This window comes from Staphylococcus sp. HMSC062A01, from assembly GCF_001836805.1.
In the GTDB taxonomy this organism is placed as follows: domain Bacteria; phylum Bacillota; class Bacilli; order Staphylococcales; family Staphylococcaceae; genus Staphylococcus; species Staphylococcus haemolyticus.
Genome location: NZ_KV830638.1, coordinates 1 through 57,671, shown reverse-complemented (window position 1 = coordinate 57,671; position 57,671 = coordinate 1). Strand labels below are relative to the sequence as shown.

General features: G+C 34.1%; 49 protein-coding genes, 6 pseudogenes and 1 riboswitch. Of the genes and pseudogenes, 17 read left to right on the top strand and 38 right to left on the bottom strand.

Features of this window, described 5'->3' with window-relative positions; translation table 11 throughout:
• Nucleotides 1–53 precede the first annotated feature (53 nt).
• The 12 genes from HMPREF2715_RS08735 to HMPREF2715_RS08680 form a co-directional block, all read right to left on the bottom strand.
• Nucleotides 54–245: a hypothetical protein gene (locus HMPREF2715_RS08735; RefSeq protein WP_011274908.1), complete on the bottom strand. Its 192-nt coding sequence runs from the start codon at nucleotides 243–245 to the stop codon at nucleotides 54–56.
• Between the two features lie 977 nt (nucleotides 246–1,222).
• Nucleotides 1,223–2,089, bottom strand: coding sequence for a UTP--glucose-1-phosphate uridylyltransferase GalU (galU, locus tag HMPREF2715_RS08730; RefSeq protein WP_070581908.1), 867 nt, complete (start codon nucleotides 2,087–2,089; stop codon nucleotides 1,223–1,225).
• Nucleotides 2,090–2,342: 253 nt separating this feature from the next.
• Entirely contained in the window at nucleotides 2,343–3,701 is a 1,359-nt protein-coding gene (locus HMPREF2715_RS08725) for a gluconate:H+ symporter (protein ID WP_070581906.1), read from the bottom strand.
• Between the two features lie 40 nt (nucleotides 3,702–3,741).
• The gene (gene gntK, locus HMPREF2715_RS08720; protein ID WP_070441657.1) at nucleotides 3,742–5,280 is read right to left on the bottom strand and encodes a gluconokinase; all 1,539 of its coding nucleotides are present in this window, start codon (nucleotides 5,278–5,280) and stop codon (nucleotides 3,742–3,744) included.
• Between the two features lie 21 nt (nucleotides 5,281–5,301).
• Nucleotides 5,302–5,982: a GntR family transcriptional regulator gene (locus tag HMPREF2715_RS08715; RefSeq protein WP_070441654.1), complete on the bottom strand. Its 681-nt coding sequence runs from the start codon at nucleotides 5,980–5,982 to the stop codon at nucleotides 5,302–5,304.
• A gap of 137 nt (nucleotides 5,983–6,119) precedes the next feature.
• Nucleotides 6,120–6,842 (bottom strand): MerR family transcriptional regulator, encoded by a 723-nt coding sequence (locus HMPREF2715_RS08710; RefSeq protein WP_070441651.1) that lies wholly within the window; start codon nucleotides 6,840–6,842, stop codon nucleotides 6,120–6,122.
• A gap of 92 nt (nucleotides 6,843–6,934) precedes the next feature.
• Nucleotides 6,935–7,810: an alpha/beta fold hydrolase gene (locus tag HMPREF2715_RS08705; RefSeq protein ID WP_070441648.1), complete on the bottom strand. Its 876-nt coding sequence runs from the start codon at nucleotides 7,808–7,810 to the stop codon at nucleotides 6,935–6,937.
• 141 nt (nucleotides 7,811–7,951) lie between these two features.
• Nucleotides 7,952–8,650: a GTP pyrophosphokinase gene (locus HMPREF2715_RS08700; RefSeq protein WP_037538902.1), complete on the bottom strand. Its 699-nt coding sequence runs from the start codon at nucleotides 8,648–8,650 to the stop codon at nucleotides 7,952–7,954.
• 164 nt (nucleotides 8,651–8,814) lie between these two features.
• Nucleotides 8,815–9,234 carry a DUF2188 domain-containing protein gene (locus HMPREF2715_RS08695; RefSeq protein ID WP_053025346.1) on the bottom strand — a complete coding sequence of 140 codons (420 nt, stop codon included), beginning with the start codon at nucleotides 9,232–9,234 and terminating at the stop codon, nucleotides 8,815–8,817.
• 71 nt (nucleotides 9,235–9,305) lie between these two features.
• Nucleotides 9,306–11,243: an FUSC family protein gene (locus HMPREF2715_RS08690; protein WP_070839866.1), complete on the bottom strand. Its 1,938-nt coding sequence runs from the start codon at nucleotides 11,241–11,243 to the stop codon at nucleotides 9,306–9,308.
• Between the two features lie 168 nt (nucleotides 11,244–11,411).
• A complete protein-coding gene (locus HMPREF2715_RS08685; protein ID WP_037550272.1) occupies nucleotides 11,412–11,696 on the bottom strand; it encodes a putative quinol monooxygenase in 285 nt (94 codons plus the stop codon).
• Between the two features lie 241 nt (nucleotides 11,697–11,937).
• The gene (locus tag HMPREF2715_RS08680; RefSeq protein ID WP_070441639.1) at nucleotides 11,938–13,218 is read right to left on the bottom strand and encodes a pyruvate MFS transporter; all 1,281 of its coding nucleotides are present in this window, start codon (nucleotides 13,216–13,218) and stop codon (nucleotides 11,938–11,940) included.
• Nucleotides 13,219–13,557: 339 nt separating this feature from the next.
• Nucleotides 13,558–13,667, top strand: a riboswitch (TPP riboswitch).
• 63 nt (nucleotides 13,668–13,730) lie between these two features.
• Here HMPREF2715_RS08680 and HMPREF2715_RS08675 point away from each other — a divergent pair.
• The 7 genes and pseudogenes from HMPREF2715_RS08675 (at nucleotide 13,731) to HMPREF2715_RS08645 (ending at nucleotide 20,392) form a co-directional block, all read left to right on the top strand.
• Complete coding sequence (locus tag HMPREF2715_RS08675) at nucleotides 13,731–14,321, top strand: thiamine phosphate synthase (protein ID WP_070441687.1); 591 nt, start codon at nucleotides 13,731–13,733, stop codon at nucleotides 14,319–14,321.
• Nucleotides 14,314–15,429 carry a glycine oxidase ThiO gene (gene thiO, locus HMPREF2715_RS08670; protein ID WP_053025343.1) on the top strand — a complete coding sequence of 372 codons (1,116 nt, stop codon included), beginning with the start codon at nucleotides 14,314–14,316 and terminating at the stop codon, nucleotides 15,427–15,429. The genes HMPREF2715_RS08675 and thiO overlap by 8 nt, the downstream gene beginning before the upstream one ends.
• Entirely contained in the window at nucleotides 15,413–15,613 is a 201-nt protein-coding gene (gene thiS / locus HMPREF2715_RS08665) for a sulfur carrier protein ThiS (protein ID WP_037550281.1), read from the top strand. The genes thiO and thiS overlap by 17 nt, the downstream gene beginning before the upstream one ends.
• 1 nt (nucleotide 15,614) lies before the next feature.
• Nucleotides 15,615–16,382: a thiazole synthase gene (locus HMPREF2715_RS08660; RefSeq protein ID WP_053025342.1), complete on the top strand. Its 768-nt coding sequence runs from the start codon at nucleotides 15,615–15,617 to the stop codon at nucleotides 16,380–16,382.
• On the top strand, nucleotides 16,382–17,380 hold the full coding sequence (locus HMPREF2715_RS08655; RefSeq protein ID WP_070839863.1) for a ThiF family adenylyltransferase: 999 nt from the start codon (nucleotides 16,382–16,384) through the stop codon (nucleotides 17,378–17,380). The genes HMPREF2715_RS08660 and HMPREF2715_RS08655 overlap by 1 nt, the downstream gene beginning before the upstream one ends.
• Before the next feature lie 113 nt (nucleotides 17,381–17,493).
• Nucleotides 17,494–18,108 (top strand): annotated as a pseudogene (locus HMPREF2715_RS08650) (DedA family protein).
• Nucleotides 18,109–18,427: 319 nt separating this feature from the next.
• Nucleotides 18,428–20,392: a fructose-bisphosphatase class III gene (locus HMPREF2715_RS08645; RefSeq protein ID WP_053025339.1), complete on the top strand. Its 1,965-nt coding sequence runs from the start codon at nucleotides 18,428–18,430 to the stop codon at nucleotides 20,390–20,392.
• Between the two features lie 85 nt (nucleotides 20,393–20,477).
• On the opposite strand, the gene HMPREF2715_RS08640 is transcribed toward HMPREF2715_RS08645, so the two are convergent.
• Nucleotides 20,478–22,259: a cation:proton antiporter gene (locus tag HMPREF2715_RS08640; RefSeq protein ID WP_070581895.1), complete on the bottom strand. Its 1,782-nt coding sequence runs from the start codon at nucleotides 22,257–22,259 to the stop codon at nucleotides 20,478–20,480.
• 253 nt (nucleotides 22,260–22,512) lie between these two features.
• Between HMPREF2715_RS08640 and HMPREF2715_RS08635 the strand changes: the two genes are divergently transcribed.
• Nucleotides 22,513–23,550: a YkvI family membrane protein gene (locus HMPREF2715_RS08635; RefSeq protein ID WP_276312453.1), complete on the top strand. Its 1,038-nt coding sequence runs from the start codon at nucleotides 22,513–22,515 to the stop codon at nucleotides 23,548–23,550.
• A 60-nt stretch (nucleotides 23,551–23,610) separates the two neighbouring features.
• Here the strand turns inward: HMPREF2715_RS08635 and HMPREF2715_RS08630 are convergent, their stop codons facing one another.
• The 4 genes from HMPREF2715_RS08630 to HMPREF2715_RS08615 form a co-directional block, all read right to left on the bottom strand.
• Nucleotides 23,611–24,204 (bottom strand): methylhydroquinone degradation carboxylesterase MhqD, encoded by a 594-nt coding sequence (locus HMPREF2715_RS08630; protein ID WP_011274881.1) that lies wholly within the window; start codon nucleotides 24,202–24,204, stop codon nucleotides 23,611–23,613.
• 15 nt (nucleotides 24,205–24,219) lie between these two features.
• A complete protein-coding gene (locus HMPREF2715_RS08625; protein WP_037538917.1) occupies nucleotides 24,220–25,125 on the bottom strand; it encodes a VOC family protein in 906 nt (301 codons plus the stop codon).
• Between the two features lie 15 nt (nucleotides 25,126–25,140).
• Nucleotides 25,141–26,109, bottom strand: coding sequence for a ring-cleaving dioxygenase MhqE (locus tag HMPREF2715_RS08620; protein ID WP_070839861.1), 969 nt, complete (start codon nucleotides 26,107–26,109; stop codon nucleotides 25,141–25,143).
• 63 nt (nucleotides 26,110–26,172) lie between these two features.
• Nucleotides 26,173–26,607: a MarR family transcriptional regulator MhqR gene (locus HMPREF2715_RS08615; protein WP_037538921.1), complete on the bottom strand. Its 435-nt coding sequence runs from the start codon at nucleotides 26,605–26,607 to the stop codon at nucleotides 26,173–26,175.
• A 177-nt stretch (nucleotides 26,608–26,784) separates the two neighbouring features.
• Here HMPREF2715_RS08615 and aldA point away from each other — a divergent pair.
• Nucleotides 26,785–28,212: pseudogene (gene aldA, locus HMPREF2715_RS08610) on the top strand (aldehyde dehydrogenase).
• 50 nt (nucleotides 28,213–28,262) lie between these two features.
• Here aldA and HMPREF2715_RS08605 read toward each other — a convergent pair.
• Nucleotides 28,263–29,216 carry a metal ABC transporter solute-binding protein, Zn/Mn family gene (locus tag HMPREF2715_RS08605; protein WP_370591770.1) on the bottom strand — a complete coding sequence of 318 codons (954 nt, stop codon included), beginning with the start codon at nucleotides 29,214–29,216 and terminating at the stop codon, nucleotides 28,263–28,265.
• A 182-nt stretch (nucleotides 29,217–29,398) separates the two neighbouring features.
• Between HMPREF2715_RS08605 and HMPREF2715_RS08600 the strand changes: the two genes are divergently transcribed.
• Nucleotides 29,399–29,680, top strand: a complete 282-nt coding sequence (locus tag HMPREF2715_RS08600) for a GNAT family N-acetyltransferase (RefSeq protein ID WP_011274875.1) — start codon at nucleotides 29,399–29,401, stop codon at nucleotides 29,678–29,680.
• A 239-nt stretch (nucleotides 29,681–29,919) separates the two neighbouring features.
• A complete protein-coding gene (locus tag HMPREF2715_RS08595) occupies nucleotides 29,920–30,726 on the top strand; it encodes a VOC family protein (RefSeq protein ID WP_070839858.1) in 807 nt (268 codons plus the stop codon).
• A gap of 227 nt (nucleotides 30,727–30,953) precedes the next feature.
• On the opposite strand, the pseudogene HMPREF2715_RS08590 reads toward HMPREF2715_RS08595, so the two are convergent.
• The 3 genes and pseudogenes from HMPREF2715_RS08590 to HMPREF2715_RS08580 form a co-directional block, all read right to left on the bottom strand.
• A pseudogene (locus tag HMPREF2715_RS08590) lies at nucleotides 30,954–31,861 on the bottom strand (phosphate/phosphite/phosphonate ABC transporter substrate-binding protein).
• Nucleotides 31,862–32,101: 240 nt separating this feature from the next.
• Nucleotides 32,102–33,595, bottom strand: coding sequence for an aldehyde dehydrogenase family protein (locus HMPREF2715_RS08585; RefSeq protein ID WP_070581891.1), 1,494 nt, complete (start codon nucleotides 33,593–33,595; stop codon nucleotides 32,102–32,104).
• A 240-nt stretch (nucleotides 33,596–33,835) separates the two neighbouring features.
• On the bottom strand, nucleotides 33,836–34,492 hold the full coding sequence (locus HMPREF2715_RS08580) for an NAD(P)H-dependent oxidoreductase (protein WP_070678724.1): 657 nt from the start codon (nucleotides 34,490–34,492) through the stop codon (nucleotides 33,836–33,838).
• 317 nt (nucleotides 34,493–34,809) lie between these two features.
• Here HMPREF2715_RS08580 and HMPREF2715_RS08575 point away from each other — a divergent pair, with 317 nt between their 5' ends.
• Nucleotides 34,810–35,802 (top strand): D-lactate dehydrogenase, encoded by a 993-nt coding sequence (locus HMPREF2715_RS08575; RefSeq protein ID WP_070441593.1) that lies wholly within the window; start codon nucleotides 34,810–34,812, stop codon nucleotides 35,800–35,802.
• 60 nt (nucleotides 35,803–35,862) lie between these two features.
• On the opposite strand, the gene HMPREF2715_RS08570 is transcribed toward HMPREF2715_RS08575, so the two are convergent.
• Together HMPREF2715_RS08570 and srtA are read right to left on the bottom strand one after the other, a co-directional pair.
• Entirely contained in the window at nucleotides 35,863–36,660 is a 798-nt protein-coding gene (locus HMPREF2715_RS08570; protein ID WP_070678727.1) for a Cof-type HAD-IIB family hydrolase, read from the bottom strand.
• A 240-nt stretch (nucleotides 36,661–36,900) separates the two neighbouring features.
• Entirely contained in the window at nucleotides 36,901–37,503 is a 603-nt protein-coding gene (gene srtA / locus HMPREF2715_RS08565; protein WP_053025326.1) for a class A sortase SrtA, read from the bottom strand.
• 158 nt (nucleotides 37,504–37,661) lie between these two features.
• Between srtA and HMPREF2715_RS08560 the strand changes: the two genes are divergently transcribed.
• Nucleotides 37,662–38,156 (top strand): GNAT family N-acetyltransferase, encoded by a 495-nt coding sequence (locus HMPREF2715_RS08560; protein ID WP_070581887.1) that lies wholly within the window; start codon nucleotides 37,662–37,664, stop codon nucleotides 38,154–38,156.
• Nucleotides 38,157–38,269: 113 nt separating this feature from the next.
• Here HMPREF2715_RS08560 and HMPREF2715_RS12315 read toward each other — a convergent pair.
• From HMPREF2715_RS12315 to pgsB, 10 genes and pseudogenes are all read right to left on the bottom strand, one after another.
• Nucleotides 38,270–38,437: pseudogene (locus tag HMPREF2715_RS12315) on the bottom strand (hypothetical protein); the annotation flags it as partial.
• A gap of 384 nt (nucleotides 38,438–38,821) precedes the next feature.
• On the bottom strand, nucleotides 38,822–39,718 hold the full coding sequence (gene sdaAA / locus HMPREF2715_RS08550; protein WP_011274864.1) for an L-serine ammonia-lyase, iron-sulfur-dependent, subunit alpha: 897 nt from the start codon (nucleotides 39,716–39,718) through the stop codon (nucleotides 38,822–38,824).
• 13 nt (nucleotides 39,719–39,731) lie between these two features.
• Nucleotides 39,732–40,418, bottom strand: coding sequence for a serine dehydratase beta chain (locus tag HMPREF2715_RS08545; protein ID WP_011274863.1), 687 nt, complete (start codon nucleotides 40,416–40,418; stop codon nucleotides 39,732–39,734).
• Between the two features lie 2 nt (nucleotides 40,419–40,420).
• Nucleotides 40,421–41,467, bottom strand: a complete 1,047-nt coding sequence (locus HMPREF2715_RS08540) for a PTS sugar transporter subunit IIC (RefSeq protein WP_070581886.1) — start codon at nucleotides 41,465–41,467, stop codon at nucleotides 40,421–40,423.
• A gap of 412 nt (nucleotides 41,468–41,879) precedes the next feature.
• A complete protein-coding gene (gene xylB / locus HMPREF2715_RS08535) occupies nucleotides 41,880–43,367 on the bottom strand; it encodes a xylulokinase (protein WP_070581884.1) in 1,488 nt (495 codons plus the stop codon).
• 382 nt (nucleotides 43,368–43,749) lie between these two features.
• Nucleotides 43,750–45,345 (bottom strand): gamma-glutamyltransferase, encoded by a 1,596-nt coding sequence (locus HMPREF2715_RS08530; RefSeq protein ID WP_070839855.1) that lies wholly within the window; start codon nucleotides 45,343–45,345, stop codon nucleotides 43,750–43,752.
• 1 nt (nucleotide 45,346) lies between these two features.
• Nucleotides 45,347–45,523, bottom strand: coding sequence for a hypothetical protein (locus HMPREF2715_RS12090; protein WP_011274859.1), 177 nt, complete (start codon nucleotides 45,521–45,523; stop codon nucleotides 45,347–45,349).
• A complete protein-coding gene (locus HMPREF2715_RS08525) occupies nucleotides 45,498–46,571 on the bottom strand; it encodes a CapA family protein (protein WP_048667803.1) in 1,074 nt (357 codons plus the stop codon). Before HMPREF2715_RS08525 ends, HMPREF2715_RS12090 begins: the two co-directional genes overlap by 26 nt.
• Nucleotides 46,572–46,594: 23 nt before the next feature.
• A complete protein-coding gene (pgsC, locus tag HMPREF2715_RS08520) occupies nucleotides 46,595–47,047 on the bottom strand; it encodes a poly-gamma-glutamate biosynthesis protein PgsC (protein WP_011274857.1) in 453 nt (150 codons plus the stop codon).
• 1 nt (nucleotide 47,048) lies between these two features.
• Nucleotides 47,049–48,206, bottom strand: coding sequence for a poly-gamma-glutamate synthase PgsB (gene pgsB, locus HMPREF2715_RS08515; RefSeq protein ID WP_011274856.1), 1,158 nt, complete (start codon nucleotides 48,204–48,206; stop codon nucleotides 47,049–47,051).
• Between the two features lie 427 nt (nucleotides 48,207–48,633).
• Between pgsB and HMPREF2715_RS08510 the strand changes: the two genes are divergently transcribed.
• Nucleotides 48,634–48,954 (top strand): hypothetical protein, encoded by a 321-nt coding sequence (locus HMPREF2715_RS08510; protein WP_070581880.1) that lies wholly within the window; start codon nucleotides 48,634–48,636, stop codon nucleotides 48,952–48,954.
• A gap of 18 nt (nucleotides 48,955–48,972) precedes the next feature.
• Here the strand turns inward: HMPREF2715_RS08510 and HMPREF2715_RS08505 are convergent, their stop codons facing one another.
• Nucleotides 48,973–49,857 (bottom strand): AraC family transcriptional regulator, encoded by an 885-nt coding sequence (locus tag HMPREF2715_RS08505; protein ID WP_070581879.1) that lies wholly within the window; start codon nucleotides 49,855–49,857, stop codon nucleotides 48,973–48,975.
• Nucleotides 49,858–49,956: 99 nt separating this feature from the next.
• Here HMPREF2715_RS08505 and HMPREF2715_RS08500 point away from each other — a divergent pair.
• A pseudogene (locus HMPREF2715_RS08500) lies at nucleotides 49,957–50,886 on the top strand (EamA family transporter).
• A 110-nt stretch (nucleotides 50,887–50,996) separates the two neighbouring features.
• On the opposite strand, the gene HMPREF2715_RS08495 reads toward HMPREF2715_RS08500, so the two are convergent.
• Nucleotides 50,997–51,968, bottom strand: a complete 972-nt coding sequence (locus HMPREF2715_RS08495) for an alpha/beta hydrolase fold domain-containing protein (protein WP_070839852.1) — start codon at nucleotides 51,966–51,968, stop codon at nucleotides 50,997–50,999.
• Nucleotides 51,969–52,131: 163 nt separating this feature from the next.
• Here HMPREF2715_RS08495 and HMPREF2715_RS08490 point away from each other — a divergent pair, with 163 nt between their 5' ends.
• Entirely contained in the window at nucleotides 52,132–53,088 is a 957-nt protein-coding gene (locus HMPREF2715_RS08490; RefSeq protein ID WP_070581875.1) for an L-lactate dehydrogenase, read from the top strand.
• 111 nt (nucleotides 53,089–53,199) lie between these two features.
• On the opposite strand, the gene HMPREF2715_RS08485 is transcribed toward HMPREF2715_RS08490, so the two are convergent.
• Nucleotides 53,200–53,532, bottom strand: a complete 333-nt coding sequence (locus HMPREF2715_RS08485; RefSeq protein ID WP_070581873.1) for a thioredoxin family protein — start codon at nucleotides 53,530–53,532, stop codon at nucleotides 53,200–53,202.
• A 20-nt stretch (nucleotides 53,533–53,552) separates the two neighbouring features.
• Nucleotides 53,553–53,957 carry an acyl-CoA thioesterase gene (locus tag HMPREF2715_RS08480; protein WP_070581871.1) on the bottom strand — a complete coding sequence of 135 codons (405 nt, stop codon included), beginning with the start codon at nucleotides 53,955–53,957 and terminating at the stop codon, nucleotides 53,553–53,555.
• Nucleotides 53,958–54,161: 204 nt separating this feature from the next.
• On the opposite strand from HMPREF2715_RS08480, the pseudogene HMPREF2715_RS08475 reads away from it, so the two are divergent.
• Nucleotides 54,162–55,212, top strand: a pseudogene (locus tag HMPREF2715_RS08475) (zinc-dependent alcohol dehydrogenase family protein).
• 174 nt (nucleotides 55,213–55,386) lie between these two features.
• Here the strand turns inward: HMPREF2715_RS08475 and ptsG are convergent.
• Nucleotides 55,387–57,414, bottom strand: a complete 2,028-nt coding sequence (ptsG, locus tag HMPREF2715_RS08470) for a glucose-specific PTS transporter subunit IIBC (protein ID WP_053025316.1) — start codon at nucleotides 57,412–57,414, stop codon at nucleotides 55,387–55,389.
• Nucleotides 57,415–57,671: the final 257 nt, after the last annotated feature.

The window sequence follows — 57,671 nt, the reverse complement described above, 5'->3', positions numbered from 1 at the left end:
CAACGAAGGCATATAAGGTTCTTGAATGTTAATAGGAGGCCATTCAATTTGTATTAATTTGTAACGAGTGTTTTACGTTCGAGTCCATAGTAATATAGTCGTTCTGCATCAATATATGGAATTGAATCGATAGTCAAGTAGCCATCTTTAATATCACCGATCATTCCTTGATTAACACCAGTTTTCAAATAAATGTCGTAACTGCCTTCATCAGAAAAAACAACTTCTTCAATTACTTTTCTCATCAGTATCACTTCCCATTACTTATTCCTTACAATTCTTATCATACACCCTTTTAAAAATTTTTAAAGTCTTTTGTGATACTTTTCACAAATAGTTCATTTTTTGAAAATGAAAGTAATTGAAGGGATTTATGTATGTGGAATATAGATGTCATCATTACATAATTTTATAACTCAATTTGTTACTATGCTTGACTACGTATAGTTACAGTCAAAAGTCCCTAAAGATAAATATTTTACCACCTATATATTGTTAAAATTACATAAATTGATATTATTAGACAAAATATTGATACTAACCACTATTAAAAAAGATTCAATTCCATAGTATAATTAACTCACATTAGATCGATCTGATGTATGAGGGGGATAATAAGCTCTCAACTGATAAAATTCGTTAGAGACGCATCTTAACTGGAGAGTAAGGTGGGTCTCTTTCTTTTTCAATAAATTTTAAATGAAGTAAAAAGATTGATATTTTTAGCTAAAGATTTGATATTACGACAGGTATTCTATCTGAATAATATATTGTACAATTTAAGTGTATTAGATATACATCTAATACATAGAGTTTTAGAGGAGGTTGGGAAGTATAACCATTACATATTATATTTCCCAAAAAGCTCATCCTAGCGGAAACTGAGATGAGTGGAATTTATACTTCTTGAAATATATGTTCATAATGCTCGTGACAAGTCAGTCAACGCAACATGAATCAAACAGCCAAGATTACGTAATCCAAAGAAGAACCCATAATTCTTTACCATATGTCAAGTGTATTATGAACTATATTTTTAGGAAAAAAGCTATTACAAAATTTTTAATTAATACTTACTCTCTGATGCTTTAACTAAGTATTAATTAAGTCGAAATGTCTCTAAAGAAGTATAGGTGCGATGTTTTTCACATCAAAGATGAACCCCATAAACATTTAAGCTGATCACTTAAGTGTCTATGGGGTCTTCTTTTGTATCATTATATTAAAATCCTAATTCTTTAATAAACTTAATGAGTTCATCTTTCATCTTTGGATCTTTAAGTGCATATTCAATCGTTGTTTTAACGAAGCCTAATTTTTCTCCAACATCGTAACGATCACCATCAAAGTCGTATGCATAAACTGGAATATCACTATTCATACGTTCAATCGCATCAGTGAGCTGAATTTCATTTCCAGCGCCTTCTTTTTGTGTTTCAAGGTAGTCAAATATCTCAGGTGTTAAGATGTAACGTCCCATGATGGCTAGATTTGAAGGTGCTGTACCTTGTTTCGGTTTCTCAACAAATTGTTTTACCTCGTAACGACGGCCTTCTTTTTCTAATGGATCAATAATACCATATCTATGAGTAACGCTCTCTGGTACTTCTTGAACACCAATGACTGAATGACCTGTTTCTTCGTAAATGTTCATCAATTGTTTGATAGCTGGTGTCTCTGATTCAACGATGTCATCACCTAACAAGACTGCAAATGGTTCATTTCCAATAAATTGACGAGCTGTATGTATCGCATGTCCTAATCCTTTTTGTTCTTTTTGTCGAACGTAGAAGATGTTTGCTAAGTCCGTAGAATATTGTACTTTCTCAAGTAGGTCATCTTTTCCTTTTTCTTCTAGAACCATTTCTAATTCTTTTTGATTATCAAAATGATCTTCAATTGCGCGTTTATGTTTACCAGTTACGATGATAATATCTTCAATTCCTGCACGAGAAGCCTCTTCCACTATGTATTGAATTGTAGGTTTGTCTAGAATAGGAAGCATTTCTTTTGGCATCGCTTTAGTAGCTGGTAAGAATCGCGTCCCTAAACCAGCAGCAGGTATGATTGCTTTTTTTATCTGTTTCAAACTCAAGTAACTCCTTTGCACATTCTGTCTTTTATATCATTTGTTAGTTTATCACTCTTTTGATTTCTTTCCTAGCAATAGCTTATTAATTTAACTATGGGAGGTACAGGCACTACACTTGTGGTGCCATTTAAGTATGCAAATTTTTATTAATATATTCATTTTCAAACTGTTGAAAATTGTTAGTAGAAAACCTATTTGTTGAACTAAAAAACACTCACCATTTTGCAGTGAGTGCTTTTATAAAAGATTCTTATACAAACAAGCTAATAAATAATATAAAGATGATACCTGATACAGAGATGATTGTCTCAAGTAGTGACCAAGTTAGGAATGTTTCTTTGACGGTTAATCCGAAGTATTCTTTAAACATCCAGAATCCTGCATCATTTACGTGAGATAGAATAACGCTTCCTGCTCCTATTGCAAGTACAACGAGTGCGACATTAACATCTGAGTGTTGTAATAATGGTAAAACGATACCTGTTGTAGAGATGGCAGCTACTGTAGCTGAACCTAATGCAATACGTAATACTGCTGCTACTATCCAAGCAAGTAAGATAGGTGACATTGTAGAACCTTCGAACATTTTTGCGATTGTATCACCCACGCCACCACCAATTAATACTTGCTTGAATGTGCCACCACCGCCAATGATTAAGATCATCATACCAATTGGATAGATGGCATTTGTAACTGACTTCATAATGTCGTCCATCTTTCTGCCACGGTTCAAGCCCATTGAGAAGATAGCGAAGATAACTGAAATTAACATCGCAGTACCAGCCGTACCTATGAAGTAAACAATTTGTTCAAATAAATTTTTAGCTTCCTCGTGACCAGTGATTAATTGAACAATAGTCGAAATTAACATTAAGATCACTGGCAATATTGCTGTAAATAAACTTAATCCAAAACCTGGCATTTCAGATTCTTTAAATTCTTTTTGAGAACCCAATGCTGAGATATCACCTTCACGAGTGTATGCTGAAGGTATAATTTTTTGTGCAATTTTATTAAATACAGGTCCAGCAATAATCGTTACTGGAATTGCAATGATGATTCCAAATAGCAATACTTCTCCCACATTCGCTTTTAGTTCTTTAGCGATAACGACCGGTCCAGGGTGTGGCGGTAAGAAACCATGTGTTACTGATAAAGCTGTCACCATTGGTAAACCAAGTTTTAAAGGTGATACTCTTGCACGTTTAGCAATCGTAAACACTAACGGAATTAATAAGACTAAACCTACTTCGAAGAATAATGCGATACCTACGATAAATGCTGCAATCAACATTGCCCATTGCACGTGTTTAGGTCCAAATTTAACAATCAATGTGTCAGCAATTCGATTGGCACCGCCACCATCTGCAAGTAATTTACCAAGCATTGCCCCTAATCCAAAGATTAATGCAATGTGGCCAAGCGTACTTCCCATTCCCGCTTCTATAGTTTCCATTATTTTATTTAATGGCATACCTAGTAGTATAGCAGTCACGACAGAAGTGACGATTAATGAAATAAATGTATTCAATTTCAAGAATATAATTAATGATAGTAGTAATAAAATCCCGATAACAACACTGATAAGTGGCCAAATATCTCCAAGCATAGTGAATCCTCCCAATGTTTTCTTTTTTTAATTAATTGATTTACTTCATGTGCTTACGTTGAAAATCTGCAATTTCTGCATAACGTTCTTCTAATGAGCGACTTAAATTAATAAAGATTGATACTAACTGTTGATACACTAGAACGGTTTCTGAATCAGGTTGATGTGCATTCGTTGTCCCGACCATTTCTTCAATAATTGAGAAGTCATCAATTTCCCCTAATGATTTCAAACCTAATACACAAGCGCCTAAACAAGAACTTTCATAGCTTTCAGGCACGATAAGGTCTGTGTCGAAGATATCTGCCATCATTTGACGCCACACTTCACTCTTAGCAAATCCTCCTGTCGCTTTGATTGTGCTTGGTGTTTCGTTCATTACTTCTATAAGCGCAAGATAAACTGTATAAAGATTATAGAGTACACCTTCTAAAGCAGCACGAATCATATGTTCCTTTTGATGCGAGAGTGTAAGACCGAAGAATGAACCACGTGCATCGGCGTTCCATAATGGTGCACGTTCACCTGCAAGGTACGGATGGAAGATGAGACCTTCTGCACCTGGCTTAACCCGACTTGCGATTTTAGTCAGTACATCATATGGATCAACGCCTAAACGTTTGGCAGTTTCAACTTCACTTGCAAGGAGTTCATCTCTTAGCCATCTCAGAACAACTCCACCGTTGTTTACTGGTCCGCCAATGACATAATGTTCTTCGTCTAGTACGTAACAGAAGATACGTCCTTTATAATCGGTGCGAGGTTTATTAATGACTGTTCGAATCGCGCCAGATGTACCGATTGTGACAGCGACTTCGCCTTTTTTATAACTATTCACTCCTAAGTTAGAAAGAACACCATCACTTGCACCTACAATAATAGGTGTATTCTCATCAATGCCCATTAAAGTTGCATAGCGTTTCTTCATACCTTTAAGAATATGTGTCGTAGGTACCAATTGTGGTAATTGTGCTTCAGTGATACCCAACAATTCAAGTGCCTCTTTATCCCAGTCAAGTTTTTCAAGATTGAACATGCCAGTAGCTGACGCCATTGAGTAATCGATGACATATTTTTCAAATAGTTGGTAGAATATGTAAGTTTTTATATCTGCGAACATGGCAGTTTGTTTATAAATATCTGATTGTTCATGCTTCATCCAGAATATCTTAGATAATGGTGACATCGGATGAATTGGAGTTCCTGTACGTTGATATATGTCTGAGCCATAATATTCCTTATTAATTAGTTTTGCGTATTTACTCGCGCGATTGTCTGCCCATGTAATACTTTCAGTCAAACGATGATGTTGTGCATCGAGTGCAATCAGACTATGCATTTGTGCACTAAATGAAATTAGTTTGATGTCTTCTTTTTTTATATTTGCTTCTCTAACAACATATTTCACAGTCATTAGTACTGCATCAAACAATTCGTCAGGGTTCTCTTCAGAAACATCTACATTTGGGGTATGTAAGGGGTAACCAATGTTGTGTTTCATTATGAATTGTCCATTTTCATCATATAATACTGATTTCGTACTTGTTGTCCCTATGTCAACACCAATCATGTATTTCATATTATTCCTTCTTTCTTCTATTTATCTTAGCCAGAAACTTTCAATGTCTTCGCCAACATCATCAAAATTTAAGTGAAAGGCTTCTCTTAATTTTGTAGAGTCATAGTGTTCTACCGCTTCAATAAACACCTCATGGTTACTATGAATGCGTTCAAAATCTTCTTTATCTTGCTCCATGCGATGTCTCATAGATAGTAATACGAGTGTTTCGATTACGGGTTTCAAATGATTCCAAAATGCTTGTAAATATTGATGGTTGGATGCGATAATCATGGCTTCATGAAATTGAATGTCATGTTGTGTAAATGCTTCAGCATCTTCGAATTTAACTGCTACTTTCATCATTTCAAGGTGCTTACGCATCTCTTTAGTTATAGGTGCTCTATCAGTGTGTTTGATCTTAGAGAAGGCAAATGACTCTAACATTAAACGTAAATCATAGAGTTCTTTCTTCTCTTGATCACCAAACAGTAAAACTTTAGCTCCCATGCGTTCTAATTGAATAAGTTGATCCGTCTGTAATAATTTGAATGCATCTCTAACAGGGGAACGACTAACATCAAATTGTTTTGCGACTTGATTCTCAGTAAGTAGCGTATCTACTTCGATTTCCCCACTCACAATTTGCAATCGTATTTCTGCTGCGACACCTTCTCCTTTAGACATGCCACCAAGCCATTGTTCTGGATAACCTTCTTTCACATCTTTCACTCCTATTGACTCAATTACAACTTGTATACAAGTATATTAATATATACGTTTCGTTTTTGCAAACGCTTTCTTTTTATAAATTTAAAAAACCCGGCCACAGATGGACCGGGAAAACCATGATTAAAATTCTATTTCTTCTCTTCAGAAACTTCGATGCAGTAATGTGTTTCGTGACACTTAGGGCATTCTAATTTACGTGTCTGCATAGTATGTCGTGCCAAAATAAACTGTTTCAATGATGGCTTAAACGTATATTGGCAATTGGGACACAGATATGAAATATTTTTATAATAATATGTTGTTAATCCAACGGCATAGGTTACTAAGATAGGCACTATCGCAATAAAAGGTTTACTCGAACTTCTCAATAAACTTGCGATTAACACTGTGTATTGAATAATGCCAATGACACCTGCGCTAATCCATACTTTACTTTTAAACGATTTCAATGTAGTAGATTGTTTCATTGCTTTATCTATGTCAGATAAATGATTTATTGGAGCGCTTGATTGACTTGAAATATATTGGTCAACGTTGTTCAAATGTTTTAGTGCTTTTGTTTGATTATATATACTTGTCTCTAATTCTTTCTTATTCAGTTGCAACATTGCTTTAAGCGTCTGCATATCGCTATCCTCGTAAAGTAGCGTTTTAATTTCATCCAATGTACAACCAAATTGCTTTAACAAAACTATCAACTGTAGTTGTTGTATATGATCATCATTGTAATGTCTACGATTTGATTCTGATGCACGTTCAGCTGTCAATAAGCCTTTACGATCATAATATTGTAGTGTTCGAACTGTAACTCCTAAATGATTGGCTAGCTCTCCAACTGTATAATGTGACATAGTGTCCACCTCCTACATTGAATCTACCTCATGACGCTACGTCACGAGCAAGAGATTTTTACACATAGCTTAAAGTAAGTCTGAAGGATGTCTTATTTGTCTTCTATCCAATCTTTAATATGATCGACAATGCCTACCGTACCATTTGGTAATTGTTCAAGGACAGAAGGAAAGTCCATATGGCCGATACCTGGATAGACGATTTCTTTCGTTTCTCCTCCATAGCGTTTATACTGCTCCATTGTCGCTTGTGAATCAGTATACGGAATGATTTCATCATCTTTGCCAGAGATAAATAATAACTTAGGAAATTGTTCAATTTCTTCAATATCTGGAAGATAATCAGCTTTAATTGTATAAATTAAGTCTGTAATGATTGTTTTAATTGGGGCGACGAATGATAAGATATCTAGTCCGTTTTCTTTTCGTGCGTAGACCGTCTTTTTTAAAATATATTGTGGCAAATTTTTAATTGCAGTAATTTCATCTTTAAAGTGATCACGTTTACTATCTGTAGAGAACAAACGTGCTAGCATACTTGTGTTTGGTGTAATTTTAGCTGCGCTGCTTAAATAAACAAGGTGCGATATAGGCAATGTATTAAATTTCAACAAACGTGTGCCAATCATACCACCCATCGAGTAACCAATGACCATGACCTTTTCAAGTTGTTGTGACGAAACAATTTGTTCCAAAACGTCTTCAATTCGTTCAGAGTAATCATCTAATGTGTGATTATTGCGATCGATACTTGAGCTTTTGCCACGGCTTGGACAGTTAATATAGATCATCTTATATTCTCTAAAGTACGGTTCAAACATCGTCATAATGCGGTAGGTCATGATTGCCCCATGTAAGAAGACAATTGCCCTATTTGAAGTTTGATTCCCGGCAAATGCCACTTCGACTTGTTCGTTATGATAATTTTTCAATTGATAAATTTGTGTTTTGAAATATTTTCTGTTCATAATCAACCTCAAAAATTGCTATATTACTAAATTATTATTTTATCACAAAATTATCAAAACAGAGGCAAATTAAAAAGTATAACTTATAGAATTGTTGCAAGTTACGTACAATTCATCAAGTTATACTATAAACTAATCGTTTTAGTTATTATCTGAAATAGCAGAATGAATCGATTGCATTTTAGATTCTACATCTGCAATTTCAAGTGCACAGTCTTTTAACATATCACTATAATCATCCGTACTCGCATTATTTTTATAGCGAATTTTATGCTCTAGACTTGCCCACATATCCATACCAATGGTTCTAATTTGAATCTCCACTGGAAGCTTTTCAACTTTATTTGATAAGAATACTGGGATAGACACAACAATATGTAAGCTTCGATAGCCGTTGTCTTTTGGATTTTTAATATAGTCTTTACGTTTTAGAAGTTTGACATCCTCTTGTTTTAATAGCATCTTTTCAATGACATAAATATCCTCTAAATAGTTACAAACAACGCGAATACCTGCAATATCTAATATATGTTCACGAGCACTTTCTGCACTAATATCTAGTTGTTTGCGGTGCAACTTTTTAATTAAGCTGTTCATTTCTTTCACACGGCGTTCCATATGGTGAATAGGGTTGTGTTTATAAACGTGATTGAAGTTGTCATCTAGAATATCTAATTTTGTACTGATTTCTTTTAAGGCTGAGGAGTATAAGTGGTCCAGTTCTACGAAGCCAATAAGTCTATCAAAGGCTTCGTCTCCATCTTTAAAATGATGTAAGTTATCTTTAAATTCACTTCGTAATTCTTCTATATACAATGATGGTTTTCTTTCTACATACATAGTATTTCCTCCTTAATCATCACTGTATATTATAGCGAATTGCAAAATGAACTAAAAATAATACTCTTTGATTTCACATTATTTTTAACAATTAAATTTATAATTAAAAATGCAAACCTTTATATTGAACAATGCGTCTAGACATAAAGGTTTGCAACTATTAATTATGATGATTCATTCTTATTATGTTCGATGACTTTTGTACCACGATTATCAGCGATGTCTTGTGCGCGTTTAGTGGCCTCTGCTTTCATCTCAAACGTATCAGACGCTTGTTTCGCACCTTCTGTTTTCACTTTCCATTCATCATCTTCGAAATAGACATGTACATTTTCGTCATTTAGTTTTGGATTTGCAGATTGATCTTTTTTGTGTTGGGTAATGTGTTTATGTTTTAATTCATCTAGCTCATCTTTCGTCGCATCTTTATACCAATCTTTAGCTTGCTGTGTAGCAATCGGTATAACATCCCCTTCTTTATAACCATCTTTTAACATAGCATTACCAATATCAATTGCTTTCTTACGTTCTAATTCATCGAAGTTCTTCCACGTGTTCGGATAATCATCCATCGTCCAAGGCATCCTATCAAACTCCTTTTTAACTTGATAGTTTGCTTTACCACTATCGTTTAGAGTGAAACTTGCTTATTGGACTATGCTTTAATCGCCACACCATTTTCAACATCATCTATATCTTTACGTGTATGCACACAATTATTTTGTAGTCTCATTAATGCCGATTTAATGTAATTATATTGAGGTAAATCGGAGAGTTCATTAATTTCAAGTCGGCTTTGAAGTTCGAAATGTTTCGCTAAATTTTCAAAAGTAACTAGGTATTCTCCCATTTTCTGATCTGAAATACGTTGACGTTGATGATCTTGCATCGCACGCATTAACATAAAGTTAATCTCTTCCAAGGCAAATATACTTGGATAATAATAACGAATTACTTCTTGATTAGAGAACAATTCATCACTTGCTGAATTGTTGATTTGAATCATGTTACTCATTTTCACTGAAAGTGCTAAACTTTCATCTCTTTCACGTAAATCATCTTGGTAGTGATTCTCTGAGAATAAATATTGGAAGATTACCGCTTCCTTACGAACCACTTCTGCAATCGTTCGTGGTAACATGACAGACGCTGTTTGACGGTTAATAAGAAGAATTCCGACAACTGCAATTGCTATACCGATTAATACATCAAAGATACGTGTATAGGCAATTGAAATTGAAAGGTTATCTGATGCTAAACCATTTAATAATATAACTTGGATCGTGATAAATATAACTGCGAACGCATAGTTTGAACCTACAAATGTTTCAGTGACCATCGCTGCAATACCCATTATGATAACGGCAATGATTAAGTGTGGATTGAAATACAATATAGCTGATAAGACAAGTGTTCCTAAGATAGTACCTAGTCCACGAGCAACAGAACGGTCTAACATACGTCGAGTTGTCATGCCTAATAAGACTGTATGTGCTGTTAATGGTATCCAGTAAGATTTTTGGATATTAAAGGCTAATGAAATAAAGATTGCTACTGCCATAATGACGGCGTAAATTAATGTATTTCGAAATACAATCGAATCTAATGTTAAATTATGAATGATACGTTGACTATATAACGGTTTACGAACACTTGCTTCATGTTCAATTTGACTTGAATCTAAGTTCGTAATTTCATCAATTTTCAAGATATATTGTAATAAATCATCAAATGCTTCATCTACATGAACTTCTTTTGCCCACTTTTCACGAGAGGCTGTTGTTCGATATGCATTTCGTATCGCAACATCCATCATTTCAACTAATTCATTTGGTATAGGGCGTATACCTTTTTCATGTAGTTCCAATAATTCTGAATATAACCCCTGTGCCGATGTGTGGAGTAATAACAGTCTTTGAAAGCGCGGACTCAATTTCTGGTTCACTCCAGCCGTAGCAGTGATTAACAATTCATCTGAATTTTTAAACTGTGTTACCGCTGTTTTTGTACTTTCTTTAAATTTATCGACATCATTATAATTGTGCATTAATTCTTTAATCATGTTAAAGTCCGAATTAATCGCTCTATTTTCGATTTTTTGTTTTTGGAAAAGTATTGTCAAGATGACTACTAATGTAGCAATCGCACCACCAACAAGAATTGCTAAACCACGGTATAACGCTTCATTTGGTGCTATTGGCAAGTTACTTGGTAAACAAAACGTTACAAGAAAGAATGTTGAAGATGGTCCTGCAATCTTCAATGCACTGAAGATGTAATATGGGATGACTGTAACTAATAATAAGGTTACGCCATATAATATCGGCTCAGTAACTGTAAGTGTGCCCAGTATCATACATACTGCAAATGACAATGAGCATACGATAACAGTTCTAATCATTGAGCGGGGTGAACTTTTGAACACATAGATATGCGCCAACGTCCCAGTCGATACAAGCAATCCTAATGCAAAATTGCCTAGGAAATAACCTAATAGTGCTGGGATAATTAATAACAAGCCTTGTCTGACACCCTTCATCAGATCAACTTTACTTGTGTCAAATGTGATAAGTGAGTTTAAAACATTTCCCAATGTTATCTTTCCTTTCTATAAAACATACATATTTAATGGTAACACTTTTTATTAAGTTATATGATGACCATTGTCTAATTTACAAAAAAGGTAGGATTGAAATTATATCTGTGACATAGATTTCAAATCCTACCTTAGTAATGTATATTATTATGAAAATTTCTTTAATTATTTGGCTTCCGCAACATCGATGACTGGTTTTTCTGTAATATATTTGCCGATATTTTCGCTGAACACTTTAAAATGGTCTGAGTGGTTGTGTGCTTCAACCGCATCTTGATCTTTATAGTTCTCTACGACTACGAATGTATTTCGTTCAGTTACATCTTCATAGTGGCTATAAAATGTATTTCCTTCCTCTTCACGTGCATGTTTAACTAAGTTCGTCATTAAATCTAAATAGGCTTCACGATGTTCTTCACTTACTTTAAGTTTGGCATTAATAATAATCATACATTTCACCCTCAATTTTGTGATTAATTTAATACTATTTTACCATTTTCACTCATACATAAAACAATAATGTGACTTTAAGCTTTAAACACATTTTATTATATTTTCTCAAAATAGACATTTAGTGAATCTATGTTCCAAAGCACTTAGCAAGTAATGTAATTAAATAAGCCAGTAAATGAATTAATTAAAATCCACTTACTGGCTAGATTCTAGGAATGATTTCCTAGCTTATATGAAATTATTTTAATTCACGACTTTCATCTTTAATCAATGGTTTGTCTGGTGATACAAACAACCATAAAATTGCTGCGATGACTGCTGGAATAATTAATAATTGGAAAGTCATTGTCCAACCAAGTGATGCAACCAACGCACCAGCTAAGAATGGACTTAATAATGCACCAATGTTACCCCATAAATTCATCCAACCAGATACTGTACCGGCAAAGTTTCTACCAATGTCATTAGCTGCTGCCCAGCTCATACCCATTGATATACCCATACCACCTAAACCAAGTGATAACCAGAAAATCGTTACGTATAAATTCTCAGTATGTACTGCAAAGAAAATTGAAATTGCAAATACGATGAAACCAACAATGGCAATTAAACCTCTTGAAACGAATCTTGATTGTCCGCTGCGTAAAATTTTATCTGAAATCGCACCAGCAGACAAAATTAAAATAAACATGATAAACCAAGGTAATGAACTAATAGTCATGTCTTTAAATTCAACATGATATTGTTCAGTTAAATAAGTTGGTAACCAAATTAAGAATAATGAAATAACGAATTGTACTACAAAGTATTGACCTGCAATCGCATAGAAACTTACACGACGGAAGAATTGATTCCAAGGTGGTAGTGATTTACTTGTTTGAACAAGGTCACGATTCTCCATAATGAAATGTTTCTCAGCGTCATTAACCATACGGTGTTGCTCTGGTAAGTCTTTCGCAATGATTCCCCATAGTATTGCAATTAAAATACCTACAGCACCGAAGATGTAAAATACAGCTTGCCAATTAAATGCATTTACAATAGCAATAGTAATCACAGGCGCTAATACAGGTCCAAAATAAGAACCAGCGAGTAACATACTAGATGCTCTACCTTTCTCATCTTTAGAGAACCAGTTTGCATTAAACACAGCGTTTGATGGATACATTGGCGCTTCACCAACACCGAATAAGAAACGCACTAAATATAATAAACCGTGATGTTTAATCATACCTGTAAAGATAGTGAAAGCACTCCACCATACTAAAGCGATTGTAATCATCTTACGAGGTCCAAATTTCTCAGCTAACATACCAGAAGGTACTTGCATTAACGCGTAACCTAATGAGAAGAATGAAGCTAATAGACCAAATTGTTGCTTTGTCATATGTAAATCTTCCATCATTTGTGGGGCAATATATGAGATGTTAGATCTATCCATGTAAGCAATAACACCTATGATAAAAAATGCTAATGCGAAAAACCAACGAACACTACTTTTCTTTTGTCTTTGTACCATATCCTCTTTTTCCTACTTCCTTTAATTTGTTGATTCTAAATATGTTGTCTAATATAATCACGAGACTCCCTATTTGTAAAAATAACTCCCTTAAAACCCTTACCATCATAAGGTTTCAGCATTTATTTTTAATAATATTACCAGTTTTTGAAATCGTTTTCAACATCTTATTTAAAAGTTCTTTTATTAAATTGTAGATCGTTGGTTACTTTATTCACTAAATTCGTATTTACGCTTTGTAATCTCAATATTCATTAAAATTTGAACTCCATTTAAAAAAATTGTAAAATGAACTTGAAATGAAACGCTACTCATCATTATTTAAAATTAAATAGATAATTTATCCACTGGAAGTGCCTTTGTTTAAGGCTGAGAGTAAAGAAAGAACTTTATAATTCCTGGAACCTGATCCAGTTTGTACTGGCGTAGGAAAGTGGCTTACACATATCGTTACATAGATACTAACGCTATTTCCTACTAAGGAGATAGCGTTTTTTCATTTATTAGGGGTGATAGACATCTTTATTGCGATAACAACTTATAAACATTTAACAGAAGCAGACTTACAACACTTCATTGAAATTAATAAAGGCATCGATGGTTTACTCTTTCGTACGCCTATGTCTAGTGATGATTTATTTTCCTTTTTAAAAAAATTAATCGCTGCTGGCTTTCCAAGAAACAAAATTATTATCCATAGTGATGTTGACTTATTAGAATCCTTAAAACTTAAACGCTTGCACTGTCGTGAAATGGACACATTAGCGTTCGATTATAAAGCACAACATCCTGATGTTGAAGTAAGCATGTCGACGCACACTATTAACTCTGTGAAACAAGCTTTTAAACATCAATTAGATTATGTCTTTTATGGTCATATCTTTACCACGGCTTCTAAGCCAAATCAGCAGCCTAGATCAATGTCTGAAATCAAAGCCGTGTTACAAGTTCCGATTCCAGTCTATGCCATAGGAGGTATTACTGAAGATACGATACAACGGCTTCCAAATGGCTTTGCAGGAATTTGTGCAATTTCTTATTTTATGAGCGCATCTTTACAACAAATTCAACATCTACGAAAGGAGTGGTTGAAAGATGCATGACGTACTTATTGTTGGTTCTGGTGTTATCGGAATGTCCATTGCGAGACACCTAAGTCATACGCAACTCGACATTGCAATTGTCGACCGTGATATACCTGGTAAACATGCTTCATATAAAGCTGGAGGCATGTTAGGTGCACAAAATGAATTTACAGAAGACAGTGACTTATTTCGTCTCGCTCTAGAATCACGTGAATGCTTTCCTGAATTATGCGAAACACTCCAAGATGAAACTGGAATAGATATTCAATATCAATCATCTGGATTGATTAAAATCGCAAATCAAATTGAAGATGTTGAGCATTTGCGCTCACAATTTCAATTCTTACACGCCTTAGATGACAATGTAATTGAACTATCAGACGATGAATTAGCAGATTTAACCGATGGTAGTGTGGTTGCATCTGAAATGGCAATCTACATTCCAAATGATGGACAAATCAATGCAAATCATTATACGAAAGCATTATTTAAATCCTTACAACAGCGTCGTATTTCGCGCTACTTCAATACAAATGTAACAGATATTATTCGCCATAATGGTTACTATCAAATCGTTTCATCTCAAGGTGATTTATATGCGAAGAAAATCATTGTCGCAGGTGGTGCATGGTCATCTCAATTGTTAAAACAATATCAATTGCCTCGTGAGGTTGTCGGCGTTAAAGGTGAAGTGCTTCTAGTGGAACATGACGATTTAAACTTACAGCAAACGGTATTTATGACTAATGGATGCTATATAGTTCCGAAAGCGCCTAATCGTTACTTAATTGGTGCTACTAGCGAATTTGATAATTATTCTGTAGGTAATACGGAACAAGGCGTCTTATGGTTAAAACACTATGCGACAGAACGTATACCTAAACTTGCAAACGCACGTATCATGAAGCAATGGTCTGGCGTACGTCCATATACCAATGGCGAATTACCAATTATGGACCGAGTTGACGATGGATTATATGTCATTACCGGTCATTATCGAAACGGTATTTTATTGTCCCCTGTTATTGGTCGTGACATTGCAAATTGGCTATTAACTGGAGTCAAACCATCTCGCTATGAATCTTTCAATGTCTCAAGGAGGTTAAATCATGAAATGCATTATTAATGGCGATGCATTCACATTCGACACTGAGCAATCAATTCATCAAGTGCTCATCTCTCTAGAATTAGACCCAGAACGTGTCATTGTTGAACATAATAAAACATTAATTAAACAAGAAGATTATCATCAACACACGGTACGTGAAGATGACCAATTAGAATTATTAGAATTTGTTGGAGGCGGATAAAATGTTTAAAATTGGAAATTTAGAATTACAATCTCGTTTATTACTAGGTACAGGAAAGTTTGAAAATGAAGACATACAAACAGAAGCGATTAAAGCTTCAGAAACAAATGTACTTACTTTCGCAGTAAGACGTATGAATTTGTATGACAAGAATTTACCTAATCCACTAGCAAACATTAATTTAAAAGACTTTATAACTTTTCCAAATACTGCTGGCGCAAAAACTGCTGAAGAAGCCATTCGTATTGCAGAAATCGCTAAACATGCAGGTGTATGTGACATGATTAAAGTAGAAGTTATTGGTGATGATGAAACGTTATTACCTGATCCATTTGAAACATATGAAGCTTGTAAAGTATTGCTAGAGCGTGGCTACATTGTATGTCCATATATTTCTAATGACGTCGTTTTAGCTAAACGTTTAGAAGAATTAGGTGTGCATGCCGTTATGCCATTAGCATCTCCAATAGGAACAGGCCGTGGCATAAACAACCAACTTAATTTAAGTTACATTATTAAAAACTCAAATGTGCCAGTTATCGTTGATGCTGGTATTGGTTCTCCGAAAGATGCATGTCATGCGATGGAATTAGGGGCTGACGGTATTCTACTCAATACAGCAGTATCAAGTGCTAAAGATCCTGTGAAGATGGCAGAAGCAATGAAATTAGGTATTCATGCTGGTCGCTTGTCTTATGAAGCAGGACGAATCCCAGTAAAATATACTGCCCAAGCATCAAGCCCAACTGAAGGTTTAGGTTTCTTATAATGCAACGTTACAATCGTCAAATGAGATTCTCTCCTTTTGGTGAACAAGGACAGCATGCCCTTTCTAATGCACAGTTACTTATTCTAGGTGCCGGCGCATTAGGTAGTCATGTCGCCGAGCTTCTTGCTCGAATGGGGGCACATCACATCACAATTGTTGATATGGATATAGTTGAAACGTCTAATCTACATCGACAAGCGCTTTATACTGAAGATGACGCTCAAAATATGGTACCAAAAGTACACTCAATAAAAGAACATATTGCACATATCAATCATCATGTAGACGTACAAACGTATTACCAAGAAATAACTTCAAACAATATTGAAGATATATTAAATGAAGTTAAACCAGATATCGTTATCGATGGGATGGATCATTTTAAAATTCGTTATCTCATCAATGAAGTGTGTCACAAACATCAAATTCCTTGGGTATATGGTGCTGCTGTCGGCAATAAAGGAACAGTTTATGGCATTGATTTCAAAGGACCATGTCTAAAATGTCTCCTAAAACAAATGCCATCAAGTGGCGAAAGTTGTGCAATTAATGGCGTACTACCAACTATTATTACGCAAGTAGCAAGTTATGAAGTTGCAGAAGTACTTCGTTACCTATCTGGAGAAGGTTTTTCAAAGAAACTAATCACTATTGATACGTGGCATATCGATTATAAAGCGATGAAGGTCGATATATTGAAAGATCACGCGTGTGAGGTATGTGCGAATCAACACTACCCACTTTTAGAAACGAAACACCAGCAGCATATTGAAAGCTTATGTGGACGTACATATCTCTTTAGATATCAGCCAAGTATATTTGAACACGCACACCACCTTCCCTGTGAAATTGTGAAATCCACTTCTTTCGCAAAATTAATTAAAGATGACGATTATGAAATTACCTTATTTAAAGATGGACGTATGAATGTTTATGGCATCGAAGATGATGAAGAAGCAATTAAGTTGTATCATTCTTATTTAAAAGCGCTAAAATAAAAATACACATAGGTTTATACAAGTAATTCATAGTAAATTTTATTATAATAAATTTACTATGAATTTTTAATTTCACAAATAATGCTTTTAATAAAAGGAGTTCTTGAATATAAATGGAACAATTAATCACTGATTTTATAAGTAAGTGGGGTTATACAGCAATCTTTATTCTCATCTTATTAGAGAATGTTTTACCTGTTGTCCCTTCTGAAATAATTCTTACCTTTGATGGTTAAATGTCAGTAAAGTCGGGTTTATCAATACCTATTTTATTCCTTATATCAACAATCGCATCATTTATTGGATTATTAATCCTATATTATTTATGCCGTTTAATTAACGAAGAAAGTATTTATCGTTTTGTAGATAAACATGGTAAATGGTTTAAACTTAAAGGTAAAGATGTAAGGCGCGCAAATGACTGGTTTAAGCGTTATGGTGCATGGGCAGTATTACTATGTCGCTTTATTCCAGTATTACGTGTATTAATCACAATTCCTGCAGGTATCAATAAAATGAATGTCGTTACGTTCGCAGTATTATCATTACTAGGTACTACAATTTGGAACTTCGCCCTAATCCTATTAGGCCGTATGCTAAGTGGTAGTTTCGATGCCCTAATGGCTGGTTTACACAATTATTCATATATTATGTATGTCATTATTATTCTTGCAGTACTTTACTTACTTTATAGAATATTCTTTAAAAACAGAAACCGAGTTAAATAACAGTTAAGGGAGTGGGACAGAAATAATATTTCCAAAATTTATTTCGTTGTCCCACCCCGGCAAGGTTGACTAGAATTAAAAAAAGCTTGTTACAAGTGCATTTTTAAATCAGTCAACTACTGCCAATATATATTTGTAGCCTGAGTCATTAAATTATGTCCCAGGCTTTTGTCTTACATATATTTAAACTTTAAGAATTAATTCTGACATTTTAAGCATCACCATTGAAAAAGTAGTGCTTTTTAAAGATAATTAATGTAAGCGATTTTATGACATATCTACCCATATGAATATCAATTCCAAACAGGAGTGAAATTAGATGACACAAACGACTGAAAGTGAATTACGAGAGAAATATTTAGATTTATTATCACAACAATTTGATAGTCCTGAGAAGTTAGCAACAGAAATTGTCAATTTAGAGTCTATTCTAGAATTACCAAAAGGTACTGAACACTTCGTCAGTGACCTTCATGGTGAATACGAATCGTTCCAACATGTATTGCGTAATGGATCAGGTAATGTCCGTTCAAAAATAAATGACCTTTATGCAAAGACATTATCCCAAAAAGAAATCGATGACTTAGCTGCCCTCGTCTATTACCCTGAAGAAAAATTAAAACTTGTGAAAAATAACTTCGATTCAAAGGGAAAATTGAATGTTTGGTATATTACTACAATTGAACAATTAATTGATTTAATTACTTATTGTTCATCAAAATATACACGCTCAAAATTACGTAAAGCGTTACCGAAAGAATATACATATATCGTTGAAGAGCTACTTTATAAGAATAATGAATTCAACAATAAAAAATCATATTATGAAACACTAGTAAATCAAATTATCGAGTTAGAACAATCTGACGACTTAATTATTGGTTTATCTTATAGTATCCAACGTCTAGTAGTTGATCATCTCCATGTAGTTGGTGATATTTACGACCGTGGTCCTCAACCAGATAAGATTATGGACACGTTAATCAATTATCACTCTGTTGATATTCAATGGGGAAACCACGATGTCTTATGGATAGGTGCATATGCTGGTTCTAAAGTATGTTTAGCCAACCTACTTCGAATATGTGCACGATACGATAATTTAGATATTATTGAAGATGCTTATGGAATTAATTTACGTCCGTTATTAACGCTTGCTGAAGAACATTATAGTGGTGATAATCCTGCATTTAAACCTAAGAAACGCCCTGATAAACCAGTTGGGCTATCTAAACTTGAAGAAAGCCAAATCACTAAGATTCATCAAGCCATTGCGATGATTCAATTCAAACTAGAAATGCCAATTATCAAACGTCGTCCTACCTTTGAAATGGAAGACCGTTTAGTCTTGGAAAAGGTCAACTATGATACGAATGAAATCACGATTTACGGTAAAACATATCCTTTAAAAGATACATGTTTCAGTACTGTGGACCCACAAGATCCTGGTAAATTATTACCTGAGGAAGAAGAAGTTATGAATAAACTGCTACTTTCTTTCCAACAATCTGAGAAATTGAAACGTCACATGTCGTTCTTGATGAAGAAAGGAAAACTTTACCTTCCATATAATGGCAATCTTCTTATTCATGGTTGTATCCCTGTTGATGAGAATGGAGAAATGGAATCATTCGAAATTGAAGGTAAACAACATAAAGGTCGTGACCTTTTAGACGTGTTTGAAAGACATGTACGCTATGCATACGACTACAAAGAAATCACTGATGATCTATCAACAGATTTAGTGTGGTATTTATGGACTGGTAAATATAGTTCACTTTTCGGAAAAAGAGCGATGACAACATTTGAACGTTACTTTATTGAAGATAAGGCTTCTCATAAAGAACCTAAGAATCCATATTATTATTTAAGAGAAGATCTTGATATGATTCGCAAAATGTTAAAAGACTTCGGTCTCAATCCAGATGAAGGTCGAATTATCAATGGTCATACACCTGTTAAAGAAATAGATGGTGAAGACCCTATCAAAGCAGATGGTAAAATGTTAGTTATCGATGGTGGATTCTCAAAAGCATATCAAAAAACGACAGGTATTGCGGGTTATACATTACTTTACAATTCATTTGGCATGCAATTAGTCGCACATCAACATTTTGATTCAAGAGATAAAGTACTATCAGACGGTGCAGATGAATTATCAGTTCGTCGTGTTGTAGATGAAGAATTGCAACGCCAAAAAATCAGAGATACCAATGATGGTAAAGTACTTCAAGAACAAATCCGCATCTTAAAATTATTAATGCATGATAGATACTTAAATTAACACTTGAATCAATTTATACACACATATAAAAAAATGGCACTTTCTAAATCACTGAAATAGAAAGTGCCATTTATATATTACTTTTCTAATACACATCTCTTAAGATGCCGTATGTGCCTTGATCATATTGTGGTATAGGTTTAGTACTTTTATTAAATGAAACAACACTATTATCATCAACATGATAGATAATCATATCGTGATCAGTAATTGTGTCGTATTCCTCTGCAAGTACCTCCACAATATTCTTATTAATTATCGTATTATCAAACCATCTTGGACTGTGTGACTCATCAAATAAAATATGATTACGTAATGGACCATTTAAGTTATTACGTGCCTGTTCATCAGTAAATGACACTGGCATCATACTTACATTATTCAATCCAAACTCTGGTACCAATTCATTAAACGCTAAACTATTAAAAATAAACGACTTAGTCATTAATAGACATTTATTATAACGAATTAAATCCGCATATATTCGATCACTACTTGATAATAAATTTCCCTTAAACACTTCAAAGCCAAGTTCTTCTGCCTTCTCCGACGTATTCTCAAACAAATTAAATACCATTATAGGAATATCATGTTCATGTAGTTTCGTACCAAGATGGAATGAAAATTCACTCTCTCCTACTATAATGACACCTGGTGGTTCCGTACTAGCAAGACCTAGCAACTTACTCAATGGCGTAAAGCTAAAGCCGTAAATGACAACCGTAATAAACACTAGTCCAAACGTCACTGGAGTGATATAACTTGCCATTTTCACATTATCATCCATGAATAATCCTCCAAAGAATTGTGCCACAGTTAAAACGACAATTCCTCGAGGTGCCATCATTGCAACAATAGCGCGTTCTCTTTTCGTGATTTCTGTACCTATTGTTGATAATAAAACAGAGATTGGACGTACCAATACAATCATTGCAATCGCAAAAATCACTAATTGCCATGACAAGACATCCATCAATACAGATGACGTTAATGACGAAGTGATTAAAATAAAGACGGTGGATACAAGAATAGATGATGCATTTTCAATGAAATGATCTGACTCCTTGTAAATTAAATCATGTCTCTTATAACGTGCCATCATTAAGCCGAAAATTGTAACGGCTAATAATCCTGATTCTTGTAATATTTGGTCACAAATACTAAAGACTAATAAAATAAAGACTAACTGAATCGATGGCATCAAATTTTGCGGAATAAAATCACGTTGGATTAACCAATTGAAAATGAATGATGCCCCGAATCCAATTACGGCTGTTATAACCATTTTCAAAATAAAGATTAAAATAACTTGAACGCCAAAGCCTTGTTCAAATATTTGATAAACATAAAACGCAGTTAATGCGAGTATCGGTCCTATTGGATCTAATATGATACTTTCCCATCTTAAAATAGAGTCAACACTCTTACGCACCTTTGCTTGCTTAAGAAGTGGCTGAATGACGGTTGGGCCTGTAATCAAGAATAATCCGCCCATCACAACCGCAACAGAGATTGGAAAATCTAAAATTTTATGTAATGCAATCGCACCGAGCACCCATGATATAGCTGCGCCAACAGTAATAATTCGATTAACCGCTTTAGAAATGCCTCTTAATTCACGAAAGTCTAAATTACTACTTCCTTCGAATAAAATGACAGCTACAGCTAAAGATACAATCGGACTAAACACTTCGGCTCCCAATGTTTCTTGAGGGTTAACTAGTCCCAATATCGGTCCAATCAATAAGCCCACAATCGACATGACTACAATTGATGGCCATTTAATCTGTGTCGCTAACCATTGACTAAATATGCCTAATGCTAAAAATAAGACAATGATTAACATGACAGGTAAATCTAATGACATACCTACACCTTCCTTAATAAGATTCAACTTTTTTAATACTGTGTAATACTATCAAACTTTGATTAAGCCTGCATTATTATTTTATAAACAACCTGTTAATGCCTTTTTCGGACATACAATGTTCACTTCGAGTAAACTTTCCTATTTATTTCTAGTATATTTTCATCTAAAATAGGTAATTGCGTTTAAATATATGAATTTAGAAATGATTTGAAAGGAAATTTTAATTGTGCAACTTTTTAAAGAGAGTATCATGGTAGCTTTCGCATTTGTTGGTATTGTCGTTGGTGCTGGTTTTGCTACTGGTCAAGAAATATTTCAGTTCTTCACAAGTAACGGTATCTATAGCATCTCTGGCATTATTGTTACCGGTTTGATTATAACGCTAGCAGGCGTTTTCGTATTAAACACTGGCTTTGTCATTCAATCTCATAACCATTCTGAGTCTATTCGATATTATTTACATCCAATCATTGCACGTATCTTTGATATTATCTTAACTCTATTCTTATTCTCCTTAGCGATGATTATGACTGCGGGTGGTGCGTCAACTATACATGAAAGTTTCGGATTACCTTATTGGTTGAGTTCATTAATTCTAGTGTTAGTCATTCTTATGACGCTATTTCTTAAATTTGAACGTCTGATTACGGTATTAGGTATGGTTACACCGTTCTTAGTCATTGTTGTTTCTATTATCGCTATCTATTATTTTATAACAGGAGATTTAAATTTTAGTGCGGCCAATCGTTTCAACAAACAGCATCAATCTCTATCACTTGGTTGGTGGTTTGATGGGTTAAATTATGCAAGCCTACAAATTGCAGCCGCATTTAGTTTTTTAAGTGTTATGGGCGGTCGCATGCAGCATCGTCAGTCTGGCTTATGGGGTGGCCTACTTGGTGGCATCATTATCACATTACTGTTATTAATGATTAATTTGGGCCTTGTTACAGAATTTGAACATATTCAATCTGTCGCATTGCCGACCCTATTACTCGCAAGTCACATTTCACCATTATTAGGTACAGTGATGTCGATTATAATGGTTCTTGTTATCTATAATACGATTGTAGGTCTTATGTATGCATTTGCTTCCAGATTTACAGAGCCATTTTCCAAAGGGTACTTTGTACTCATCATTATAATGGCTATCATCACGTTTATATGTACATTTATCGGTTTCATTTCTTTAATTGGAAAAGTCTTCCCAATCATGGGATTATTTGGCTTCATACTACTTATCCCAATTTTATACCAAGGGTTTAAACACTTAGTATTCTCTAAATAAATTAGGATACATTAAAATGGACCCAAAGATGCGAACCATACATCTTTGAGTCCTTTTCCATTATGAATTCAGTATTTCTTGACCTTTCTGTAATCCAGCTTGTGTAATTTCATGACTATTGACCCATACTTCTGTAACCTGTGCACCCTGATGTTTAAATAAGTTAATGACATGTTCACTTTGATCAATAGATACGATTGGATCATTTTTTCCCATTGATAATAGAACGTCTACATCACTCATATCTTTGCTTGTTGAAGCGTCTATTGGATAAAGTGGGGCAAATAGTAATGCTTTTTTAAACGGTGCTTTGTCACGTAACATTAAGTTAATCGCAATATTTGATCCATTAGAGAAACCAACTAAAGCCGTTCGTTTCAAATCAAATTGATACTGTTCAGCCGCTTCATAAATAAAACCAAGCAACCGTTGACCTCGATATTCTAAATCTTCCTCATCGTATACGCCTTCTGCAAGACGTTTGAAATAACGATTCATACCATTTTCATTGACTTCTCCACGAATACTTAACAAGTTATAGTTAGGATTTAAAGCTGTTCCAAGTGGAATAAGATCTGTTTCATCCCCACCAGTTCCATGTAACAAAATTAACGTAGGTGCGTTATCCTTACCTGGCCTATAAATATGTTCCATTTGTCTCACCTCTCCTTAGTACTCATTTAATTTTATTGGCATTAAATGACCTTCTATTTCATATCTTCTTTCCTCGTAAAATGGCGGTAACTGTAGTTGTCTACCTAAATCATCGACGCTTTCATCAATCGTGAATCCAGGTCCTGCAGTTGCAAATTCAAATATTAAATTGCCAGGTTCTTTCATGTAAACCGCATGAAAATAGAATCGTTCTTTCACATCTGTTACATGCAAACCTTTATTATGAAGATAATCACGCCATTGTACATGTACCTCGTCATTTGGTACTGACCATGCAATATGATGGAAGATGCCACCACCCCAACGTACAGGTTGTGGGTTTACAAACTTTTTCACAATAATTTGATGATGCACGCTACCACTCGTTTGATAGTGCACATTGTCATCTGTTTCTTGAATATATTCTAACCCTAAATCATTTTGCAACAATGCTTCCGTAGCTTGAGGATTACCTGATAGCATTGTTACGCCATGAAATCCTATGATGTCATTGTTAACACGTTCTTCATCACTTTCAACCATCGCTAGTGTTAATCCGTGAATGTCCTCAAATTCTAACGTTGTTTGATTGAATGAATCAGTTTGACGTGTTTGAATCCCATTCGCATTTAATTTCATTTCCCAATGTGACATGCTATCTTTCGGTATTCTAAACGCTAAACGTCCAACCTGACCTGAACCGATACGACCTCTATATTGATTTGGCCAATTAAAGAAAGTAAGTACCATATCATGTTGCGCTCTGTCATTTGAGAAATATAAGTGATATGTTTTTGTATCATCATAATTTACTGTTTGTTTAATCAAAGATAAATTTAATACATTTGTATAGAAATCATACGTTTCTTGAGCATCTCCTACAATCGCTGAAATATGATGAATGTGTGTAATTGGTTCCATAAATTCAATACCTCCCTATTTATAACTTTTTCCAGTTGTATCAAACGGACGAACTTGCGCTTCAATCGCTTCTCTTTGTTGCTCTAAAAATGGTGGAAGTGATAATTTCTCGCCTAGCATTTCATAGGGTTCATCAACCATAAAACCAGGTCCATCAGTTGAAATTTCTAACAAAATATGACCGATTCGTGCATACAATGCTTCAAAATAAAAACGATCGACTAAACCGGAGTTTGGTATGCCTAGTTCTTGATATTTCTGTATCCAGTGTTTAATGGCCTCATGTTCTTTCACTCTAAATGATACATGATGAACTTCGCCATATCCTTGTACGGCAACTGGTCCCTCTGAATCCTTTCTTAAAATAACTTGACCACCATTACCACCTTCACCGACTTCAAGCAATGCTACATCTTCTTCATTCATAATTATTCGCATTCCATAAACATTTTCCAACAATTGTTTGAAATCCTCGAAGTAACTGACCGTAATTTCGATTGGTCCTAAGCCATAAATTGCTTTATCCTCTGGAACCGGACCATTCTTCCACGGTTTACCTGGTGAGACACCACTGTCTCCTTCATCGGATACTAATTGATAGTCTTGTCCATCCTCCTCTTGAAAAGGCAATACCTTCTTACCTAACACGTTATGAATACCATCATGTTTTATACCAAACGCTTCAAACCGCTTCATATAGTATGTTAATGCTTCATCACTTGGAACACGAAACGATGGTTTAGTAATCGAATTGATACCTTTACGTCCTTGAGAAATGCCAGGAAAATCAAAGAATGTCATATCTGTACCAGCTGTCCCCTCATCATCTGCAAAAAATGTATGATACGTTTGAATATCATCTTGGTTTACTGTTTTTTTAACTAGTCTCATACCTAGTACTTCGGTAAAAAATTTATAGTTACGTTCAGCATCATCTGTAATTGCAGTTACATGATGAATACCTAATAAATCATGTTTAGCCATATTAAAAACCTCCATTTATTTCGATTTCGAGATAATTTTCGTTATAAATAAAAGTGCACCGATTTACACTTCAGTAGATTGTGCACTTAATTTTTTGAATGCTTGTTGAATCGTTATCAATTCTTCTTCTGATAGAACTGAGAAGGCTTGTTCCAACGTTGAGGCATGTTGTGGAAATATATCTGCCATAAATTGTTGACCTTTGTCAGTAAGTGTTGCGTTATATACACGCTTATCTAATGGATCTTTATCACGTGTAATCCAACCTTTGTCTTCTAATTGGCTCACAACGTATGAAATACTACTACTCGCGATGAGCACCCTATCTCTAATACGTTGAATAGGTTGTGGACCTTTACTATAGAGCAACTCTAACACTGCAAATTCCGTCACGTTGAGCCTGTAATTCTTCACATCTTGTTGCACGATTTTTTCTAATGTATCTAATGCTCTATTTAGACCAATAAATGCTTTTAATGAATGTTCTGTGCGATCCATTTACTCACCACCTTTAATTTATTTTGATTTCGAGATAAATTGTACACGCGTTTCAATTAATCGTCAATATGTTAGCTCTATTATAATTTCAATATCTATTTATTTCTATCTTTTTTCAAAATGAAATAAGCATGAAAACGGTTGTTACAGGGAATACAAACATTGGAGGTGTCTCAAATGACCAATCAATTATTTATAAATAATGAATTTGTAGAGAGTAAATCTAGTGACACGATGGAAGTCATCAATCCTGCTACAGGAGAAGCATTTGATACCATTACTTTCGCAACTGAGGAAGAAGTTAACGAGGCAATCGAAAAATCTAAACATGCACAACTTGAATAGGAAAAAGTACCAGCACCAACACGTGCAGAGCATGTAAAATTATTAATTCCTTTATTAGAGCAAAACAAAGATGAACTTGCCAAATTGTATGTTAAAGAACAAGGTAAAACATTAGCACAAGCTGAAGGTGAAATCGATAAAGCTGTGAAATTTATTGATTATATGACAAGTTTAAGTATGCGTAATAAAGGCGAAGTACTACAAAATAGTGTATCTCATGAAATGATTCAATTAATTAAAAAGCCAATTGGTGTAACTGCAGGTATCGTCCCATGGAATGCACCAATTATGGTCTTGATGCGTAAAGTGATTCCAGCACTAGTAACGGGATGCTCAATCGTCATTAAACCAAGTGAAGAAACAACATTATTAACGTTAAGATTGGCTGAGCTATTCCGTGCTTCAACGATTCCAGCCGGTTTAATTCAAATTGTACCAGGCACTGGTGAAGCTGTGGGTACACAGCTTGCCACACATAAAGATGTACAACTCATTTCTTTAACAGGAAGTATGCGTGCTGGTAAAGCCGTTTATAAAAATGCAGCAGATGCAGTAAAAAAAGTGAACCTTGAATTAGGTGGTAACGCGCCTGTCTTGGTTACACCTCATGCAAACCTAGACAAAGCAGTGGACTACATTGTCACAGCACGAATAAATAATGCTGGTCAGGTATGTACTTGTCCAGAACGTATCTTTGTTCACGAAGATGTTCATGATGACTTTGTGAGCAAGGCTAAACAACGTATGAGCGACTTACAAGTCGGGGACCCATTAGACGACAATACCGACTATGGTGCTATTATCAATCAAACTCAATTGGACAGTATTGATAACAAAGTGCAAGAAGCCATTAAAAATGGTGCAGACTTAGTCTTAGGCGGTCATAAATTAAATCGCGCTGGTTTCTTCTATGAACCTACAATTCTTGATAATGTAAAAAAAGATGACAGTGCCTTTAAAGAGGAAATTTTTGGCCCTGTTCTAGCAATTACAACTTATAATGATTTCGATGAAGCAATTGATGCCGCAAACGATACAAATGCAGGTTTATCTTCTTATATCTTTTCAGAGAATTTAAAAGAAGTGATGGAAGCTACAGAACGTTTAAAATTCGGTGAAGTTTACGCTAATTGCGAAGCAGAAGAAGTTGTTAATGGTTACCATGCTGGTTGGAGAGAATCAGGTTTAGGTGGAGCAGATGGTATTCATGGTTTCGAAGAATACTACAATACAACGGTGAGCTATATTAGATATGAATAAATTGGTATAAAAATATCCCCATCTCCTAATAAAAGGATTGGGGATATTTTTTATTTATTCAATGCTTTATCCAACGCTTTAATATTCTTTTTCATGATTGATTGGAAAGTTAAATCTTTGTCGTTAGCTTGTTCTTTAGATAGCACAGACAAATTATTAAAACTTACTGGTTCTGCATTGGTTTCACCACTAATAACATCAGTTATCTTTGAAGTGATATTCTGTTCGTAAAGGATATAAGGTTGCTTCGATTGATTGATTTGTTTAATAAGCGCAAGAATATCCTTTTGACTAGGCTCTTCGTTATTCATACCACTGACACCCTCTTGTTGAAAGTGATAACGCTCTGCTAAATAACCTAATGAATCGTGAGAGATAGTTACTTTTTCTCTTTTAGGATTTTTAGTAATTGTTTTCAAATTATTGTCTAAATCTGTTAAATCCTGATTCAATTTCTTAAAATTTTGTTCATAATATGCTTTGTGTTGAGGATCTCTTTTAACTAAATCATTCTTTATTTTTTCTGCAAAATGCTTGTCTAGGACTGGGTCGAGCCAAACATGTGGGTCGTGACTTTCCTCTTCATGACTATGATGCTGGTCGTGATCTTCATGATCATGGTCTTCTTCAAGCAATGTATGATGATTTAAATCAGCTGCAACTGCTAATTTCATATCATCGTTGGTCATTGATTGCGTAATCGTCTTAGCCACTGGATCTAAGTCGTCACTTGAATATATAAATAGATCACTTTTAGCAATATTAATCATATCTCTCTGAGTTGGTTCATATGAATGGGTGTCTGCACCTGGAGGATAAATCGTATCCACATTGACATATTTGCCACCTATTTGTTTGGTGAAACTTTCAAATGCAAATACTGTAGTATAGATATTTATTTTATTATTGGTTGAAACATCTTTCTTTTTCGCATCCGAATATTGCCCTGTGCTACAAGCTGATAAAGCAATACTAATACACAGGACGATAATGAGATAGCCAATCCTCTTCACACAGAACCCTCCAAAACGTAATAAATTCGTTTTTAACTATATCTTTAATAATGTAATAATGCAATATCTATGTTTATTATTATATTTGAGGTTTAATATTTAATTTTAAAATGTTTTAGATTTCTTCAAAAGTGATAGATATTGATATGACATTATTAAAGGAGTGACGTTTTATGGCACAAGAAATCAAAAAAGGTAATCAACAATTTTATGTTGGCGAAGATGAACAAAATGCTCAAGCTGTCATTACGTTTAAACAAGTAGATAATAATGAAATCGATATTGACCATACTGGTGTCGCTGATGAATTAGGTGGACAAGGTCTAGGAAAACAATTAGTTGAAGCTGTCGTTAATTATGCACGTGAAAACAACTTAAAAATCATCGCATCTTGCCCATTTGCGAAAGACGTTCTAGAGAAAAATGATGATTATCAAGATGTTTATTTAGGATAATCTATTTCATATTTGTTGGCTTACAATTTGAAGTTAACTGAAATGTTTTACAGAATTAGCTTTTAGACTTGAATGAGGTTTATAGTACACCTTTATTACATTAGTCTAAAAGCTTTTTTGTATGCTTTTAAAGTTTTAAAGCAACTGCCTTGATTAATTTAATGATTAGTAGTATATTTATTATACTTAATATAAATAATAAATAAAGATGACTTATTCATCTTAGGAGGCACTACATTATGAATGCATTTCACACTACTGAAGCAACACAAGTTACTAATATTATATTAAACGTTGAAGACTTAAATAAAATGTCAAACTTTTATAAAAATATACTAGGATTTTCAATTAAAGAACAAGACGACAATCATGTCATCTTTAATGTTGGTGCTAATGGTCATACATTAACACTACAATATTTAGAAGATGGTCGCCGTCCTGGGTTTAGAGAAGCCGGTTTATTTCATGTCGCTTATTTACTTCCTACACGCACAGATTTAGCAAACTTTTTATTCCACGCTAGTCGTTTAAATGTGCCTGTAGGTGGTGGAGATCATCTTGTAAGTGAAGCGTTATACTTTAATGATCCAGAAGGTAACGGCATTGAAGTATATCAAGATCGTCCATATGAAAGTTGGCAATGGGATGGTAATTTTGTAAAAATGGATACACTTGCAGTAGATGCAGATGATTTAATTGCACAACGTACTGAAGAAGGTTGGAACGGTTGGCCTGCTGATGGCAAAATTGGACATTTACATCTTAAAACACACGATATCGGGCAAGCACGTGACTTTTATGTGGAACAAATAGGTTTAGAACATATTTCTAATTTCCCACAAGCTTTGTTCATGTCTACTCAAAAATATCATCATCATATCGCTACTAATGTATGGCAATCCAACCAAGCTAGAACAGATAACGAGACTACTTATGGCTTAGTTCATTTCGATATATATAAACCAAATGCTAAAGAAGAACATATTACATCTCCTGAAGGCTTTGATATTACAGTTCACAGTGATACAAGTGTCGTTCCAGGATAATATGGTTAATATTTGGCATCGTTTATAAAACATGTCATTTTAAATAGATTGGGGGCGGGACAGAAATAATATTTTTCCAAAATTTATTTCTGTCCCGCCCCGATAACAAGTTTGTCTTGGATTAAAAAGAAGCTTGCTACAAGTGTATTTTTAATTCAGTCAACTACTGCCAATATATATTTGTAGCCTGAGACATTGATTTATGTCCCAGGCTTAATCTTAAATTTTTATTCCTCGACAAGTTTTCTATACTTTCTTACTGTATCAAAGTCACTATCTTTTGCTTTTTCATAGCCTTGATGCCCATAAATATCTGTAAGTATTTTCTTACCTTTTTCAGATTTACTAATATCTAAAAAAGCATTACTGATTTTCGTTTTCCACTGTTTACTCATATCACCACGCACAGAAATCGTATCATTTGGTATCTTATCCGTGCGATAAATCACTTTAGTGTCTTTATATATTTTGGGATAATCTTGCTTTAAATCAGCACGTGCATCTTGATATGTAGCTACATCATCCACATCACCGTTTAAGAAGGCTATCAATGCTTGATCATGCCCTTTAATTTGAGCAATTTTGATATCACTCTGATTAACATTAACTTTATTAAGCTTGCCATTGGATAAATATATCCCGAAGTAGATTCTGGGTCTTGTAAGCCTACTTTAGCCCCTTTTAAATCTTTTAACTTATGTAAATGACTGTCTTTACGAACTATGATTTGTGAGCGATAATAATCGACTAATTTATTAGTTGTATTACCTTTATCATCTACTAAATAGCCTTTGGATTTCAACAGTACATCTGCAACACCTTTATCATGTGCGATGGTATAAGACACTGGTGAAATAAATGCAACATCCACTTTCTTTGATCTTAAAGCTTCTACCATTGCATTATAGTTAGTTGCCACATGTACTTTAACTGGAAGACCTAATCCCTTTGACAACTGTTGCTGTAACGGTTTCACTTTAGCGTTCAACGTTTTTGAATTTTGGGATGGTACAAATCCTACTTTTAATTCTTTTGGTTCATGGTCTTTCGAATGTTTCTCATCATGTTTAGAACAACCACTCAGGGTGAGTACTAATATTATAAAACTAATTAATAGTACTTGTAATTTTTTCATCATTTTTCCCTTTGCAAAATATAGATTTTAAAGACTTAAATTGTATTATAACTTATTTAATTTAAAAAAGTCTCAATCTATCAATTTCTAAATAAAACTTCTACAATATGTAATTTGTAACTATATCATATGCGCTTATCTTTTAAACTCATAAAAAAAGCTATCTGCAAAGTCTCGGCTTTGCAGATAGCTCACATTCAATTTAAATGATATTCATTTTTTATTTATAAACTAACTATCTTAGTATAATCCTTTTGTTTGATTGCTAGTATCAATGAAGATATTTTTAACTTGTTGATAGTTTTTAATAGCGTCTTTATAAATTTCACGACCGATACCAGATTTTTTATATCCACCGAATGGCGCACCAGCTGGGAATTGGTTATAAGTGTTAATCCAAATACGACCAGTTCTCATTGCTTTAGCAACATTTAATGCACGGTTAATATTAGTAGTAAAGATACCACCAGCTAAGCCGTATTCTGAATCATTCGCAATTTTAATTGCTTCAGCTTCATCTTCAAATTTTTCTACTACTACAACTGGTCCGAAAATTTCTTCTTGTGCTAATTGATGACTATTTTCTTTAATTTCGATGATTGTAGGCTCGAAGAAGTATCCTTTGTCACGTCCATTATCTGTTAAGCGATGACCACCTGTTAAGATATTAGCATTTGAATCTTCTTCAGCAATTTTTACGTAGCTTTCAATTTTTTCAAGTTGTTCTGGGCCAGTTTGAGCACTCATTTTAACGTCTTCATCAAATGGGTCGCCCACTTTGATATTTTCGAAAGCTTCTTTTAATTTAGGCATTACTTTATCATAGATTGAAGATTGTACTAATAAACGTGAACCAGCACTACATACTTCACCTTGGTTGAATAAAATACCTAATTGTGCACCTTCAACAACTTGATCTAAGTTTGCATCGTCAAAGATGATATTAGCACTTTTACCACCTAGTTCTAATGTAGTTGGAACGATACGTTCAGCACCTGCTTTCGCAACGCCGTAACCAACGTCTGTTGATCCTGTAAATGATAATTTGTTTACACCTTCATGATTGAAGATTGCATCACCTGATTCTGAACCTTTACCAGTTAATACATTTACGACACCTTTAGGTAATACTTCTTGGAAAATCTTCGCAAGTTCAATTAATGATAATGGTGTAGAAGAAGATGGCTGAATTACAATTGTATTACCCGCAGCTAATGCTGGTGCTAATTTCCATGACGCTAATAAAATTGGGAAGTTCCATGCAACTACAGCACCAACAACACCTACTGGTTCATTGACAACTAAACTCATTGTATTCTCATCAATTTCATTGACTGAACCTTCGTCTGTTGTTAATACACTCGCAAAATATTTAAATTGATTTGCTGTTAATGGCACATCAATTGTTGACGTTTCTCGATAAGGCTTGCCATTTTGTAACGATTCAATTGTCGCGAAGTGTTCCACTTTTTCATGAATTCGACGACTAATTTCTAATAAATAGTCCGCACGTTCTTCTTTAGATGTTTTACTCCAACTGTCAAAAGCATCTTGCGCAGCTTGTACTGCTTTATCAACATCAGATTTACTTGCTTTAGCTACTTTAGCTAAATCTTCACTATTCGCAGGATTGGTTACAGTTAACGTGTCTCCACTTTCGCTTGCTTGAAATTCACCATTGATAAATAAACCGTATTGTTCCTCTATGAAATCTCTAACGTTTACTTTTGCCATTTTTCATCATCCCTTTATATAAATTTATGAAAAACCTTATGTGCGTTGTGTTTATATCGAAATGCAAGCGTTTACTTAAGACTGCTATTATTTTACCTTATTCACATTTTTAAATACACTAACTTGCTTATAATATTTTTCCGTGTATTAAGCTCTTTAAACATCATTAATTCTAGTTATAGAATCTATCACTTATGGATAATATAAAAGAGAGTCTTTGCTCTCCTTTTTGATTCTATATTAAATCCATTCAATAACATCTTCAGCGGGTTGACGAACTTTATCTTTTGGTTCTTCTTTTCGATAACCAAATGCAACCATAACAGATGGTGCGAAATGTTCTGTATCGATAACATTTTCTTCAGCTAAGATTTCAGTAACTTTATCTAAATCAAATCCTTCCATAGGACATGAATCAATTCCTAATAATGCTGCAGTGGTCATCATGTTAGATAATGCAATGTAAGTTTGTTTACTTGCCCAGTCTAATAATGTTCGCTCATTATCGTTAATATGGAAATTCGTTTGGAAATTATTAAATTTATCTTCAACTGCTGGAATCGTACTTTCTTCGTATTTTTTAATATCTCGAATTATATGTTGTACGTATTCTGAATCTGCAGTGACATTTTTGCGTGCAAGAATAATAACGAAACGACTCGCTGTATTTAATTGCTTTTGTGCTCCCCAACTATATGGTTTTAATTTTTCTTTTAAATCTTCATTCTCAATAACAACAAAACGCCAAGGTTCTAATCCTAGTGAACTAGGTGATAAACGACCTGTTTCTAATATTGTGTGGAAGTCTGAGTCACTGACTTTCTTTTTAGGATCAAATTCCTTTGTTGCATGTCTAAAATTAAAAGCATTGATTATTGTCTCTTGCATTGAACTCATGAAATATATCCTCCTTAGATAGTACTAATTTGATTATAAAGTACATTTCCTTTAGCCTAAAGTTATACGCTTACAAAAGTTATCATTAAAAAATAAATGAAAATTTACTATTTTTGTGCGAATTTTTAACAATCAGAAAAATAAATTTCGTATTTCCTATTGATTTGTGAATAAATTCACAATATAATATATTTGTAAGTTAAGTAATAGAGATGTTTCAAATCATTATTCCTATTAATATTCACATTTCTATAGACAACTTAAGAAAACTTATTTATTAATTATAAATTCATACAAAATGAAGTGAGGTTATTAAAATGACAAAAATTATGTTTTATGGAACTCGTGATTACGAGAAAAATGACGCTTTAAACTGGGGTAAAGCGAACAATGTTGAAGTTGTTACAACTGAAGAAATTTTAAGTGAAGACACAGTTGATTTAGCTAAAGGTTTCGATGGTGTTACTACAATGCAATTTGGTAAATTAGCAGACTCTGTTTATCCTAAACTTGAAGAATATGGTATTAAACAAATTGCTCAACGTACTGCTGGTTTCGACATGTACGATTTAGAGTTAGCTAAAAAACATGGCATTATCATTTCAAATGTACCTAGTTATTCACCAGAAACTATTGCTGAATATTCAGTTTCTGTCGCTTTACAATTAGTTCGTCGCTTCCCTGCGATTGAAAAACGTGTTCAAGAACATAATTTCAAATGGGCTGCACCTATCATGTCTACACCTGTTAAAAACATGACTGTTGCGATTATCGGTACAGGTCGTATTGGTGCTGCAACTGGTAAAATTTATGCTGGTTTTGGTGCAAAAGTAGTAGGCTATGATGCATATCCAAACAACTCATTAGATTTCTTAGAATATAAAGATTCAGTTGAAGAAGCAATTGCTGATGCTGATATCATTTCATTACATGTTCCAGCGAATAAAGAAAGTTTCCACTTATTCGATGCAGATATGTTCTCTAAAGTTAAAAAAGGCGCTGTATTAGTAAATGCAGCTCGTGGTGCTGTTATTGATACACCAGCTTTAATTAATGCTGTAAATGATGGTACTTTATATGGTGCTGCCATTGACACATATGAAAATGAAGCTGATTACTTCACATATGACTGGACAGGTAAAGAGATCGAAGATGAAACGTTATTAGAATTAATTAAACATGAAAACATTTTGGTCACTCCACATATCGCATTCTTCTCTGATGAAGCTGTGAGAAATTTAGTTGAAGGCGGATTAAACGCAGCATTATCAGTTATTAATACTGGTAAATGTGAAACTCAATTAAACTAAGATATGTGTTTAATAAATAAAAAGGAGAATTCTCAAAATTGAGAGTTCTCCTTTTTTAAGCTATTTCAATACTTCTTGCTCGATAATCTGTAATACCCCTTGCTCATCATTACTTGGAGCAACTGCCTTGGCAACTTCAAATAGTGTTTCATCATGACTATTAGCCATTACATAACTGTGCTCCGCTAATTCAAGCATGTCCTTATCATTGTTAGCATCACCAAATGCCATCAAATCAGAAGTAGACATATGCCACTCATCCATTAAACGTTGAAGCGCTTGTCCTTTTGTCATATTAGGCATAATAATGTCAATACTATCATGTCCACTCGATACGAGTTTAATAGTATTGCTAAATTTTTCCTCCAAATCAGTATCAAGTGTTGAGTGCATATCTCGATTAATATTTAACGCAATCTTAACATATTCATCATCCGGTAATGGTTGAAAAGAATCAATTTCCTCCAACTGATGATAATAGAAATGCGCATCTTCCTTAAATGTTTCACTCGTGTCTTTCAATATATAGGCACTCTTTAATCCGCAAACAATAAATTCTTTAATATTTCTATCAATATTTAAATAATCAACAACTTCTTTGTAGTCTGTTTGATTGAAGCTACGATAATTATATAAATCTTTGCCTCTGTAAATAACTGCACCGTTTTCAGAAATAAAGAACATATCTCTTTCTCCGAATATAGATTGTAATTTAGCAAATTGATTTCCACTTGCAGCAATGAATTCTATATTGCGTTCTTTCAATGCTTTAAATATCTTCTCAAAACGGTCTTTATCATAATTCTTCTTAGAATCTAAAAATGTACCATCCATATCTACTGCAATAGCTTTAACCATGTGCAATCCCCCTAGTCCGTTGTATTCACATTTATTATATATGTCATCTAATTAGGGTTGTAGTTCACACTAACATGATGAAACTATATTCACATTCTGAAATTAAATACAATTAATAAAAATAACATGATTATTTCTAATGCTAAATTTAAAGGAGTGACACAAGATCTACATTGGATGTCTTGTATCACTCCTAATGACTTAGCATTTATGTTTTATGTAACGATTGGTGTTTATTATTTATTTAACTTGTTTCGCCACAAAGATTTTACGTTTTTCCCAAATACCGGTTTGCTCATTGTAATCGTCACAAGTAATTAATGTTAATTGATTCTTTTCACCTTTGTGTTCGTCCAATACTTCAACTTCGTCTGGATTAACATCACGTATACTAGTCATTTTATATTCGCGTGTTTCTTTTCCTATCTTGAAGTATACTTTGCTACCTTTTTTAGCTGCTTTTAAGTTTGTGAATTGGTAATGTGGTCTATCGGTAAATGTATGACCTGCGATTGATATATTTTGATCACTTAGCGATTCATCTTTCTCAGCGAAACTTACACCACGATTTAACTGTTCTGGTGTCGCTGGTCCAGGATACACGGGTTCTTTAATCTCTGCATCTGGCACTGATATATACCCTGCCATTTTAGTTTTATCCTTAGGAATGGTTGGTGTTTGTTTATTGCTAGACTTATCCTGTTTATCATATTGTTCTATTTTGTTGTCGTTATCTTTTTCATGTAAATAATTATCGATATGTGGTTTAGCAAATAGATACACTGCTACTAAGATGAGTATGACACCAAGTATCGTCATCAATCGATTAATCCAATTCTTCATTATGTATTACTCCTTTAACGTGACTTTCTTAGGTCATAGTATATCATGTTTATTTCGTAAGTTTAATTTAATTTATCGTGTCATATTTAATTACATATAGTTGCAACAATTGAAATCTCGTTTTAAACTGATACAAACTTAGAAAAGTAGGTACCATAATGATTAGAAAAGCAAAAATTGAAGATTTACCGGCAATACTATCAATCTATAATGATGCAATATTGCATACTACAGCTGTTTACACATACGATATTCAAACTTTAGATGAACGTAAAGCTTGGTTTGACATGAAGAATAAAGCAAATGAACCTATATTTGTATTTGAACAAGCTGGCAAGGCTGTTGGTTTTGCAACTTACGGTCAATTTAGAAACTGGCCGGCTTACTTATATTCTATTGAACATTCGATTTACGTAGATAAATCAACTCGAGGCAAAGGCATTGCTTCTCAATTATTACAACATCTTATTGAAGATGCCAGAACTAGAAATTATCGTACTATTGTAGCTGGTATCGATGCTTCCAATGATAGCAGCATCAAATTACATGAAAAGTTTAACTTCAAACATGCAGGTACCATTCAAAATGTTGGCTACAAATTTGATAGCTGGTTAGATCTTGCTTTTTACCAATATGATTTGCATGACAAATAAAAAAAGTAAGTGAGCCCCTTTTACTCACTTACTTTTCTTTTATCGTCTTTTTCAAAAAAGTCTTCCTTCTCATGAAAGAATTCTTTCTTAAATAAAGTTTCTATTTGTTTCCTCTTTTTCTCCGCAATTACAAAACCCACATAATAAAACAGGAATACAATAATCATACTTAGTGACATCGATTGTAATAAGAGATTCTCCCATGTTCCCTCAACTGTCCATAACTGTGTAATGGTTGTGTTAGTCACGAATATAAAAAAGATGATACATAACCTTAGCATATCATCATCCCCTTTTCGGCTATTTTAAACGTATTAGTGAAATTTTGCAATAACTTTTTTAAATTTTCTGATAAATAAATGGAAGTAGAACATATCTGATGTTTTCTCAAAGTTTATTTCGTTTTAACCCCAGCTATCTTAGCTTGTAGAATTTCTTTATGAATTTCTCTTTGCTGGGGCCCCAAACCCCAGCTTGCTTAGCTTGTAGAATTTCTTTATGAATTTCTCTTTGCTGGGGCCCCGACTAGATTTAAAAATACTTGATTCAAGTGCATTTTCAAACCAGATAGCTACTGCCAAAATGATAAATCTGTCATAAGTATTAAAAAAGCCATTCTTAAATGTCATATTGACATTCAAGAATGGCTTCTAATTTCAATTATATTATGAAAAGCTATTAACTTCAGCTTCACCAAAGATTTTACGTTTAATTGCTTCTCCTGTTGGTGTACCTGCTAAACCACCAAGTCCTGTTTCTCTTAATTCAGCTGGTAAGCCACGTCCTACTTTATCCATAGCTTCAATAACTTCATCTACTGGAATTCTACTTTCAACACCAGCTAATGCTAAGTCTGCAGAAATTAATGCATTACCAGAACCAATTGCATTACGCATTACACATGGAATCTCTACTAAACCTGCTACTGGGTCACAAACTAGACCAAGTAAATTACTAATCGCTAATGCCATAGCGTGTCCAGATGCTTCCGGTTCGCCACCGAAGATTGATACTGCAGCTGCTGCTGCCATTGCTGAAGCTGAACCTACTTCTGCTTGGCAACCTCCTGTAGCACCTGCAACACTTGCATTGTTAGCAACAACGCGACCAAATAATGATGAAACGAATAAGAAATCAATCATTTGTTCTTCTGTAAGGTCATGTGTTTTTTCTAATTTAAATAATACGCCCGGAATCGTTCCGGAGGATCCAGCTGTTGGAGTTGCACAAATGATACCCATAGCTGCGTTTACTTCATTAGTAGCAACCGCACCTTTAACTGCTTCAACCATTTCATGTCCTGATAAGGCATGATTATTCTCGTTATATTTAGCAAGTTTAATGGCATCTTGGCCAGTATAACCTGTTACACTTTTAACACCTTCGCCAGTTGATCCTTTAATTACGGCATCTCTCATGACGTCTAAATTTTGTTTCATTGTTTCTCTAACTTCGTCACGCGTCTTGCCTGAAAGTTCCATCTCTTCTTGAATCATAATATCTGCAAAAGACATTTTATTTTCGACTGCGTAGTCTATAGTTTCTCTAATTGAATCAAACATCTTTAATCCCCCTCTATTTAATATAGGATATATTTAAGTGACTATATTTTTCTTTAATTTGATCTAACGTTGATTCAGATAATGCTTTGTTTAGTGGTAATACTGCTAAACTAAAATTATCGCCCGTTTGTGTCATTTCCTCTTTAATGTCTGCACCAAGTTCATTCACATCATTGATAAAGTGATTAACTTCTGATTTATTTGCCGCTCCATCCATTTCTAAGATAGGTAAACCATAGTTAAAATCAATGTCTAGTCCTTCTACACTGATGCGTTTTAATTTAATCGTACCGCCACCAATTGAGTTACCAATTACTTCGATGTGACGACCATTTCCTTCTGCAACAAGATACGCACAGTTAGGATGCTCACCAATACTGTCGCCTTCTTCTTCGATAATATTTACTTCAATGTTTTGATCTTTAGCGATTGCTAATGAACTCTTAATACGACTATCGAATGTGCTATAGCCCATTGCACCACCAACGATAGCTAAATCTGTACCGTGTCCTTGATGAGTTTGAGCAAAGGATTCGTAATAATGAATTGTTAATTTATCTGGCTGCATACCACCTAATACTGCATAAGCAGCGTTGCCAATTTTAACTGCACCTGCTGTATGAGAACTTGAAGGTCCCATCATTACAGGGCCAATAATATCAAATGCACTTTGATAATCGTAGCTTTTTTTAGTAGCCATAATTAAACACTCTCCTTAGGTTGTTTCTGTTTGCTAGGCAATTTTATGCTCATATTCATTAGGTTGAATTTTTTAATTAACGTACTGAAGATAAATGCTAATACCACACTTACAACTGCAACGACGATGATTGTAATTATTGATTTTGTAGCATCGTTAAATCCGAATAAGACGATTGCACCTGCAATTGGTGTTGCCATACCTTTAACACCGATTACGAGTCCGCTGAATGTAACGATACAAGCGTTTACAACACCAATAATTGCGTTCGTACCATATAATTGTAGAGGGTATTTTGCGATTAAATCGATTTGTGTTAATGGTTCAACAAATACTGCGAATGCTTTTGATTTACTTCCGCCAATATTAAGTCTGCTAAATAATACATAGTTAACAAATGATGCACCAGTACATGTTAAAGCACCGATAGCCATTGGTATACCAGTTAGTCCTAATAAGCTAGTTAATACCATTGAACTTAGTGGTGTCATACCCGTTACTGGAATTACTAATCCTAAAATAATTGCTAATGCGTATGGATTGTTGTCTCCTACTGATGTAACTGCACCACCGATTTGAGTTAATACAGCCATAACCCCTGGGCTAATAACTGTAGCTAAGCCAAATACAAGTGCTGGAGCAATTAAAATCACAGCAATTAAGTCCAACCCTTCTGGGACTTTTTTCTCGATAAATTTAATACCGAATGAAATAATATACGCTGCTATAAATGCTGGTAATAATTTAAAGTCGTGTAATACTAGTCCTATGATTACGGCAAAAACAGGTGAGATGCCCATTTTCAAGCCAGTTAAGATACCTACTGCAACACCTGCAAGGCTGCCTGCCAAATCTCCTATTGTTTGTAAAAACTCGATATGGAATACGCCACCAATAGCGTAACTTAGAAATGCTTGTGGTAAGAAAGTTGCACAAGCAGCTCCTGATAAAGCTTGTAGTCCTTGTTTACCGTATGGCGCAAAGTTTAAGAATAACGTCATAACGATAAGCACTAATACGAGTGTTCCTACTCCTAAAATGATATTCATTCCCCAAAACCTCTTTCTATTTATTTAACAACCATAGTCATAGTACACCCTGGAGAAAACGATTTCAATGCATATTCAAAGACAAAAAAATAAAATTGTGAAATAAATCATATTTAGAGAATTATTGAGGTTAAACTATTTTTAGTTTTAAATTTTTTGAAAAGAAATAAATAATATGTGTTATTTTACACTAATATGAACTGCTTTGTAAACCTTTTCAACAGCGTATTTATTAGTTGAAATTTCGGGTAAATTGTATACATTTCTTTGTTGATATTTTCACTTTAACGTGACAACTAATCTTTACATAACACAATGCTCACATTTGAAATTGTTGCAAAATTAAAACGATTTAGTTTTTAACATAATAAAACTGGAACAACCATTGCTGCTCCAGTTTATTATCATTGAATTAATCTTCAATTTTTAATAATGCTTCAGTTAATTGATGCGTATGACGGTAAATATCTTTATATACTTTATAATATGCTTCATATTGTGCGTGTCTTTTAGCATCTGGTTCAAATGTTTGAGCAATATCTATAAACTTATCTACACATTCATCGAAACTTTCGAACCATTTCAGTCCATATGCTGCAATCATCGCAGCGCCCATACTAGGACCCTCTTCGTGTTTTAACTTTCTTATTGTAGCATTAAAGATATCTGCTTGCATCTGCAACCAAAATGAACTTTTCGCACCGCCACCAATTGAAGTAATATGCGTAATCTCTTTACCAGCTTCTCGCATTAATTGTATAGAGTCATATAAAGAGAAAGTAATACCCTCTAATACTGCTCTAGCAAAATCTGCCTTATTATGGCTACCACTAATACCAATAAAACTGCCTCTTATAAAAGCATCTCCATGTGGAGTACGTTCGCCTGATAAATAAGGTGCGAATAATAAGTGGTTAGAACCAATTGTTGAGGTACTTGCTTGTTTAACGATATCGTCAAAGCTTTCATGTTCAAAGAACGTTTGTTTAAGCCAATTTAAACTGTAACCTGCTGCTAAGGTTACGCCCATAGCATAGAATGTTTGTGGAACGCTATGATCAAAGAAATGTATGTTGTTCTTGTATTCAGTGTAGCCTTTGCTTTCAACATTAAGTACAACACCTGATGTCCCGATACTACAAAGCGTATCGTTACCATTAATGATTCCTGCACCAATGGCACCACATGCGTTATCTCCACCACCAGCATAAACCTTCACAGGAGCTTTGAAACCAAGCTCTCGTTCTAATTCTGAACGTACTACTCCAACTTCCTCTGTTGAACGTACTAAAGGTGGATAAATATCTCCGATGCCTAATCGTTCACCTAGATCTCTAGTCCAATCATGTGTTTTTGGACTTAATAGTAATGTACTGGCTGCATCAGAATATTCCATGTGAATATGACCTGTTAAACAATAGCGTACGTAATCCTTAGGCAATACGAAGACACTTACTTGTTCCCAAAGTGATGGCTCATTTTGTTTCATCCAAAGCATTTTTGGAAGTGTGAATCCTTCAAGAATAGGATTGCCATTCAATCTTTCACCATATACTTCTTTGATTTGCGCACATTGTTCAGAGTTACGGGTATCATTCCACAGAATGGCATGACGTACAGGTTTATGTTCGCTATTCAATGGCACTAAACCATGCATTTGTCCTGAGAACGAGATCCCTTTGACAGTATAATTCGCCATTTCAGGCACTTCATTAATATATTTAATACCTTTCTTAACCGCTTTAAACCATTCTTCAGGATCTTGCTCACTATAACCGGCACGATCTTGTATCAACGTTAAAGGTTCACTCGTTGAAGCAATTACTTCTCCTTGTCGATTAACAGCTATGATTTTAACTGCACTCGTACCTAAGTCTATTCCTAATACTACATCTTCCATAACCATTCCACCTTGTCCATCATTATAAGAGGCGCTCATCTTACATATCATGTAAACAATTCAATATATATTTATTTTATATAATTTTAATATTAAATTCTATAACCCATATATTTATCATATCGATTTTAATGATAATTTCAATAGTAAACTATGATTTCAATTCTTTTCACTTTATTCCTATTTAGAAAAGGGAGTTGGACAGAAATAACATTTTCTCAAAATTTATTCCGTTGTCCTACCCCGTCAAAGATGACTAGGTTTGAAAAAAGCTTGATTCAAGCGCATTTTCAAATCAGTCAGCTACTGACAAAATGATAAAGTAGGCTGAGACATTTTATTTTGTCCCAGCCTACTTTATTATTTTGCTTTTGCCAAACCATTATCTATTACCAACATCTTGACCGATTTCAACAGTTTGATTATTTTTATTATATATTGCACCTTGAACACTACCAAAGTTTGCGTCATTACGTTTTTCTTTAACACCATATCCCATACTCTTGAATGTATTGATATCTTCATCACTTGTCGCATTCTCATAATAAACTGTACCACCATCGTTATAAAAACGTGGTTTATCAATAGATTCTTGTAGGGAACCGTCACTTCTTAAATAGTCAATCAACACTTCATTTAAGATGGTAGGAATTTTGTTCCCACCTGGTGTACCAATACCCATATAGAAATCCGGACCAACAACAATGGATGGTGATGTATAAGAACGTGGTGCTTTATGTTTTCCACCATAGTTCGGACTATTAGGATCACTTGAGAAATTTGTTAAAGAGTTGTTCATATAGAAACCTTGTTTAACAAATTTACCTGAACCAAAGAAACTAGATAATGTATTTGTAGTACTAGCAAGCTTACCATTCTTATCAATGACAACAAAATGAGTTGTACTCGTCGTATCTAATGACGTATCAAAATCACTATTCATTTCATTGCCGCCACTATTTACATTATTTAAATTGTCTAATAAATAATTTTCCGATAAGTGTGAGTCGTTATTCGCTTCCTGACCATTAACAATATCTCTATTTCGGTACATTACATCACGTGATTTAATAATGCCATTGATATAATCTGTTCTATCATTATTTGAATTGGCACTTTCATCAATTTTTAAACCTTGTAACATTAAAACCCCACCTAAAGGATTTGATGCAGAGTATATTGTATTATTTAAATATTTAGTTGATACTGGTTTCTTTTCTTCAGTTTTAAATGTTGAAAAGTCTTTCTCAACTAATTCACTATCGATTTGTTTAGATACACTCTTAGCAATATCCTTATAGAAATATTTAGGCCCCTTATCTCTAATACCTTTAAGTGTTTTAGCTAAAGCGGGCTGTTTAACTACATCGCCTTCACGTACTGTACGTTTTCCTTTGAAGAAAGGTGAATTTCGATCGATATCAGAACCGTAGATTTTCAAACTACGCTCTAATTCTGAATCAACTTCGAAGCCATCCTCGGCTAATGGCACTACGTAACTAAAAATTTTCTTCTCATCCATTTTACCTTCTCGTTGATGCATATCATGCATACCTTGCACAAATCCAGGTGTACCAATTTCATCGCCTTTCTTATAATTATAAGAAGATAGCGTTTTATATTCGTACATCTTTGGTTCTTCGCCTTCATTACCGTTATATGTAAGCGTGGCACCGCCGCCGCCTAAGCCTGACGAATGCGGTTCTGATACCGCTAGCGCATAAGAAACACCCATAGCTGCGTCTACTGCATTACCGCCATCTTCAATAATTTTATTACCGACACGCGTGGCAATCGCATTATTAGATGCTACGCCATATTTTTTATTACTGCCAGATGATTTATGATCTGCAATTTTATTTTCGAATAATGTATCTTTATCAGGTCTGTCTTCTTTATTAAAGTAGTAAAAGACAAATGATATTAAAATGGTGATAACTAAAATGACTGATAATGTCACTTTACTATAAATATTCATACTAACTGGCCCCTTTAGATAAATATTGCTCCGTTGCATCTTTTAATTCATTTTTCTCGTAGTTATCAAGGCCTTCGTTCGCTTTGGCAAACGTCACCATCAATAGAATTGCAATTATAATGAGCGTTGTTACAATACCTAACCAATGTTTTTTAATATTCAAAGGTATATCCTCCATTCTCCTCTTTAAGGTGAATTGATTTATCATTTATATTATTGTAATAACGTTGTGCCTCCATCTTATTCATGTTGTCTTTCGTTATTTTGCCATCTGCACCACGTACAGGTGTAATGCTAAATTTATTATGCTGCCCATTCCAATCGTGTTGAACTACCATACCTTTTTGGTTTTTAGATAAGAATGAATCTGATGTTAAATTACCTAAACTATAGAAGATACTTGCATTTTTATATTTTTCAACTTTTTGGACAACTGAGTTATGACCAATGATTACATCTGCACCGGATTTCACTAGCGCATGTGCGTATTCTTTTTGACGATCCGTCACACTACGTTCATTGGTAATACCCCAATCCACGTTTACGACAACTAAATCGTTATTTTCTTTTAAGTTTTTGATTAATGGAACAAATATTTTGGGGTCTAAACTAATAGATGTTGTATTTTTAAGTGGATCTTCATAGTTTGAACCTACATCAGTGAATGACACGTTAGCTATTTTTTTACCTTTAACCGTTTGTTGCACCGTCTTACTATTAATTGGGTTAGAGCCATTACCAGTCATAAAGTTATAATCCGTTTGTGCTTCCACTTGTTTACTTAAATCTTGGGCTTGCACGTTATCAATCGTATTATTAATTAAATTGACACTTTTAACATTTTCTTTTTTCAAGAACATTATATTCTCAATATTCTTCTTAATATTCGTTTTAGGATCATTTGAGAAATGGCTCACTAGAAGTGAAGCAGTTGAAAAGTCACTTTGTTGAAGTGGTTGCTTTAACCCTTTAAACACTTCGTTAAGATCCATTTGTCGAAAATGTTTATTCAATGTGATATTACCTAAATATGTACTACGAATATAATCATTACCTGAGCTTGGCATTGCCTCGACTGGCTCAACTTTTACAGCTCTAATAGCGAATACTAGAAGTACAAGTGCCACAATTAAAACGATAAGTGTATAGCTAAAATTGAAACGTTTGTGACGTTTCGATTGCTTAAGTAACCATTCGCTCGCTGATAACCGTTTTTTCTTTTTCATTACTCTGCGCTCCTTGCTCGCGATTAATTAATAAAGCTATATAAGAATAAGATGACATACGTGATACATGTAAGTAACATCGTTGTTGATAACGTAATCACGACACCTTGCTTTTGAATTGTATTCGCAATGATTCCAGGAATAACGACACCAATACCAGACACTTCAACCATTTCAAATGGCGTCAATGGATAAATCAAGTCGAACAGGAATTTAAGTACCATCCCAGTTAAAATCATCGCCGCAAATTTTCTTCTTCCGTACAAAATAACCCATCTACTAATACCATATGTAACTATGAAAAATGTTAAACAACTAATAACTAACACAGATAACAACATGATGGGTTGATCGAATATAAGTGCTAAATAACCCGGTACAACGAGTCCTGCTGGATTAATCCCAAATTTCTCGGCAAATATTAAACTTAATACAATACCGACAAATAGGGAGAAGTATAATTCTGAACCTATCATTTTATTCTATCCCTTCTATAAATTCTGCTATTCTACCACCTGGACCATGAATATTTCCTACACAGAATATGAGTGCGTTTTGTGACTCTTGCAAAATAGCTTTCTCAATTTCTGGGAACTCACGGTTTTCAAAATTAAGATATTTTTTATCAGGTAAGTGCTGCATTAAGTCTGTCACCATTTGTGTACTTTTACCTGTACAAATGAGTGTGTCAAAGTCTACATCATCAATAAAGTTTTCAACAAATTGACGCGTTCTATCTACCCTATCTGAACGACAATTTAAAATCACTACTTTTTTCGTATATGGATAGTTATAAGATTCAACTTTGTTTAAAATAGCTTTTGTCGATTGAGGTTCATTAGCAGCAAATGCATTAACAAATACATTTCGTGTGCGATTTGCATTAAAGTATTTGATTTCAACCGCACCAGGATCAGGTGGTGCATTTAACATGCCTCTCAATGCTGTTTCCTTATCAACGCCAACAGCTTCTGCAACGCCTAATGCAATAGCAACATTATCTGGGAAGACGAGATATGGAAACTTTCTTAAATATGATTCCGGAACTTCATCTTTATCTACGACAATTAACTTTGTTTTACGTTTCTTAGCTTCTTTTGCGAAGAATTTCGTATAGTCGTCTTTCATAACAACTAAAGTCCCTTTGTAAGGAATTGTTGCAGTAAACGCTTGAGCAACATCTTGAAGTGTAGGTCCAAGTACGTCCATGTGGTCTTCCATGACATTGACGATAACGCCTATATTGGCTTTAACTAAATCTTTTTGAAAAGTAATTTGATAGTCTGGATTAACTGCCATACATTCATTAACTAAAGAGTCAGCTTTTTGTTTAACAACTTTCCGCACAATGTCACGTTGTTCACCAATATTCGCGCCTTGTGGTTTTCTAATAACGGGGTATTCCTTGTCAGTAAACCAATACAACATTCGAGCATCTGTGCCTGTGGTTTTACCAATAACATGATAATGGTCTTCTCTTAATACGCTATAAATCATTCTCGTAATCGTTGATTTACCACGAATACCATTTATGTTGATTCTAATTGGAATCTTATTGAGTCGATTAGTATGGCGATTCTTCTCTTTAATACCAAGCCATAAAATCAATGCGATACAAATTATAATGAGAATCACAGTGTAGTACCTCTCTTTAATTGTTTTAATATTAAGTTGTCTAAATACGTATTTCATTACTATGTATATCAAAAATGTCTTTAAACATTTTCTATAGAAGTGACTAATAAATCCAAACGCTCTTGCTTCATATGAACATAATAAATAAATTATTACTTCTAATAAGGATATGCTATCATGTGCGTATTTAGTCAGTTTTAACATTGTAAATCTAATGTAAAATTATATTAACAAAGATTAATTTTTTTAGAAATATTCAATATTTTACTTTTACAAATAAAGAATGATTTTAAAAATATTTTTCTAAAATTTAAATTTAGTTCTAGTTATTTGAGAAATCATCAAATATTTACGTCGCATTTACATTAGATTAAAATTCTGATGTTAATTTAGAGGTAATTAAAGATACAACTTTAGGAGGATACTGATGGGTAAACCTTTGACTAAACCTGTTAAGATAGCAATTAGCATATATTTAGCAATGGTATTATTAATTTGTTCAAGCTATTTGGTATTGATTCTTGTGGGTAGCTTACAAGGCAATGATATGAGTAGTTCAGTTTTAGACACAGACCATCAACACATTAATAGTGTTACTAAAGATTCTAACGAAGGCATAAATGATACAAAGTTAAATAAAGCTTCAGCAACAAGTGATGATGTTGCCAAAGAAGAAACCGTTTCAAATACAAATGATACAATTTCAAATACAAATACTGAAAAAGTAGGTGCAAGCTCATCTGATTGATGACACTATGCACCTATTTTATTTTAAATACTTTGCATATTTTATTTGAAATTGCTTAGGAGTGAGTGAATATTTCTGCTTAAAATTTTGTATAAAGTAACTTGTAGTTGAGAATCCACAATCCATTGCCACTTCAGTCACATTTTTATGATGATACATGAGTTGCTTAGCACTCTGCTCTAGTCGATAATTTTGTAAGAAATTGAGTGGCGTGTCCCCTGCAAATCGTTTAAACAACTTAATCGTCTCCGCTTCGCTCATATGAACCATATGACTTAACTCACTCAGTTGCACCTTTTTATGATAATGACTTTGTAAGTATTCAATACATTGTTTAACTCTTGGATCAAAGAAATATTGATTGATTTGTTCATATTGATCAAAAATATTTAAAAGATGATTTAGACATTGATAAAATTCGCTAAGAATTTGCAGTTGATAATAATCTCTTTGTGATAAGTAAATATGTCCTACTATCTCAATACGCCGTAACAAACTTACATTTTCTTCATCTTTTGGTATTAATTTAATAAATGGAATGGATTGCGCTTGATCAACAATTCGACTAACATAAGTAAAATTGATATATTCCGTGACATTGGGCAATCCAATGTTCCAGCAATAGAAACGCGCGCATTCATTCGCGTCACGAATTTCATGTACAACGTTTGAATTAATAAATAATCCCTCCCCTTCATGTATCTCCAATGTATTTTCTGCTAACTTTACCTTAATCACACCGTTTGTGACATACATAAATTGCAAGGCATAATGCCAATGTAAAGGTATATATCCGAGTAATGTCTCACTCAATGATGTATGTAGAATGACATGTGGCCAACGTCGATCAGGATAATTAATCTTTTCTTCTAAGTCTTCATTAATAATAATATTAGAAACCATATCGCACTACCTCAATATCTTGATACTTTTAATTACTATTTGAGTATTACCAAATTTATATACATTATATTATGAGATTTATAATAAAACAAAATACAGATGGAGGTGCATTCAATGAATCACACACAACACAGATTAAAAGGAGTATTATTTGCAATTATAGGTGCTACTTTATAGGGATTAGGTGGGACTGTTTCCGACTTACTCTTTAATCAACGAGATATTGAAGTGGATTGGTATGTTACTGCTCGCCTACTAATAAGTGGCATCTCCTTGTTGAGTCTGTACAAACTATTACATCCTAAGCAATCTATGTTTATTGTTTTTAAGAAGCCCAAAACAATTGTTAATTTGTTTATATATAGTTTAATCGGAATGCTTTTTGTCCAATACGCTTATATGGCATCCATCGCAACCGGCAATGTCGCAGTAGCTACACTTCTCCAATACATTGCACCAGTCTATATCATTATTTGGTTCGTCATACGTGGTCTTGATGTATTTCGTCCTTTTGATATTTTAGCCATTGCAATGACGCTAATTGGGACTTTTTTACTTTTAACAAATGGATCTATCTCTCATTTAGTCGTATCACCTACGAGTTTGTTCTGGGGAATCATCTCTGGCTTAGCACTTGCGTTTTACACGATTTATGCCACAGGCTTACTTGAAAAGTTCCCTTCAATTCTAATAGTAGGATGGGCAATGATTATTTCAGGTTGTGCAATGAGTTTCAAGCATCTTATATGGGATGTTAGCTTTAGCAACATGAGTGCATCTACAATCATTTATGTAATTTTTGGTATTATCGCTGGGACTGCTTTCGCATTTTATCTATTTATAGATAGTCTTAAATACTTATTACCTAAGGAGACAACGTTATTAGGTACGATTGAACCAGTGATAGCAGTTGTTACAAGTGCATTATGGCTTGGTGTTACTTTCCAATCAGTCCAAGTCATTGGAATCGTATTAATTCTTATTTTAATTTTAATGTTGTCACTTAAGAAACAACCTGAAGAAATGTAATCAATAATGTAGCGCCAAGGAATTGAACGATGACTAGCCTGAATAGCACAGAATTCTTCGTGAATTCATCGTGTCACTTTAGTAATCATCTCGTCCTCGGCGCTTAATTTTTATAGAATAATTGATTTAAGTTGTGTAAAGAATTTCTGTCTTTCTGGTAATGGGAAGATAGGATAAATGTGGAATAAATTATATCCTGGCATAAAATCATGTTCAATACCTTTATCATTAAGCATTTGGGATAATTTTAAAGCGTCAGGGTATAACGTTTCCTTTGTACCAATAAAAATGGATAATCGACCTAATCCTTCTAAGTCACCGTTAATTGGCGATATTCTATAGTCCTCAATAGGTAATTGGCCAGCCCATAATTTTATAAAGTATTTACTACCTTCTATACCTAACATTGGATCAATACGTTCATACGTTTTATCATCTGGATTGCTTAACGTACCATCTAACACTGGAGATAGCATTACAATATGTCCAGGTTGTGGAAGTGTAGTTTCTGCTTTTAAATATTCGGCAAATGACAATGCAATTTGTCCGCCTGCAGAATCTCCCATCACAATAAGCTGTTCACTGCTTTCAACTTTGGCAGCTTGTTTATCATAAATAAGTTTTAATAATTCGAATGTAGTACGATAATCACGATGAGGTACTTTAGGATATATCGGCATAATGACCTTCGCATCAAGTTGTCCTGCGAGTTCATCTATAAAATTAAAATGATTATCTAGTGGATCTTGGAACCATGCACCACCATGAATATATAAAACAACTTTTTGTTGATGGTTACGTTGGTCATTCACAATATATGTGACGCACCCATTCCAACTTTTTGTTCGAACGTCATGTTTAAATTCATAACTAGTGCCACCATATTTTCCAGCTGTAATTTCTTTCGTTTCTTCCAATGCTTTTTTCGCGTCCGCTTCATTTTCAAACGTTTTTTTCATGCCAGACATTCGTATATATTTTTCAGTTATAAAACTTTTGTAACTGCGTTTCTCTTTAACTTTAATAAATGCTAATGTTCCTAATATCGCAGATGTTGCTACGGTTATCATACTTTTTTTCATAGCTTAAACGACCTCCTATACATGTCTATATTATAAACCTTAAACGACAATTCATTTAGTAATTAACACTGTTATCGTTAAACAATATTTTCATTTTAAGGAAAACATGCTATCCTTATATAAATTATCTGAATTTTCAAATTATAAAAGGGGGCAACGATTTATGGCACGTCATAAAATTGTACTTATTGGAAGTGGCTATGTAGGATCTGCGTTTGCACATGCAATCGTAGCTAAAGGTTTAGTGGATGAGATGACAATTATAGATATTGATGAGGATAAGGCTAAAGCAGATGTGTGGGATTTAAATCATGCGACTCCATTTGGCGATAACTTCGTAAATGTGCACGTCGGACAGTATGAAGACTGTAAAGACGCTGATATTATAGTGATTTGTGCAAGTGCTAAACTTGCTAAAGGTGAAACACGTCTTAAGCTACTAGAAGATAATGTAGACATTTTTGTCCCAATGATTCAACGTATTGTAGATAGTGGTTTCGATGGCTACTTTGTATTACCTTCCAATCCTGTCGACATTATGAGTTACGTCGTTAAACGAGTGTCGAATTTTCCTAAAAATAAAATCATTGGTTCAGGCACTTCTTTAGATACTGCGCGTTTCCAATTCTTTTTAAGTCGAGAATTCGATGTAGCACCGAATCAAGTCTATGCACCTATTATTGGTGAACATGGTGATTCACAAGTCGCAGTATGGTCACACGCACAAATTGCAGGTGAGCCGGTGTTAGATTTATTACCTTCTAATACGAATATAGAAGCATTTAAGACTTCCATTTCCAACCGTACAACTCAAATTGGTTACGATATTTATGTTCGAAAAGGCACAACCAATTTCGGAATATCACTAAGTCTAGTTAGAATCGTAGAAGCCATCTTATTTAATAAAAATATCATTATGAATGTTTCAAGTTACGTTGGCGGTGAATATGGATTGAGTGATGTATATATCGGTGTACCTACCGTTATTAACGGAAATGGTGCTGACCGAATTATTGAATTAGCTCTCTCAAAAGAAGAATTATCACAGCTACATCATTCTGCTGATATCATCTTAGACTATCAGCGACAAGCCGATGCTATCATTGATCAAATGTGCTGATATTAAAAGTAAGTGCGTAAGGAGCGGGACAGAAATTAATTCGTAACCCCAGCTTGCTTTATTTGTAGAATTTCTTTATGAAATTCTCTTTGCTGGGGCCCCGCTCTCACTTTATGTTTCAGAGCAACTATCATACATTAATTTCAACTGATGTTCGAATCGTTGCATATCTATAAATCGAGCTTGGCGATGCATTTCTTTACCATTCATAAAGATTAAATCAACGGGTACAGTAAATATAGATAATTCACCTGCAATGGTTTCGACATCTGATTGATTTATGACGGCGAGTTCTGCATTAGGGTAAGATGCTACAATATCTTCAATTTGTGGTAATACTGCATGGCACACTGAACAATGATCCCGCATTACGTGAACTACTACTAACTGATTATTATTAATAATTTGATGGAAGGCTTCCATATTACTCAAATGCTTTGCCATATCCTCACCTATACTTTCACTTATTTTAATAAGTTTTGAAATACCTCTGGCATCTTAGTTACTCTTTGACGTTCTAAATCTAAGAAACCACCTGTTTGCTGTCCAATACAATGCACTTTATCTCCAGAGGTAATTTCGAATTTAAATACCCATTTCATTCTTCCATCTTTAACAAACCAGCAACGCCCCACAGGTTTATCGTGTATCGTAATTGGAACTTTATACTCTATTTCTGTCTTCATTAATATTGGCGATATATGTTGCTTCATCATTTCTGAAAATGTCATATATTCATTAATAAATATTGTACGTAAATCTTCAAACCAGCGTATATAGACGATATTACTTACAATCCCCATTGCATCGATATCGTAATTGTTAACTTCTATTTCTCTTTCGGCGACTAACAAGCCTTCATGTTCCATAAAATATAATCTCCTTTAAGTCATCATTCAATTATATTCTACGACGTTTACATGCATTTTTCATCTACTTTAACTATACAACATTTAATGAGCGTACTATATACATGTCTATTTTATTATATATTATTTTCATTAAATACATAACCAAATTTACATAGTATAGTGTTTGTGAAAATATTCGCATATTTTATGAGAATAATTCATATGAAAGCTTATGTTTATGAAAAGCCAGGCTTTGCAAAACTGATTGATAAAGAGAAGCTAATCATTACGGAAAGTACAGATGCAATTATTAGAATGGTCAAAACACGATTTGTGGTACTGATCTACATATTATTAAAGTCGATACATCGGAAGTACCATCAAACACAACACTTGGCCATGAAGGTATTGGTTTCGTTGAATCAGTTGGTTAAAGTGTAAACAATTTCAAAGTTGGAGATAAAGTCATTGTTTCTTGTATCTCGTCGTGTGGTAAATGTTACTACTGTAAAAAAGGTATTTATGCACATTGTGAAAAAGATGGCGGTTGGATATTAGGTCACCTCATAGATGGTACACAAGCAGAATATTTTAAAGTACCTTTCGCAGACAACTCTTTATACCATGCACCAGAATCTTTACCAGACGAAGCACTCGTTATGCTCTCTGACATTTTAGCAACGGGTTATGAAATTGGTGTTTTAAAAGGTAAAGTTAAACCAGGTAGTACGGTTGCGATAGTAGGTGCAGGTCCAGTTGGATTAGCTGCATTATCAACAGTACAATTTTATTCATCTTCTAAAATTATTATGCTCGATTTGGATGATAATCGTTTAGCAACTGCCAAGGAATTAGGTGCTACACATACAATTAATTCAACGAATGTTGAAGATGCTGTTGCTCAAGTAAAAACATTGAACCATCGTGGTGCGGACGTAGCCATTGAAGATGTTGGTACTCCACAAACCTTTGATTTATGTCAAAAGTTAATTGGTGTTGACGGACAATCGCTAATTTTGGTGTTCATGGATTACCAGTACAATTTGATATCGATAAATTATGGATTAAGAATATCAATGTGACAACAGGTTTAGTTTCGGCGAATACTACTGAAGAATTGTTGGAAGCTCTCAAATCTAAAATCATTCAACCTGAACAACTCATGACACATTATAGTAAATTAAGTGATATTGAACATGCTTATGATTTATTCAGAAATGCTACAGATCATAAAGCTATCAAATTATTAATTGAGAATGATATAACTGAATAATGTTGTTTATTAAATAAAAAATAAGGGGGACAGCATTCTTTCTGAATTCGTCGCCCCGCCATGGCAAAGAGGATTAGAATTGAAAACCTTGAGACAACACCTTTTCAATTCAGTCATCGACTGCCAACACATAAAACAAGCCTGAGACACATATGATGTCCCAGGCTTGTTTTATTATTTAATTGTCATAATGCGTTTACCAGGATCTACTGAATCAACATCATCGAATGTTAATGTTTTATCACCCTGATTTGTAATAATCACTGGTGTGACAACACTTGGCGCATGTTCTTTTAAGTATGCTAAATTAATTTTCATTAATGGTTGACCTTGTGTGACAGGTTCATTGACATCGACTAAACTTTCGAAGCCTTCACCATTCAATTTCACTGTATCGATACCAATATGAATTAATACTTCAATTCCTGTATCAGATTCTAAACCGATGGCATGTTTCGTTGGGAAAATCGTTTTAACTGTACCATCAAATGGTGCTACAATTTCGCCTTTTTCAGGAACAAACCCAATACCGTCACCCATCATTTTTTCTGAGAATACTTTATCTGGCACTTCAGATAATGGAATAATATGACCCGTACCTGGTGCATAGATATCAGTTTCTTTTACCTCTTCCAACTGTACTGGCTCATCTGATGTATCTTCAGTCACAGTGGTTTCACTAGGTTTTGTGATGTCTCCATTCATAATACGTGCCATATCATGTTTAATTTGATCTGATTTAGGTCCAAAAATCGCTTGCATATTATTTCCTACTTCAAGCACCCCTGAAGCACCAAGCGCTTTTAGTCCTTCAACGTCTACTTTAGATTTATCATTGACTTCAACACGTAAACGCGTAATACAAGCATCTAAATGCTTGATATTTTCTTTACCGCCCATTGCATCTAACACATCAAATGGTAATTTACTTGCAGATGTATTAGCTACAGAGGCTTGTTTATCTTCACGACCTGGCGTTTTGAAGTTGAATTTAACAATTAAGAATCTAAATACTACATAATAAATGACAGCGTAAACTAATCCTACCGGAATCACTAACCACCATGGTGTTTTATTTGGAAGAATACCTAATAAAACAAAATCTATGAATCCTCCAGAGAATGTATATCCAAGATGTAAATTTAGTAGATAAAGCGTTAAAAATGATAATCCATCAAGTACTGCATGAATAAAGAATAATAATGGTGCTACGAATAAGAATGAAAATTCTAATGGTTCAGTAATACCAGTTAAGAATGATGTTAAAGCTGCTGATAACATCAAGCCTCCAACTACCTTTTTATTCTCAGGTTTAGCTGTTTGATAAATTGCTAATGCTGCTGCTGGTAATCCAAACATCATAACAGGAAATTCACCTTGCATGAATTTACCTGAAGTTAAATGAACACCTTCACGTATTTGCTCAATAAAAATACGTTGATCTCCTCGAATAATTTCTCCAGCTGCATTTTTCCAAGAACCAAATTCAAACCAAAATGGCGCATGGAAAATATGATGTAAACCAAATGGAATAAGTAATCGTTTAATAAATCCAAATAAGAATACTGCCAATCCAGTATTAGAATCTAATAAACCTGTACTAAATGCATTTAATCCATTTTGAATGAATGGCCAAATCCAAGCCATTGGGAAAGCTAAAATAAACGATGTCGTTGCCATCATAATCGGCACAAAACGTTTACCCGCAAAGAATCCTAAATACGATGGTAAGGAAATATTATAAAACTTGTTATAACACCAAGCTGCTAGAGCCCCTATAATAATCCCACCAAACACTCCAGTTTGAAGTGTAGGTATGCCTAAAACATTTGCGAATCCTTTAGATGGGTCTTCCAATTGTGCTGGCGTAACATTTAAGAATGCTCCCATTGTTTTATTCATAATAATAAATCCGACAAAAGCTGCAATGGCTGCTACACCATCTCCACCTGCTAGTCCTATTGCTACACCGAGTGCAAAAATGATAGGTAAGTTATCAAAAATAATACCACCAGCACCTGTCATCATGCTAGCAATATTTTGAATTACTCCATTTTTAATAAATGGAAGATATTGCTGTAATGCTTCACCTTGAAAAGCTGTTCCAATTGCTAGTAATAATCCAGCTGCAGGCAAGATTGCCACAGGTAACATTAATGCTTTACCAATTCGTTGCAATTGTCCAAATAGCTTTTTAAACATTTTGATTCAATCCTTTCAATGTATCTTTTTACGCATTAAAAAAGCATGACCAAATAAGCTCATCATTTATGACAAAAATAATGATAGCTTATCTGCTCATGCCTAATCGAATAGTAACACGCAGTTCTTTTTTAACAATTTAATTATACCTATAATATAAAGCGTTTTCAATATTTTTTTGCTAATATCTTACATTTTTTATAATTTAAATATTCGGCTCTAGGTCAAATCGGACTGATGAGTCCAAATATTGAGAT

Coding starts and splice junctions, on each gene's coding strand:
- HMPREF2715_RS08735 (WP_011274908.1), bottom strand. CDS start 245: ATGAGAAAAGTAATTGAAGAAGTTGTTTTTTCTGATGAAGGCAGTTAC.
- HMPREF2715_RS08725 (WP_070581906.1), bottom strand. CDS start 3,701: ATGCTTGGAGATATTTGGCCACTTATCAGTGTTGTTATCGGGATTTTA.
- gntK (WP_070441657.1), bottom strand. CDS start 5,280: ATGAAATACATGATTGGTGTTGACATAGGGACAACAAGTACGAAATCA.
- HMPREF2715_RS08710 (WP_070441651.1), bottom strand. CDS start 6,842: ATGTCACATTATACAGTTGGAGAGCTAGCCAATCATTTAGGAGTTACA.
- HMPREF2715_RS08705 (WP_070441648.1), bottom strand. CDS start 7,810: ATGAACAGAAAATATTTCAAAACACAAATTTATCAATTGAAAAATTAT.
- HMPREF2715_RS08700 (WP_037538902.1), bottom strand. CDS start 8,650: ATGTATGTAGAAAGAAAACCATCATTGTATATAGAAGAATTACGAAGT.
- HMPREF2715_RS08695 (WP_053025346.1), bottom strand. CDS start 9,234: ATGCCTTGGACGATGGATGATTATCCGAACACGTGGAAGAACTTCGAT.
- HMPREF2715_RS08685 (WP_037550272.1), bottom strand. CDS start 11,696: ATGATTATTATTAATGCCAAACTTAAAGTAAGTGAAGAACATCGTGAA.
- HMPREF2715_RS08680 (WP_070441639.1), bottom strand. CDS start 13,218: ATGGTACAAAGACAAAAGAAAAGTAGTGTTCGTTGGTTTTTCGCATTA.
- thiO (WP_053025343.1), top strand. CDS start 14,314: ATGCATGACGTACTTATTGTTGGTTCTGGTGTTATCGGAATGTCCATT.
- thiS (WP_037550281.1), top strand. CDS start 15,413: ATGAAATGCATTATTAATGGCGATGCATTCACATTCGACACTGAGCAA.
- HMPREF2715_RS08660 (WP_053025342.1), top strand. CDS start 15,615: ATGTTTAAAATTGGAAATTTAGAATTACAATCTCGTTTATTACTAGGT.
- HMPREF2715_RS08655 (WP_070839863.1), top strand. CDS start 16,382: ATGCAACGTTACAATCGTCAAATGAGATTCTCTCCTTTTGGTGAACAA.
- HMPREF2715_RS08645 (WP_053025339.1), top strand. CDS start 18,428: ATGACACAAACGACTGAAAGTGAATTACGAGAGAAATATTTAGATTTA.
- HMPREF2715_RS08640 (WP_070581895.1), bottom strand. CDS start 22,259: ATGTCATTAGATTTACCTGTCATGTTAATCATTGTCTTATTTTTAGCA.
- HMPREF2715_RS08635 (WP_276312453.1), top strand. CDS start 22,513: ATGGTAGCTTTCGCATTTGTTGGTATTGTCGTTGGTGCTGGTTTTGCT.
- HMPREF2715_RS08630 (WP_011274881.1), bottom strand. CDS start 24,204: ATGGAACATATTTATAGGCCAGGTAAGGATAACGCACCTACGTTAATT.
- HMPREF2715_RS08625 (WP_037538917.1), bottom strand. CDS start 25,125: ATGGAACCAATTACACACATTCATCATATTTCAGCGATTGTAGGAGAT.
- HMPREF2715_RS08620 (WP_070839861.1), bottom strand. CDS start 26,109: ATGGCTAAACATGATTTATTAGGTATTCATCATGTAACTGCAATTACA.
- HMPREF2715_RS08615 (WP_037538921.1), bottom strand. CDS start 26,607: ATGGATCGCACAGAACATTCATTAAAAGCATTTATTGGTCTAAATAGA.
- HMPREF2715_RS08600 (WP_011274875.1), top strand. CDS start 29,399: ATGGCACAAGAAATCAAAAAAGGTAATCAACAATTTTATGTTGGCGAA.
- HMPREF2715_RS08595 (WP_070839858.1), top strand. CDS start 29,920: ATGAATGCATTTCACACTACTGAAGCAACACAAGTTACTAATATTATA.
- HMPREF2715_RS08585 (WP_070581891.1), bottom strand. CDS start 33,595: ATGGCAAAAGTAAACGTTAGAGATTTCATAGAGGAACAATACGGTTTA.
- HMPREF2715_RS08580 (WP_070678724.1), bottom strand. CDS start 34,492: ATGAGTTCAATGCAAGAGACAATAATCAATGCTTTTAATTTTAGACAT.
- HMPREF2715_RS08575 (WP_070441593.1), top strand. CDS start 34,810: ATGACAAAAATTATGTTTTATGGAACTCGTGATTACGAGAAAAATGAC.
- HMPREF2715_RS08570 (WP_070678727.1), bottom strand. CDS start 36,660: ATGGTTAAAGCTATTGCAGTAGATATGGATGGTACATTTTTAGATTCT.
- srtA (WP_053025326.1), bottom strand. CDS start 37,503: ATGAAGAATTGGATTAATCGATTGATGACGATACTTGGTGTCATACTC.
- HMPREF2715_RS08560 (WP_070581887.1), top strand. CDS start 37,662: ATGATTAGAAAAGCAAAAATTGAAGATTTACCGGCAATACTATCAATC.
- sdaAA (WP_011274864.1), bottom strand. CDS start 39,718: ATGTTTGATTCAATTAGAGAAACTATAGACTACGCAGTCGAAAATAAA.
- HMPREF2715_RS08545 (WP_011274863.1), bottom strand. CDS start 40,418: ATGGCTACTAAAAAAAGCTACGATTATCAAAGTGCATTTGATATTATT.
- HMPREF2715_RS08540 (WP_070581886.1), bottom strand. CDS start 41,467: ATGAATATCATTTTAGGAGTAGGAACACTCGTATTAGTGCTTATCGTT.
- xylB (WP_070581884.1), bottom strand. CDS start 43,367: ATGGAAGATGTAGTATTAGGAATAGACTTAGGTACGAGTGCAGTTAAA.
- HMPREF2715_RS08530 (WP_070839855.1), bottom strand. CDS start 45,345: ATGAATATTTATAGTAAAGTGACATTATCAGTCATTTTAGTTATCACC.
- HMPREF2715_RS12090 (WP_011274859.1), bottom strand. CDS start 45,523: ATGGAGGATATACCTTTGAATATTAAAAAACATTGGTTAGGTATTGTA.
- HMPREF2715_RS08525 (WP_048667803.1), bottom strand. CDS start 46,571: ATGAAAAAGAAAAAACGGTTATCAGCGAGCGAATGGTTACTTAAGCAA.
- pgsC (WP_011274857.1), bottom strand. CDS start 47,047: ATGATAGGTTCAGAATTATACTTCTCCCTATTTGTCGGTATTGTATTA.
- HMPREF2715_RS08510 (WP_070581880.1), top strand. CDS start 48,634: ATGGGTAAACCTTTGACTAAACCTGTTAAGATAGCAATTAGCATATAT.
- HMPREF2715_RS08505 (WP_070581879.1), bottom strand. CDS start 49,857: ATGGTTTCTAATATTATTATTAATGAAGACTTAGAAGAAAAGATTAAT.
- HMPREF2715_RS08495 (WP_070839852.1), bottom strand. CDS start 51,968: ATGAAAAAAAGTATGATAACCGTAGCAACATCTGCGATATTAGGAACA.
- HMPREF2715_RS08490 (WP_070581875.1), top strand. CDS start 52,132: ATGGCACGTCATAAAATTGTACTTATTGGAAGTGGCTATGTAGGATCT.
- HMPREF2715_RS08485 (WP_070581873.1), bottom strand. CDS start 53,532: ATGGCAAAGCATTTGAGTAATATGGAAGCCTTCCATCAAATTATTAAT.
- HMPREF2715_RS08480 (WP_070581871.1), bottom strand. CDS start 53,957: ATGGAACATGAAGGCTTGTTAGTCGCCGAAAGAGAAATAGAAGTTAAC.
- ptsG (WP_053025316.1), bottom strand. CDS start 57,414: ATGTTTAAAAAGCTATTTGGACAATTGCAACGAATTGGTAAAGCATTA.